The organism is Thalassospira sp. GB04J01 (assembly GCF_000751115.1).
Taxonomy (GTDB): Bacteria; Pseudomonadota; Alphaproteobacteria; order Rhodospirillales; family Thalassospiraceae; genus Thalassospira; species Thalassospira lucentensis.
The window spans coordinates 1-57,671 of the sequence record NZ_CCDX020000021.1 but is presented as its reverse complement, the minus strand read 5'-3'; the positions used below and the strand labels follow the sequence as shown (position 1 = coordinate 57,671).

The following is a 57,671-nucleotide window of genomic DNA, read 5'->3' as shown; positions in this document are numbered from 1 at the left end:
TCGCCGATTTCGGACGTCGAAAGTACACCATCATTAACAAGAACCTGCTGCCCCGGCCCCAGCAGCACACCGTTTTCATCCTGCGGGCTTGATACGCGCACGGCACCGTCATCAACAACCACAATAGTCTCTTGTGAAAGACGATCCACATTGAACCGGGTACCAACAACCTGCACAGTTACATCACCGGTATGAACCCTGAACGGATCGCCATTGCGGTGAACGACTTCAAAAAACGCCTGCCCACGCAATAGTTCTATCTCCCGGCGCCCTCCATCGAAGTCGGTCGATAGCGCACTGTTTGCGGCAAGCCGCACAATCGAGCCATCGGGCAACTCGACAGACGTTACATTCGACTGGCCGGTGACGATATCGGCCTGAATGTTGTCGATGAAATCGGGATACAGGTAAAAGACCGCACCCGCGACAAATGCCATTCCCGCAAGGGCAGCAAAGGAGCGCCGCAGCGGAAACAATGACAGGAAACCGGAAAGAATCGGCTTTCGCCGTGTTTGCGCAAGACGCCTTGACGGTTCCTCTATCCGGGCCCAAAGCACGCGCATCTGATCAAACGCCAATCGGTTGTTCCGGTCCGCATTAAGCCATTCCTCGAACTCGTGTTCCTGCGCAGCAGACAGCGAACCACCGGCGCGCCTTGCGTGCCAGAGTGCAGCTTCATCTTTCTGCTGTTCAGTCGGTTCAAAAGCGCCTTGCATAGGTTCCCGGTTCGCCCGTTATGATGTGGCGTTCATATCAGCAAATGATACGACCCGCCAAATTCCCTTTCTATATACAATAACGGATGACGATAGAATATCCTCATAAAGCGTACGGGATTTATCAGACGTCTTCACGGTAGGCTGCCAGCCGTTCCTGACAATGGCGCATGGTACGAGCCAACTGTTTTTCCACCGCACTGACCGAAATACCGTATTTTTTTGCCAGTTTCGCGTTGGATATACCGTCGACGCGATGAAGAATGAACATCTCGCGCACCTTTGGCGAGAGTTCCATTAGGGCACGATCAAGCGCAGAAAGAGCTTCACGGGCTTCGGCATGATCATAGGGAGACGTGGTTTCACACTGCCATATCTGGGTCGGGAGAACCCCGCTCATTGCCTGTGCTCGCCCAAAGGTGCTACGATGATGATCAATGACAGCATTGCGTACTGACGCATAAAGCATCTTGGTATTGGCTTCCGGTTCCCCGCAATCACCGGACTGCATCAGACGCGTATAGACATCCTGTACAAGCTCAGTCGCAACTTCACGATCACGTATTCGCCTGACAACCATCGCGACAAGCTGACGCCGATGGTCTTCGAACAGCTTTGCAAGTGTGTTCCGCCAGAAACTCATGCGTATGTTCAATCATTGCTAATGACACTCTGCCATGCACTCCGGGTTCCGAGCCCAAGCGGACAGCCCCCACAACGGGGATGAGTGGAACGTATCAGTAATGATAATCATTTTCAACTTAAACCGCGGCTATTAGCAGAGCAACGAAACTAGGTGTTTGATCCCAGGATTTGATAGTGCGATATTTTCCATGGAATGGAAGGAAGCACTATAGGCCAGATAGAAATGTGGAAACTTTCCGCTTCGGTCATCCTCTGATAACGGTTCGGGTTTGGCAGAGAATGATCTAGCGACTGTCAAACTGGTCGGGCAGTTCCGTCTCTGCGGTCCGCAATTTCACGCCAGCACGTTCGATTTGCTGTCTGTGAATTTTGGCGACACCAGTATCGCAACAGACAAAATCAAAATTTTCAAGTTGTTCGAACAACACAGGTTTGACGCTATCGAATTTTGTTGAATCAACGACCAATGCCTTCGTCAACGCTTTGGAAATGGCCAGTTGCTTGATATCGACCTCGTGAAAATTTGAACAACTGATTCCGCGTTGTGTATGCACACCACCTGCCGATATGAAAGCGGTATTGATCGCCATCCCGCGCAAGGTTTCAAGCGCCGCAGGCCCCGAGAATGATGCCGATGATACCTCATACAGTCCGCCAAGCATGATAACCCGCGTGCCCGGCTTCTTGCAGACGATTTCGGCAACATTCATAGAATAACAAATCACAGTAATATCGTTATTGGTCGGAAGTAAGCTGGCCAGATACGGGATTGTGGTACCACAATCGAGGAACACCGTTTCCCCGGGGCGGACAAGGTCAACTGCTGCTTGGCCGGCGGACTGTTTCAAATCGGAATGCGCCGCACGTTCGCGATCAAGAATGTATCCCATGCCTCCCGGTGTTTTGCGGGCCGGGGTGATATATCCACCCAGAAAGATGAAGCGTCCGTCACACGTCGCTATATCCCTGCGTACGGTCATCTCCGAAACATCCAGAGCGTCCGCCGCATCCTTCAATCTTAAAAAACCATGGGTTTCCAAAAGGCCCATAATGCGGTCGAGGCGGGTTTCCTTTTTCCTGGACATACCATCTCCCTGTCTTGTCACGGCTGCATGCCGATCATTTCTTCCACCTTTGCGCTAAAAATACATGCATTCCCGGTTCCGGAGGGCATCATTATGCCTTGCTCATCTTATCCTTTGGTGTGAGTGAGGGCCGTACGACCACTTTGAATTCTCCTGTCAACGTTTTGATCTTGACCTGCCTAACATAAAATGAAACTATTATTTCATAAAATGTTATAAAAATAACAAATCAGGGTAATAACTCATCCCTGTTCAGGAGGAAACCACATGCCCAAGTCGGGAATATCTCTGACGCCATCGGATATGGCACAGTACATAGATCACACCATTCTGCGTCCCGATGCCACACCTGCCGATGTATCTGTCATCTGCGATGAAGCCGTCAAACACAAGTTCAAGGCGGTTTGCGTCAACCCGATTTTCATCCCCCAGATCGTCGACCATCTTGCAGGAACCGGTGTTGCAGTCTGCTCCGTGATCAATTTTCCATTTGGGGCCACATCGACCGCAATGAAAGAGGCCGAAGCAAAATGGGTGGTCGCACAAGGTGCCGACGAAGTCGATATGGTCATTCCTGTCGGTCTGTTGAAATCCGGGCAGTTTGACGCCGTGCGCAATGATATCGCCGCCGTTAAAGCCGCCTGTGGCGATGTACTTCTGAAGGTCATACTTGAGACCGCATTGCTAAGCACCGATGAAAAAGTCACTGCCTGCAGCTTATCAAAAGAAGCTGGCGCAGATTTTGTCAAAACATCAACCGGCTTTGCCGGAAGCGGCGCAACTGTTGCCGACGTCATGCTGATGCGCAAAACTGTCGGCGATACGATGGGAGTCAAGGCTTCTGGCGGTGTCCGTACAACCGAGGATGCCTTGCGGATGATTGAGGCTGGTGCATCGCGCATTGGCGCAAGTGCCAGCATCTCGATCATTGGCCAATAAGAAAGACGTCTGACCGGGAGGATTAGGGATACCTACTGGACCCCGAACCATCCGGCAGGCAACAGCAAAACCCGGCAACGGCAAGACCGGGACTTCAATATCAATTATGGGAAAACAACTCCAAGGAGACAAAAATGAACAAGCTTTTCACATCGCTTGTTGTGGCCGGCTCGCTCGTATCGGGTACTGCACTGGCTCAGGCCCCTGTGGCAACCCCCGATATGATCTCGACCATGACATCGGACGCCACCGGCAAGGAATACTCGATTGCTACGGTGATCAAGGTTGACGGCATTGCGTGGTTCGATCGCATGCGTGAAGGCGTTGAACAGTTTGGCGAAGATTCCGGCCATGATACATGGATGGTCGGACCGAGTCAGGCTGACGCCGCCGCACAGGTACAGTTGATCGAGAACCTGATCGCGCAAGGCGTTGATGCGATCAATATCGTTCCGTTTTCGGTCGAAGCCGTGGAACCGGTCCTGAAAAAAGCCCGCGATCGCGGCATCGTCGTGATTGCCCACGAAGCATCAAACATCAAAAATGCCGATTTCATTCTCGAGGCATTCGACAATCACGCCTACGGCGCAAAACTGATGGAAACGCTTGGGGGCTATATGGGCGGTGAAGGCCAGTACACGGCAACCGTCGGCAGCCTGACGTCGAAATCCCAGAACGAGTGGATTGACGGTGCAATCTCCTACCAGAAAGAACATTTCCCTGACATGGAATTGGTTGGTCAGCGTCTTGAAACATATGACGATGCCAACACCGACTATAACAAGCTCAAAGAAACCCTGACCACTTACCCGGACCTCAAGGGGATCGTCGGCGGACCGATGCCAACCTCGGCCGGCGCGGGGCGTCTGATTGCCGAACGCGACTTGAAAGACAAGCTGTTCTTTGCAGGCACCGGCCTAGTGTCGGTTGCAGGCGAATATATCGCCAATGGCGACATTCAGTATATTCAGTTTTGGGATCCAGCCGTTGCCGGTTATGCCATGAACATGCTGGCCGTAATGGCCTTGGATGGCAAAGCCGACCAGATCAAGGCCGGCCTTGATCTGGGGCTGCCGGGTTATACCGATCTGAGCACCCCCGAAGGCGACAATGCCAATCTGGTCTATGGCCAAGGCTGGGTCGGTGTGACCACGGAAAACATGGACAAGTACGACTTCTAAGTCGGCCTGCACATTCGGGGCGCTGGCAAAACCGGCGCCCCGACTTGATCAGGGGCGTATCAACAGATGCGAACCTTGACGATCGGAATATTTCAATCCCAACGGACGGGCTTGCCATGTCTGAATCATTTATCGAACTTCGTAACATCCGGAAGGAATTTTCCGGCATGGTTGCCCTTGACGATGTTTCCCTTAACATCCGTAAAGGTGAAATTCATTGCCTTGCCGGTGAAAACGGATCAGGGAAATCGACGCTGATCAAGGTGATGTCCGGTGTTTATCAGCCTAACGGCGGTGAAATATGGATTGATGGTAAACCGGTGGGGAAACTGTCCCCCATTGAGTCCATCGATCACGGCATTCAGGTGATCTATCAGGATTTCTCGCTGTTTGGTAATTTGACGGTTGCCGAGAACCTTGCGATGAATGTCCAACTGCGCGAGAAAAAGAAAATCCTGAACTGGAAGCGTGTTCGCCAAATCGCCACCGAAGCGGTTCACCGTCTCGGCGTTAATCTTGACCTCGATACCGAAGTTGAAAAGCTGCCCACAGCAGGCAAACAGCTTGTGGCGATTGCCCGCGCATTGATGTCGGATGCCCGCCTGATCATTATGGATGAACCGACCACGGCCCTGACCGGCAAGGAAGTGGAAACCCTGTTTCGCATCGTACGTGACATCCAGGCACGTGGTATTGCGATTTTGTTTGTTAGCCACAAAATGCGCGAGATGCTTGAAATCAGTGAACACATCACGGTTATCCGCAATGGCAGCAAGGTGGCAGACGGTCCAACCAGCGATTTTGACGAAGCCCTGATCAGCCGCCATATGACAGGCACTGACATCACCACAGAACCCTATGTCTGGACAGCCCCCGCCGACACCACAACAACCCCGCCACGCATCGAAGCCCGCGGCCTGACCGTAGATGGACATTTTGAAGATATTGATTTGAACATTCATGCCGGTGAAATTGTAGGTCTTTCGGGTCTTCTGGGATCCGGGCGAACCGAACTGGTGCTGGCACTGTTTGGAATGCTGCCCGGATATCAGGGTAAAATACTGGTTGACGGGGTGGAAACGAAGCTGTCCTCGCCGCAGGACGCCATTGCCGCCGGTGTCGCCTATGTCCCCGAAGACCGACTGAGCGAAGGTCTGTTTCTGACCCAGGGCATTGATCGCAACATGCTGTCGACATCCTATGAACGCCTGGCCCCGTCGATGATCATTGACCGCAAACGTGCCGATACGCTCGTTGACAAAATGATTGCCGAGATGCAGATCGCCACGACATCGGGCAAGAAAATGGTCAATGAATTATCGGGTGGCAACCAGCAACGTGTCGTTCTGGCGCGTTGGCTTTTGACCGATGCCCGGGTTTTAATCCTGAATGGCCCGACTGTCGGCGTCGATGTCGGTTCCAAAGCCGAAATTCACCGCAAAATTCGCGAACTTTCCGTGCAAAAGGGGCTGGCGGTTCTGATGATTTCCGATGACGTGCCGGAACTGATCCAGAATTGCAACCGCATCATCATGATGCATCGCGGCCGGTTTACGGATGAAATGGCCTGCGCCGAGACATCCGATGGCCAGATAAGCTCGCTGCTGAGGACCCTCAAATGACAGGAAACAAGATGGCCTGGCTTCGCAAATCAGAAGTGGTCATCGCGGGCATTCTTTTGCTCGCCATGATCCTCATCGGATTGGTCAATCCGGCATTCTGGCAATTAGACAATCTGTTTGGCCTGCTGCGCAGCAACGTGATCATCGGGATCATGGCACTCGGTGTGCTTCTTATCATGATTTCCGGCGGCATTGACGTTTCGTTCCCCGCATTTGCGGTTGCTGCAATGTATCTGACCATCAAAGGCATGCTGTATTTCGATTATAATGGTGTGGTTTTACCCTTTGTCGCCGCGGCAACAATGGGCGCACTTCTGGGCTGTCTCAATGCGTTCTTTGTTTATAAGTTCCGCATGATCCCTTTGATCGTGACGCTGGGTACAGCCAGCATGGTGCGTGGTTTTTTGCTGGGCGTTGTCGGAACCAGTATCATCAACATCAACAAGATGCCCGATGTTCTCATCGATTTTGCCAAAACCGATATCATTACCTTGCCCCAGACAGATGGGGGCACGTCAGGTCTCACGGCAATGGTGCTTGTGTATTTCGTTCTCGCAGCTCTTTTGCATTTTGTCTTGCGCCACACCATGATCGGACGCGGGGTATATGCCCTTGGAGGCGATGCCGAAGCAGCAAGCCGTGCCGGATTTGATCTGCGCAAGGTTATTTTCTTTATCTATTGCGTTGCAGGTGCACTGGCCGGGTTTGCAGGCCTTCTGCACAGCAGCATGATCTGGCTGGCCAATCCGCGTGATTTTGTCGGACTGGAACTGGATGTTATTGCCGCAGTCGTTCTGGGCGGGGCATCGATTTTTGGCGGACGCGGCTCAGTCATTGGCACCATGCTGGGTGTCTTTATGCTGGTGATGGTCAAAAACAGCCTGATCATCATGAAAATTGACACCACCTGGCAACGCGTGGCTGTTGGCGTCATCATTGTAATTGCCACAGCAATTACCGCATGGCGCGACAACCGGGCGAAGGCATAAGGGATAAACCATGAAATTCTCATTGGACTTACGCCGTCTGATCAACCAGGACAACAATATTGTCCAGCTGATCGTCATGACCATCCTGATTTTCGCCATCATGACAGTGCTCAGCCCCGACAAGTTCCTGCGCTATTACAATTTTGAATCAATTGCCTATATCTTCCCCGAACTGGGCCTGTTGTCGATCGCGATGATGATCGCGATGCTTACCGGCGGGATTGACCTGTCGGTGATCGGTATTGCAAACCTTTCGGGCATTTTGGCTGGCATTCTGTTCAAGAAATTCTCCGATGAAACAGGTGTTGCCGATACCGGCTTGTCAGTGGTGATGCTGGGCGCGATTATCGCCCTGGGTACAGGCCTTGTCGCCGGGGCGCTGAACGGTTTGTTGATTACAAAAGCACGGATTACCCCCATTCTGGCAACCCTTGGCACCGGTCAGGTTTTCACCGGGCTGGCGATTGTCTTTACCGGCGGGCCGGCGATTGTCGGTTTTCCAGATGCCTGGGCCTTTGTTGGCAATGGCAGGATTTTCGGACTTCCCACGCCATTGGTGCTGTTTGTCGTGATTGCCGCCCTGATTGCCTTCATTCTGACGCGCACCACATTTGGCATGAATCTGATGCTGATTGGGACCAATCCCAAGGCGGCCCTGTTTGCCGGTTTGAAGCGTGAAAGAATGGTGATCTACAGCTATATGATGACCGGGGTTCTGGCGTCGGTTGCCGGAATCATCCTTTCGGGCAGAACCAATGCGGCGAAATCGGACTATGGGACTTCTTATTTGCTTCAGGCCGTACTGATTGCGGTTCTGGGGGGCACTAATCCGGCAGGGGGAAGAGGCACTGTATTGGGCATTTCGATCGCCGTAATTGCCCTTATGCTGCTGTCCAGCGGCTTTCAAATTCTCAGATTCTCAAATCATCTGATTGATTTGATCTGGGGTGCGTTCTTATTACTGGTGATTGCCCTTAATGCTTACCAGGGCCGCTCTTCCCGCTAGGCAAGACACAGGAAAAGACCGATGACCACAACATTACAGCTGCGTGACAACTTCTTTGGCGAAGCCGAACGTCTTTTCGCTGACAGTCACGGTATGACGGCACATCTGTTTCGCTATGACAGCGGTATCGCGGCCTTGCGGCTGGGCAACCGGCGCGGCCATCTGGTTGTATTGCCGTTTTTCGGGCAAATGATCTGGGATGCGGTATTTGACGGCGTCGATCTGACCATGACCAACATGTTCAGTACCCCGCGCCCCGCCAATAGCATTGTCGCCACCTATGGCTGTTTCGCCTTTCATTCGGGATTGTTGCGCAATGGCTGCCCCGGACCGAAAGACAGCCATGCACTGCATGGTGAAATGCCCTGTGCCAAAATGGACAGTGCGGGTCTTGAAATTGGCGAGGATGCCGAAGGCCCCTATATGGCGGTGATTGGGGCATATGAGTATGTCATGGGCTTTGGCGATCATTATGTAGCCCGACCGCGCGTGGTTTTACGCCCCGACACAGCCCTGTTTGACATTGGCATGTCGATTGAAAACCTGTCGGGTGCGGATATGGATCTGATGTATATGTGCCACGTCAATTTCGCCTTTTGCGAAGGGGCACGGATCGTGCAGCCTGCGCCATTTACACCAGATGCCACTGTGGTCCGCACAGACGTCCCCGCCCATGTGCCACGCAACCCCGATTACGATGCGCTGCTTGAAAGTCTGGCAACCGATCCATCGGTGATGGAGGTGATAAATGAACCCCATCGCTATGATCCAGAGCAGGTATTTTATATCCGCGGCCTGAAAACCGGCACGGACGGCAAAACCGCCAGCCTGATGAAACGCCGCGAAGGGGATGGTTTTTACATCACCTATGATCCGGTTGATTTTCCTAAAACCGTCCGCTGGGTTCTGGTCAACAGCGATCAGAAGGTCTGCGCCTTTGCCTTGCCTGCAACCGCCGAGCCCGAAGGATATACCGCAGAAAAGGCCAAGGGAAATGTACAGCACCTGAAGGGAGGTGACGTACGGCATTTCTCGGTACGGCTGGGATATCTGCCGCCGGCTGAGGCCGATCTGGCTGAACGCGCAATAAAAGCATTTTAAGACGGAGGACTTTATGGCCGGTAAAATCGCCATTGTTGGCAGTAATATGGTCGACCTGATCACCTATACGGACCGAATGCCGGTACCCGGCGAAACCATCGAGGCCCCGCGTTTTGAAATGGGCTGTGGCGGCAAGGGGGCAAATCAGGCGATTGCAGCCGCCCGTCTGGGGGCGGATGTCATGATGGTGACCAAGGTCGGCGATGATATTTTTGCAGACAATACGATCCGCAACTTTGAGACATCAGGCATTGATACCCGCTTTGTTGACCGCGTACCTGGCACCTCAAGCGGCATTGCGCCAATTTTTGTTGAACCGTCGGGTGAAAACAGCATCCTGATCATCAAAGGTGCAAACGCCACACTGTCCCCGGCCGACGTAGACCGCGCAGCCGATGCCCTGCGGGAATGCGACCTGATCATCATGCAGCAGGAAATCCCTCTGGAAACGATCTATTACACCATTGCCTTTGGTGCACGTCACGGGATTGAAACCCTCTTTAATCCGGCACCAGCCGACCCCGATCTTGATACCCGTAAAATCGAAGCGGTCACCTTTCTGGTTCCAAACCAAACCGAATTGGCGACCATCTCGGGCCGGAAAGTAGACAATGACAAAGACGCCGAAGCTGCAGCGCGCAGCCTGATCGCAAGAGGTATTCGTACCGTGATCGTAACTCTGGGATCACGCGGTGCCTTGCTCATAACCTCCAACGAACCGCCCCGTCGGATTGAACCCGTCCAAGTCACACCAGTTGATACGACGGGCGCAGGAGATGCCTTTATAGGTAGCTTTGCCCGTTATTACGTTGAAAGCCGTGATCTTGATGCCGCCCTGCATATGGCAGTGCGTTATGCTGCGGATAGCATCACACGGTCAGGGACCCAAAAATCCTATGCAACAAAAAGAGAGTTTGAGGCTTTCTGCAAAAATCACGGGTAATGCCGGGACTAAACACTTTGCTATATCTCGCACAGGATCAATTTATAACAGAAGTGGTTCTGGGGCGCACAAACAACTACGATCTTTTACGATACGCCCCTCTTAAGTCACCTTGTCCATGATCAAGTGCCGTTTATCACGTTATGGCCCGCAACTAATCTGCATTGGTTGAAAGTCTAACAATAACCAGTCCGTGCCCGAGAAAATGCTCCCCTGTCAGCGCCATTTTACGGCAGTTTAAGCTCGAGCCTACACCGCCCAAACCGTCACTGCGCCAACAAACAAAATGAATTTAAGCACTTTAATGCCAGAGGCTAGAAACATTCATGCCATGCAAGCTTCAAGATGCAGCCTTGTACAACTCGAGAATATCCTGCTTTGACAGGTCAACCGGGTTCCAATCAAGAAGGCGGCGAATAGCATGCGCCTCTTCTGCCATGTTCACGAAATCAGCCTCTGGAACACCGTAACTGCCGATATCCATGCGCATGCCCAGTGAAGCGCAAAATGCAACAGACGCCTCCCGCAAGCCTTCAACGCTATTGTAATCTGTTACCCCAAGAGCGCAGGCGACCTTCCGGGTTTTTTCAGGGACAGCAGGCTCGTTGATCGCAAGAACATGCGGAAACATCAAAGCATTGGCTAGCCCGTGCGGAAGCTTGTGCCGCGTTCCAAGCGGATAGGAAACCGCATGGCCAGCAGTGGTGTTTACCGGACCGAGGCAAACACCACCGTAAAAGGCCGCCAACGCCATGCCTGATCTGGCTTCGATATCGGTCCCGTCCTTTACCGCCCGCGCCAGATATTTCCCAACCAGTTCGATACCTTGCAAAGCATAACCATCGATCAACGGATGCGCACGTTTGGAGGTGAATGCCTCTACACAATGCGCCAAAGCATCTACACCAGTTGCCGCCGTGACGTCAGCGGGTACCGAAATCGTCAAAACCGGGTCAATAATGGCAATATCGGCCAGCATCTCGATGCTCTCGGTTGCAACCTTGTTCAAGCTCGGCGGATCCGTGACAAGCGCCCGCGTGCCAACTTCCGAACCGGTTCCTGCTGTCGTCGGTATCTGAACCAGCCCGACACGTCGCTTAGGAGCGCGACCAGGTCCCGAGATATCCGAGAGCAGTACACCGCAATCAACCATCACAGAAACAAGCTTGGCAAGGTCCATTGCAGACCCCCCGCCAAATCCGATTACGAGATCGCATCCGGATGCAGCTTTGATCGCTGCATTGAGATTATGCTCGTCCGGCTCGGGCACTACATCGCCAAAAACTGTAATATTCGAGAGCCCAAGAATATCCAGCCTCGCGACATTAACACTGTCGGAGACAACAAACGGCTTTCTGAATCCATGCCCGCGAACCCATTCAGACAGCCCGGAAACCGCCCCCTCGCCAAAACGCAAAATGGACGGACGTTGAATTTCGATCTGGCGGGAAAGGTTAAGCATCTTCAGGCCCTCTGAATGGTGTCGACTTGTCAAAATTGAAATTTACCGATCTTCCAAATCGATACCTCAGCCCGGTTTCCGGCTAAATTGCGAAAGGATTCGTCGGAAGAACTGACTCAACATAAAGCGTGAATTCCAAATTTGTCAATTTGTAATAACCAACAATTTCAATACCTAAATAACCATATCAACATCACGATCGACCAATCTTCTCAGTAGAATTTTATAATTAAATAGCTGATATTGTTATATGTTTAGATTCTCCATAGTCACAGACATGCAAAACAAACACAGCGGGAAAATCCCACCAACTCAAAAAGATTCTCCCCAAATGACAAAATAAGTTGACATATTTTCAAGCAGCCATACCCTAACACTCAACAAGAAGCAGAAAATGCCACGCCAGTTCATCACGCCTGCAAGGGAGGAAAGCGTGAGCACAGTTAGCAAATCACGCAGCAGCCTATATATCGGCGGCGGTCTTTTACTATTTTGTGGTTTTGCCGCTTGGCGCACTGCACTTGTAAAGGCGCAATCCACAAACACTGTTGCCGGGCCATCATTCCTGCCTTGGATCATGATCGGACTGATCTCGGTGCTTTCTGTTGCCCTGATTGTACGCTCTCTCAAGCACCGAAACGACAAGACGGGGATATTGATGCCGGACCGGAAGCTTCTGCTCCGGATGGGCATGTTTACAATTTTGCTTGTTGCTTACGCTGCCGCTTTCATGCCGCTGGGCTATTTGCCCTCGACACTGATCACATTCTGCATCGGCCTTTATCTCGTCGGAGAACGGCGTCCTCTTGCGCTGATTGCCTTTCCCGTTCTGACGACCGGCATCATCTATCTGGGCTTTACCAATTTTCTCAAAGTTTGGTTGCCCTGATCAAAAAATCAAAATTCTATCAAGGAGGAAACCATGAACAAGAAACTCATCATTGCCGCAGCCTTGCTTGCAGCATCCATCTCGACCGAGGCATTCGCCTTTCCCGATCGTCCCATACAGGTCATCGTTCCCTATTCAGCGGGCGGGGGGACCGATCTTTCGTTGCGCCTTCTGGCCGAAAGCTTCGAACGCAATTTTGATGGCAGCACCATGGTTGTCCGCAACCAGCCGGGCGGCGGCGGCTCAATCGGCACCTCAGGGGCTGTGCTTGCCCGTCCCGATGGCTATACACTGGGTGCAGGGGCGCAAGGTCCGCTGGCACTTCTGCCGCACCTGGGTGGTACACCCTATAATATCGACGATGTAGAATTTATTGGCCTGTTTGGCCGTAACCTCCAGGTCATGGTTGCCTGCAAGGACGCACCGTTCAGCAATTTTGATGAATTCCTTGAATATTCCAAAACAAAAGCACCGCAGATCGGAAATTCCGGTGCGGGGGGTGCTAACCACATCTCTGCGGAAGCGTTTGGCAAAGCTGCCAATATCAAAATTGAATCCGTGCCGTTTGGCGGTTCCTCGGAAGCACGCACCGCGTGTGTTGGCGGGCACATCGATGCAATGGTCGCATCACCGGCAGAGGCCCTTGGTCAGGTTGAAGCCGGAAACGTATCAATGCTGTTTGTTATGGAGCCTGAACGGATCGATCTATTCCCGGACACCCCGACCGCCGTTGAAAAAGGCATTGATTTCACCTGGTCCTCCTGGAAAGGCATCATCGGCCCGAAAGGCATTCCGGAACAAGACCTGAAATTCCTTCGTTCTGCGATCAAAACCGCCGTTGAGGATGAAGAGTTCCGCAAAAAGATGGAAGAAATGGGCGAATTCGTCATCTACGAAGATGCCGAGCAATATGAAGCACGCGCCCGTTCCGACAGTAAAACCGCAGAAGCCGTCATACGTGACCTTGGCATGTACGGTATGAATAACTGACCGGACTAACTCAGGGCTTCAGGCCAGAAAACATGGAACCTGAAGCCCTCCTTCCTTTTTCGGATCGAGCGAGTAGCCTTAATGGATGTCCTTTCATCTCTATCCCAACTGTTTGAGTTAAACACCCTGTGGACGATTGCCCTCGGAACACTCGGAGGGCTTATTATTGGTGCGCTGCCTGGGTTGACCGCCACGATGGGCGTTGCGCTGCTGATTCCTATGACATTTGGCATGACACCGGTTGTTGGGCTGAACATGTTGATCGGCATTTATATTGGCGGGATTTACGGTGGCTGCGTCTCATCCATTCTACTGCGGACGCCCGGCACCCCGGCATCTGCCGCAACCGTGCTTGACGGCTACCCCATGGCTCAAAGGGGCGAAGCCGGTAAAGCCCTTGGCATGGCAACGATTGCCTCAACAATCGGTGGGCTTTTTGCTGCAATCGTTCTGGCAACCCTCGCCCCCCAACTTGCGTCGATTGCCCTGAAATTCGGCGCCCCCGAGTATTTTGCGCTGGCGCTGTTCGGCCTCACAATCATTGCGTCTCTTTCGGGCGATTTACTGAAAGGTGCGATTTCGGGGTTGCTGGGTATCTTAATTTCCTGCGTCGGGGCAGATCCGATTACCGGCGTACTGCGATATACATTTGGCGTATCGGGCTTTGCATCCGGATTTTCTTTTACACCTGCACTTATTGGGCTTTTCGCCCTTTCGGAAGTCTTTACGCAAATGGAACGCATCGGAAAATCCGAGGCACCGGTGCGCACAGTTTCCGGTCGCTGGCCGTCGAGGACGGATATGCGTGAAAGCAAGAGCGCCCTGATCAGAGGCTCCATCATCGGGACGATCATAGGCATTATTCCAGGGACAGGTTCGGGAACCGCGTCGTGGATTTCCTATAACGAGGCCCGACGTTCGTCGCATACACCCGAAAAGTTCGGAACCGGGTACGCCCCTGGTATTGCGGCAACGGAAAGTGCAAATAACGCGGTTTGTGCTGCAGCCCTCATCCCGCTGCTTGCACTCGGAATTCCGGGTGACGTTGTCACAGCAGTACTGATGGGTGGACTGATGATCCAGGGGCTTGCCCCCGGACCGATGCTGTTCCAGACCAATCCCGATGTGATCATCGGCATCTTTGGCGGCACCTTTATCGCAACCATCTTCATGTTCATTTTCGGCATGGCCTTAATCCCGCTGTTTTCGCGGATATTGCTGATCCCCCGACAGATGCTGGCAATGACCATCGTCATTTTCTGCTTTATCGGGTCGTTTGCCATCAACCTGAACCCGGTCGACCTCTATACGATGATTGGCTTTGGTGTCCTTGGCTGGGGCATGCAGAAATTCGGGTTCAGCCAAGCTGCCCTGTGCATTGCGCTCATCCTCGGCCCGATGATGGAAGCCAACCTGCGCCGCGGCCTGTTGCAATCGGGTGACAATCTTATCGAATTTGCATCCGGGCCCATCACCTTGCTGTTTTTCTTCCTGACCATCCTTTCCCTTGGCTGGCCAATGATTGCCCGACTGAAACAGCGTAATCGCAAGACAATACAAGCCCCAGAATAACAGGAACCACCAATGACCAAATCGGCATATGTCGCTCTCGTCACCTGCTTTAATGACGATGAAACGATCAATTACCAAGCCACCCGCAATCAGGTGAAACGTCAGGTCGCGGCTGGCAACAACATCATGTGTGCCGGAACAAATGGCGATTTTTCCGCCCTCACATTTGAGGAAAAAGTCCGGTTGACCGAAGAGGTCGTCGATGAAGTCGGCGGCAAGGCAAAGGTCATCGTCAATGCCGGTATGCCTGCAACATTTGAAACCATCAAGCTGGCGCGTGAATTTGACCGTATCGGCGTTGACGGTATTGCCGTCATTACACCGTTCTTCATCGCCTGCACGCAAGACGGTCTGATACGCCATTTCACTGCCGCTGCAGACAGCGTTTCAACACCGGTTTATCTTTATGATATCCCCCCGCGCACCCAAAACCACATTGAACCCGAAACGGCAAAGATTCTGGCCGGACATGGCAACATCGCTGGGATCAAGGATTCCGGCGGGACCAATGAAAGCCTGAACGCCTATCTTGGCATCAGCAAGGAAATGGGCGGGTTCGAGGTTTATTCCGGACCGGACCATCTTGTTTTGTGGTCATTACAGAATGGTGCGACCGGTGCAATTTCGGGGCTCGGCAATGTTCTGCCCGAAATTCTCGCGGGCATTATCGACGGTGTGAATTCTGGTGACATTGCCAAAGCCGAAGAAAATCAGGAAATATTCGGCAATTTCCGCAAGGATCTTTATGGCCTGGGATACCCACCGGCACTGGTGAAACGTGCTCTGTATCTGATGGATAAATCGGTTGGGGCCTCCCGTCAGCCAGCCCTGCTTCCGGATACGGAACAGGATAGGAAAATTGTCGAAATCCTCAAAAAATACGGGCTCATCTGATCATGACAGTTCTTCTCACGACGTCGCCGGGATTTGGCAAATACGGTGCAGTATCGTCCCGCCTTGAAGAACTCGGCTGGGAACTGATCCGCTGTGTCGACACGACAAAGCCCGATGGTGGCGTAGCCGAACATATCGGACGAGCCGATTATCTTGTCGTCGGGCTGGTGCCGGTCACATCGGAGATCGTTGCACAAGGTGCCAATCTCAAAGCCGTTCTGAAACATGGCGTCGGCGTCGATAATATTGACATCCCCGCCTGCTCGAAGGCCGGATTACCGGTCCTGAACACACCCGGCGCAAATGCCGATGCGGTTGCGGAGCTCGCCATCGGAATGATGTTCTGCCTCGCACGCAATATTGTCGCAGGCCACAATTGCGTTGTTTCAGGCGGCTGGAACAGAACAATCGGCACACAGGTCGGTGGCAAAACGCTGGGCATTATCGGACTTGGCAATATCGGCAAGTCGCTTGCACTTAAGGCGCGCGCATTGGGCATGACGGTTATCGCACAGGATGCCTATCCGGATATTACCTTTGCAAAGGATAACGGTATTGACTTTGTTGATGTGGATACGCTTCTTGCGAAATCGGACTATGTCTCGCTGCATATCTTTGGCGGTACAGAAAACACCGCCTTCATCAATGCTGACAAACTGGCACTTATGAAGCCGGATGCCTGTCTGCTTAACCTCGCACGCGGCGAAGTTATCGATATCGATGCAGTGTCAGATGCCCTGCACAATAATCGTTTGGGCGGTGCTGGTATTGACGCCTATGTCACTGAACCTCCGCAAACCAGTCATCCGATTTTTTCCCATCCACGTGTTGTGTTCACCCCGCATACGGGCGCAGATACATTGGAAGCAATGGCCAATGTCGGCCTGATGAATATCACCGATATCGAAGCTTTGATGCGCGGGGAGAAACCCAAACGGATTCTCAACCCCGAGGTTTTCGGGGGCTGACATGAGCATCATATTTGACGTATCCGGACTGACCCAATTCTCAACCAGACTGTTTTCTGCTGCCGGACTTGAAGCCGATAAAGCCGACACCGTCGGTCGCTATCTGGTTGAGGCCGACCTGATGGGGCATAACACCCACGGGCTGGCACTGGCACCATGGTATCTGCAAGGTATCCGCGATGGCGTAATGAAGACCGGCGGCAGTTATGAAATCATCTCGGACCGTGGAGCAGCTCAGTGCTGGGATGGCAAAAGACTGCCCGGTGCCTGGCTGACCAGCGAGGCCATGAAAACTGCCGTTGATCGTGCCCGCGAATTTGGCACGGCCACCGTGGCTATAGGGAACAGCCATCATATCGGCGCACTTGCGGCCTATCTTTCAATCGCGACCGATCAGTCGATGCTTGCCTCTATTGCGTCTTCGTCCCCGTCAGGCGCGCAGGTTGCCCCCTTCGGAGGACTGGACGGCGTCTTTACCCCCAACCCGGTAGCCTGGGGCATTCCGACGGACGATCAACCGATACTTGTCGATATCTCGGCTTCGATCACTACCGTCAATATGGCATCGCGTCTGAAACGCGAAAATCGCGTTTATGATCATTCATGGCTGATGGATCGCAATGGTCAGCCCGGCAATGATCCCGGGCTTCTTGACAATGAGGCCACCCTTTTGCCGACGGGTGGTGTTGACCACGGGCAAAAAGGTTATGGCATGGCACTTTCTGCCGAATCCCTCACACAAGGGCTTGCAGGTTATGGGCGCGCCAACAATCCCAAAGGCACGAATGCCGCCGTCACCATCAGCGTCTATGATCCCGCAGCCTTCGGCGGGGTGGATAAATTTATCGAACAAACAAGCTGGTTGCGCGATGCATGCCTTGCCAACCGCCCCAAAGACCCATCACATCCCGTTCGTTTACCCGGACAGGCTGCATTGCAGCGCAAGGCATCCGCAATCAGGGATGGCGTCGAGCTTTATCCCGGAATCAGTGAAGGTTTGAAAGCCGAGGCGAAGTACTACGGCATCCCCTTTATTTCCGCAAAAGCATAACACTATCAGAACCGGGTCCTGCCGACCCGAAACAGGAGACAAAAATGACACTCCCCAACGCACCAATCGCAATTACCATGGGCGATCCGTCCGGTGTCGGGGCGGAAGTTACCGTTCGTGCGCTTGCAACGCTGTCACCGGAAAAAAAACAAAGCTATACCGTGATCGGCGATATCAATGTTCTGAACCGGGCCATCCGCGCCTGCCGTCTGGATATTGCAACACATCACGCTGATAAAACAGCAGACAATGCATCGATTGCTGTAAAGCACATTGCAATAGATGGCCTGCCTGACAAATTCGGCGTCCTGTCTGACCGTTGCGGCGAAGCCAGTTTCCGTTACATTGACGCCGCCGTAAAAATGGCGCAGTCAGGCGAAGCTGCCGGTATCGTTACAGCACCTATCAACAAGGAAGCACTTAATGCCGCTGGCCACCATTATGACGGACACACCGGCATGCTGGCCCATTTGACCGGCTGTAAATCGTCATGGATGCTGCTGGCCTCCGAACGGCTTAACGTTATTCATGTTTCAACCCATGTCTCGCTTAAGGATGCCATTGACCGGGCAACCACCGAACGCGTGCTGGAAACCATTCGCACGGGTTACCGGCATTTCAAACGTATGGGATACGAAAACCCACGTCTTGCCGTTGCCGGAATCAACCCGCATTGCGGCGAAAACGGGCTGTTTGGCAGTGATGACCCAGAACGGGTCGAACCTGCGGTCAGGCTTGCACAGCAAGAAGGCATCAATGTCCAGGGACCAATTTCAGCAGATACCGTCTATTACCGTGCGTTCCGCGGGGATTTCGATCTGGTGATTGCACAGTACCATGATCAGGGACACATACCGGTCAAACTGGTGGCGTTCGATACTGCGGTGAATGTTTCGCTCGGACTGCCCATTGACCGGACATCCGTCGATCACGGGACAGCGTTTGACATTGCCGGTACAGGTCGCGCCAATCATGAAAACATGATCTCTGCGCTCAGCTATGCTGATACGTTGGCGAATTCAAAACGCCTTTCCTGAGCAGCCTGGTCCAGGAACACCAAAAGAGAAAGCCCGGATAATCCGTTCCGGGCTTTCTTGTGTCCATATCACATTTTCAGACTGAGTAAACTACCGCCAAACAAGCGATCACGCGAATGCTCGATATGTCGATACATAAGCGTTCTGGCCTCTTCGGCCTTGCCATCCCCAATGGCCCGGTAGATAGCGGAATGTTCTTCAAGAACTTCTTCCAGCCGCTTCAATCCATCTGACATCAAAGATTGCCCGTGCAGCTTCATCCCGACATTGATGTGCTCGCGCAAGGCCCGCATAGACGCTTCTAAATAGTGGTTGTTTGCGGCGCGTGTTATCGCGAGATGGAATGCAAAATCCGCGTCTTCGCGATGTTGGTTTGACCCCGTCGCAACCTTGAGCAAATCAAGAGCATGCTCGATCTCGCGCAGTATCTCCTCATTGTGGCGCGTAGCCGCCAGCGAAGCCGCCTCCGGTTCAATCGTCAGGCGGAACTCGTAGCAACGCTGAATATCTGCCAACGTCTCCACCTTGGCAAAACCGAGCGGCGCATGTTTTGCTGCCCGAACATAACTGCCGGCTCCCTGTCTGGAATAAATCAGTCCCTCTTCACGCAATTTTTCAAGCGCGGTTCGCAAGACAGGCCGGGAAACTTCAAGATCTGTCGCCAGAATGTTCTCGGGCGGCAGTTTACTGTTTGGTGCATACTCCCCATTCGTAATCCGGCTGTAAAGTGAATGATAAACCCGGTCAGCGAGAGCCACGCGGGGCTTTTTGGTTTGATCTTTCACCGGAGAACTTCCTGATTTATCCTGTGTCATGAGAACCTTAAACAAAATCCGTTTTATCTAATCGAAGACAATACACGTTCAAAAGCATCTTCTGCCCCAAATCCGCCAGACTTTGTTACGACAGTAATCTTTTGACCGTTAAAAACAGTTTCGGCGAACGGCATTCCCGGCAGAAGTTCCCCTTTTACTGTCAATAATCCCATACCCGCTTCATTCAAAATTGCAGCAGCGGTTTCTCCACCGCAAGCTAGCAAAGTTGCGGGCGCGTTTGCCTGTATCCTCTGTACAATACCTGACGAAAATGCTCTGCCGGCTTCTAATTCTGAAACTGTTTCATTTCCCGACACCATCTCGACAATCGTCACTTTTACATCGCGCCATCGTCCATTAGCCTGAACATGTAAATTTTTCCCGTTGGGTGCTTCGATAATTGCGCAAACCGATCGAATTTTATCGAGCTGTGCTTTGGTGATCGGGTCCCTTGAACCTATGGCAAACAATGCAGGCGAAGGTAACTCGATTTGTCGATCTGGTGGCATTTCAGAGCGCAGCCGGATCGCTAATGCTTCTGCCAATCCTGCCGCACCGACAAAAAGATAATCTTCCATATTTGACGGTAATGCCAAGGCAATATCAGAGAAATTTTGGGCATTAACAATACTTTCGAGCGGCAAATCACACGAGACAACTTTCGCAATATCAATTGGTTCGCTTACACCTTTGCCAACGATCCGCCCCCCTTCCACCCTACGGCCCTGCGACGGGATCGCGGGACAGACGAACATATATGGCTTAAGCTTTTTTTGAGAAAATGCGTCAAGTTCGGCCTTGATGTTGCCCTTCAGGCGAGAGTCAACTTTCTTCATAAGCACCGGCGGATTGAAGCACATGCAACTCAAAGCTTCCATTACCCTTTGCCATGCATGTTTTGCAGAAACCTCACGCGAGGATGTGCTGACAGCAACCACATCGCTCCCACTTCGAAGTGCCTCGGCAAATGCATCGATTGTCCCGGCGACGACGGTCACCATACCCCGGTTGGCAAAGCATACAGCGCTATCAAGCGCCCCCGTCAGATCATCAGCCAGAATAACAACGGAAACCATCCAGAAACCTTATAATTTTTACTAATCATCTCCAATATGTAAACTTGTATATTATTTGTAAAAATCTTCAAGGGCGTGATCAAACCGAGAGGACTTTAGTGGTAGCAACCATCAACAAGCGTTGCTAAATCAAATTGCACACCCTTTCTCAGCCTTTTTATCCCAGACTTTCCCCAATACATTGCAGCACTTTTGACTTCCAGCAATAAAAGTCTTCTCAGCAGCTTTCCAAAGACCACCAAGCTTCACGCAACAAAGCCTAGACAAGAAACCTTCACATGGAGCGGACCGAGCTCTTTGATTTCATAGTGCGAGGTCATTTCTGAAAAGGGCGGCATGAATGCCAGACAGCATTGAAAGGGCGATACTTTCGGGAAGTTGCCCACCGATATCAAGTCCAGCCGGGCTTGAAACCTTGAACGGTAAATCGCTCTCGCTAATACCTGCATGTTCCAGAACATCGCCAAAACGATGACGCGGGCCAAGGGCCGACAAATGACTTAACGAGGTATTTCGTAACGTTGTGATCGCTTGGGCATCAATGGATATATTATGTGCCATCAAGATCGCGGCATCAATCCGGTTATTTCGGACATGCATAGCAAGGTTTTGATCAATGGTTTTAAGGATCGTGCAGGCATGCGGGAAATGTTCTCGCCGTGCATTGGCTGGGCGAGGATCAACAAGCGTGGTTTGCCACCCCATTTCGTAGGCGATATTGACCACCGGACGGGCGTCAACACCGCCCCCAACAATCAGGATATGCGGTTCGGGCCAAATCGGGGTAACCAACCAGTCACCATCTATACGATTTTCAATATGAGGCGAACAGCGATCGGAAACATAACCCGGTTTGAAATAGCCGGTGATGTCACCAATTTTCTGAAAAAACAATCCGTTTTGACGCTGGGCAAGGGACATAGCAAGGTCGGATAATCCAAGGTCATTATCCTCGGTGACAGGCTGAAGCATGATATGAACTGTTCCGCCACAACCAATTCCAAGCTTGAAAGACAGATCATCTTCGTCATTGCCATCATAGACAAGCATGACGGCCTTGCCCGTAAGCATTGCCTTGCGGGCATTGCGGGTAATGTCAGCCTCAAGACATCCGCCACTGAGTAATCCGAATTGCTGGCCATGGCCATTGATCAGCATCATCGCCCCGGCCTTGCGATAGGCCGAGCCTTCGGTGCGATAAACCGTGCCAAGTACCCACTCGGTATTGTCTCTGGCCTGTTGCCAGGCTGCCAGCATTGCAGAGAGTTGATTCCTCATCTTTTGCCGCCGTTCGCCAAATGCAAAGCTGTCCGGATGAGATCCGTTTTCGCGGGATCAATTCGGGTGAGTCCCGGCTTGAATGCCCGGACTTCAAAATAAAGTTCAATCTGTAACAAAATCGAACCTGCCTACAGCGCCGTCATTAAGCATGGACAAGACAAGGCGTGTGTCGAACAATCTGTCCTCGCTGTTCTTGGGATGAGTTGGAAAATATAGTTGGGTCCTCAATACTTTCCCGCCCGGGCGCTGGACATGAAAATGATAGTGCGCTGTGCGAAAAGAATAATGCTGAGTGATGACTGTTCTAAATCCCCATCGACCACTTTGATCCGTGAATTGATGCCCGCGCCATCTGTCTCCAATGAGATCATATTTTCCAGTTTCATCCGCATGCCAGATTTCAACTTTGGCATCAGGAACTGGACGGCATCGCCGATCAAAAACGTATCCGAGCAACATGATTTGGTGCGAATCAGCATCTTCCCCAAGAAGATCAATCCGTTCTGGTGAATTCGATTGAAAGTAAAGACTTTCGGCTTGGCTCGGCAGCAAATGAAAATCATCGTCACATGCCGGAGTTGGCTTGAGACCTGTTTCGATACTCAATTCCTGAGACACCGATCCCGCACACGTCAGAATGGGGGGCTCCGCATATAAATGCGACATCAACTTTCGGCGAATTGGTTCCATTTTCACCCATCTTTTTCCTAGAATATCCATTTACAAAAGCCATCCGATGGTCGGCAAATAAACTTCAGAAAATGTATGTCGAGACGTGGTTCGGTCACCTACTCTCGAAGGCAAGGGCTTACATGACGACAGGAAAGGAAAAATGGGCCGTTATTTCCGGCAGGATGAACCATGTGCCCCGAACGCTGTCATGCCAACGTTCGGGGGCGCCGTCCATGCAAGCCAACGAAGCAGCTATCTAGCGGTATTGGAAACTGAAAGCATCATTTTCTTCTCTACGCGAGTGAGGTAGCTTCCTGCCTGCGCCCGATGAGAGCATCCAAACTCCAGACCCCGGGACCGGCAGCAGAAAAATAGAGAAAAACGAAGCAGTAGAGCATCGCTGCTTCACCGTGATTGAGGACAGGAAAGAAACCATTCCCAGCGTGTACAATGAAGTATGCACAGGCCATAAGGCCCGAAAGGACGAATGCGATTGGGCGCGTAAAAAGCCCCACTAAAAGCAAGAGGCCACCCAAAACCTCAAGGATCCCGGCAGTATACAACATGTTATTGAGGGGGTATTCAAATGGAGCTGGCCACCCGAATAACTTCATGGTGCCGTGGGTGAAGAATGAACCCGCAGCAAAAACCCGTAAAAGACTCAACAGGTGCGGCGCAAAGTCGTTCAAGCGATTCAGTTTTAGAATTGACATGTCTATCTCCAGATTAACCAAAGGCCTAAGAACCGGGAACTAACCGGCACATAACATTAAGTGGACACATAGTTTCAAAGCAGGTCTTCGAGACGGATCGGCAGCTTCCGGATACGTTTGCCTGTCGCGTGGTAGATTGCGTTAGCAATGGCAGGTGCTGTTCCAAGCATCACAAGCTCCCCCATTCCTTTGACACCTACGGAATTCACCATCGTGTCAGGCTTGTCGATCAGGCCGACATCTACGTCACCTATATCGGCATTCACCGCGATGAGGTAATCGGCCAGATCGTCATTGAGATACCCAGCAAAACGCGGATCAATCTCGCTCTGCTCACGTAGAGCGGTACTAATTCCCCAAACGACACCACCATACATCTGACCTTCTGCGGTCCTGGGACTCACAACTCTCCCGATGTCGGCAATGCTCGTTACACGTGGGATACGAATACGCCGCGTCTGTGGCTCGATATGGACCTCCACGAACTGTGCGATGTAGCTCATTGAGGTAAAACCGGGATATTCGGATCCAGCCCCGGCTGCCCAGCTTCCGTTCCGGAAGCCGTCAAGGGCAGACGAATCCTGTCCGGGTGCAAGCTGCGAGGCAGTGACTTCGATGTATGGACGTTTCAACCGCGCCAGCTGTTCATGCATATTGCCTGCCGGTGGATTGGGCCCAGCCAGTTCTTCGAACCGGGCTCGCAAAACATCCACGGCTTTTACGGTTGCCGGTATGATACTTGCAGTGCCGCGTTCTCCAACTGTGGCCATCTGCGGCCCTACGGACGTATCCCCCATAAGGACTTCGATCCTGTCCGGATTAACATCAAGCCCTTGCAGAATCGCATTCGCGATAGCGGTGCGAATGCCTTGCCCCATTTCATGACCCGAACTAATGATCCTGGTCGTTCCATCTGCCCGAACCCTAAGCGTCGTCTCAGCCGCAGACCCCGACGCCCCGAAGATGCCACAAGCAACACCGAGACCAACCATAGTACCGTCTTCCAGCGTCATTGAGCCAGGAGCAGGAGTTCGCCGGCCCCAGTCAAAACGTTGCGCGCCTTCTATCAGACAGTCATTGAGGAAGTGTGGCGCAAGTGGTTGCCCTGCAACGATATCGGTCTTGGCCTCATGATCAAGGCGCAGCTGTACAGGATCCACGTTCAGCTTATACGCCATTTCATCAATCACACTTTCAAGGGCGAAACCAGCGGGAAACGGGTGTGTTCCTCGTGTATGACGAGGCAAATTGCGGTCTATATGTACATCACCAGCCGTAGCACGGAAATTTTCAATGGCATAAAGCCGGGCAATGTCCTGATAATAGCCATTCGAACGAAACCTCCCGCCGGGCCAATTCTCCTGAACGACATCATAGTTGATTGCGGTCAGGCGGCCTTCTTTGTTGGCTGCGATTTGAATATTGTGGATGCTGCGCGGGCGGAAAGTAGAAATATGAAAAAGTTGCCCACGCGGTGTAACCAGCTTGACCGGACGCTCTGTCAACCTGGCAGCTTCTGCAACCAAGGCAGTCTGCAATTTGGGAGGAGATTTCTGACCGAAGCCACCGCCGACATATTCGGATTTGATCGTGATTGCATCACTTGGAATTCCGAAAGCCTCCGCGAGAGCATTTTTGACACTGTTGGAATTCTGACAGCCCTCATGAATCGTCAATCGCCCGCCAGACCAGTACGCGACGGTGCCGAATAATTCCATTGCGTTATGATGCTGAACCGGTGTTTCAAAGGTTCCTTCGACAATCTCAACAGCGTTCTGGAATTCAGTATCAACATTGCCTGTCTCAAAACCTTCAGAGGGGACAACAGATGCTCCTGCACTATCCATCAGCGGAATGAAAGACACACGTTCATAATCCGCAGTAACAGCCTCAGCGCCCTCAATGGCAGCTTCAAGCGTCTCCGCAACAACCATTGCAATGGGTTGGCCGAAATAGTTTATCTCGGACGACAGTGTTGGAAAATCCCCCAAGGACAACACATGAACGACGCCACGGGTTTCAATTGCCTGCGTTATATCGATACTGTTGACTGTTCCTTTGGCAACCGTCGCCGGGACGAGCATTGCGTGAAGCATGCTAGGCAAATTCATATCGGCACCAAACTGCGTCTGCCCCAAAACCTTACCTCTGGCATCGGTTCGGGCAATCTCGGAAAAGACTTCAACAGCCATTATGCTCTCCTCTGTGCTGCAATCATTAGGGCATCAGCAACAACTCTGGCGCCAAGTTCTGTCTTGAAAGCATTTTGCCGGCCAGTTCGTGCCCCGGCGAAGGCGGCATGCCCTGCTTCAAGAGCCAGTTCCGGGGTCAGGACCATCCCAGAAACAACCCGTTCTGCCGCGCTGGCACGCCAGGGGGTGGTCGCAACACCGCCAAGTGCGATACGGGCACTATGGATGCTTTCCCCTGACATTTCGACTGCGACAGCGGCTGAAACCAGAGCAAAGGCATAGCTCTCCCGGTCGCGAATCTTGTGGTAAGTCGATGCGCGCCCTACTGAGCTTTTAGGCACAGTGATCGCAGTCACCAACTCGCCCGGTTCGAGGTTAAACTCTTTGTGTGGAGTGTCTTTAGGCAGGCGATAGAAATCCGCAACCGGAACATTCCGCGTTCCCTTCGGCCCCAGAATCTCTATAACGGCATCCAGCGCCATGAGCGCCACTGGCCAATCCCCGGGAGCCACTGCCGTACAGGCATCGCTGGTGCCTAGAACAGCCTGAGTACGGTCAAGCCCATCAATAGCGGCACAGCCGGAGCCGGGGTTACGCTTGTTACAGGGATAGACACCTACCATGGAGGACGATCCCGCACCGTTACGAAAATACATACAGCGAGTACGTTGCAGCAGATTGCCGCCCACCGTGGCCATATTACGTAATTGCTGCGAAGCGGCCTTAAGAAGGCTTTCGGCCAACACCGGATACTGCTCACGCACGACCGGATCATGCGCGACATCTGCCATCAGGGCACGACTGCCAAAACGCAGGACATCGCCGCTTGTCTCAATCGTATCAAGTCCCTCGATGCGGCTGATATCAATCAGATGTGCTGGATGCTCTATACCCAACTTCATCAGGTCGTATATGTTGGTACCCCCTGCGATGTAGCGAGCAGAACTGCCTGTCTTGGAAAATTGTGCGACGGCAGCCTCTGCTGTCTCCACGAAACTGTAGTTAACGCCCCGCATGATCAACCCTCCATCGTCTCTGCAGCCTGCACAACGGCAGCAAGAATGCCCACATAGGCACCGCAACGGCAGATATTTCCGCTCATATACTCACGGATCGCATCTGGATCAGTTGCCTGCCCCTGATTGACACATGCCACAGCCGACATGATCTGGCCCGGCGTGCAGTACCCACACTGAAGAGCATCATTATCAATGAAAGCTTGCTGCATGGGGTGTAGCTCATCGCCCTTCATGAGCCCTTCGATCGTTGTAATCTCAGCACCGTCAGCCTTTGCAGCCATCGTTAGGCAGGAAGATACCGGCCGACCGTCGATATGTACGGTGCAGGCACCACATTGACCATGATCACAGCCCTTTTTGGTACCTGTTAACGCCAAACGTTCGCGCAAAAGATCAAGCAGAGACGCTCGCGCATCCACATCCATGGAAACCTGCTCTCCATTTATGAGGCAAGAGATGTGGGTTGTGACTTCGTTTTCGGGATTAGGGACGAACGCTTGTTCTTGCGCCTCGATCCGAAGCGGAACAAGTGTTGCAGCTGCAGTTCCAGCACCGGTGGCTGCCAAAAAAGCACGCCGCGTGATGCCGTGGGCCTTCTCTTCATCAGACAATTTGTCTGCCATGTTGTTTCTCCAGTACGAGTGCAACTTTTATTGTCAGGCTCTGACAATAAATTAATGTCATTGTCAGTCCCTGTCAATAAAGCTAAGTTCACGGAACAGTGAAGATGATCACAAAACAAAATAGGTATTCTGGTGGTTCAGAAAGCAGAAAATGCACGCGAACGATTTGAAAGTGCGGCGTTCAGCTTGTTCGGTGAAAAGGGATACACAGCAACGACCGTGCCAGAAATTGCAGCAAAAGCAGGGCTAACGGAACGGACGTTCTACCGCTATTTCACAGATAAGCGTGAAGTCATGTTTTGGCGGGCTGGAGAACATCAAGCCTCTATAACAAATGAAATTGCAAAAGCACCTGCAAGCCTGCACCCGCTTACAATGGTGGCAAATTCCTTTGAAACACTTGCACCCTTCATCGATGGACGTAGATCCATTGTAAATTTACGCCAACGTCTGATATCAGAGCACAGCGACCTACATGAGCGTGAGCTAATGAAGCTACATATGCTCGCTTCTGCAATTGACCGCGCATTACAACAGCGCAATGTGGCCACCTCTCTTTCACGTATCGTAGCAGAGATTGGAACAGCCATCTGGAAGGTCGCATTAGAAAACTGGCGCACCGACAAGCAAGAAGAAAACTTTGCAACTCACGTGCAAGCAGCGCTTAGTGAATTTCGGGCTGGATTACGCCAGTTTTCTAGTTAATGCATTTTAATCCCCCCCTTCTCTAAGGAACTTGCAGAAGGAAAAAGTAGGTCAATGACTGAAACCCAGTTTAACTCTGAAAAGGCAGGGTTGTTTTCGAAACCAAGTGTAAATCCTCCTTCAAAGTTTTGTCCAAAATGGAAAGCTGCCCGAGTGACGGGGTCGGGGGATGACGGGGTTTTCACTCGGGCAGTATTCCCGCCGCAGGAGGACAACCGCCCAACAAGGCCTCGACGGGAACAGAAAAATACATCAATAGGTGTGCTGCCCAGACAACAGGCCTTGGGGGTACTATTGCCCAGGCAGCACCTCTCACCGAAGATTGGGAACTTTAATCGACTGATTTCCTCGGTGAGAAACGGCATTCACAATATCCTTCATTTCTGCTGAGAAGCATCAACCTCAGGCATATTGTCATTTAGCGTCAACGGGCGACGTCTCGTGATCTTGTAAACTGAAGCAGGGGGAAGATTACGCACTGTCCGGCCAATGTATGTCGCCTTCAAACCAAGACGGTCCAATATCGGACGAGGAACAGGACATCGCGGGCCATAGGTAAACTGATAAAAAGCACCCGCAGGCCTCAAATATCCGAATGCCCCAGAGATAATCGAAATAACCTTTCTCGGAGGCATAGAGAGAACAGGCAACCCACTAACAACAGCACCGACATCAGCCCCTTCAAACAAAAGGCCATGTCTGAGTTTTGTCGCATCAATCGATAGTATTCTGGCTTGTGGGAAGCGCTGCTTGAGCATATCAGCAAAATCGGTTTCAAATTCCACCAACGTCAGATCCCGCTCCGAGATCCCGCGATCCAGAAGAGCTTGCGTAAAAACACCAGTCCCTGCCCCCAGTTCAAGAACGGGACCATTGCTTGGGGCAATCTCTTCTGCAATCAACTTGGCCAATAGCTTTCCCGAGGGCGCTATCGCACCAATCCGTGACGGACGAGCCACCCATAACCGTGCAAACCGGAGATAATCTGAATATTTCATTCGATACTTCTGCCTCCAAGATTACCCTTATCATCTCGCATCCAACCGTAGGGCGGAACACATGAACCTTTGATAACGTCAGGAAATACATGCATGGGCTTATACAACACTGACAAAACAGATGCTTCTCACACTATGTTTCTTGCTCCCGAGGAAAAGCCATTACTGTCCGGCTCGTGCACTAAAATCAGAGTGAGAACTGGCTGAACTCAATCAAGCAATTGGTAAACTTCTTTTGTCGCAGCAGTGTGCCAAGCGTCTGGAAAATTGTAATCCTGTGTCGCAAAACATGGCATTGCAACGGGACGTTACAAACAAGTTCGGCAACCACGTGACGTTTGATCTAAAAATGGGATCATGATGAACATGCCAAACATATTGATTGTCGACGACCATCGAGAAATTCGCGATGCGTTGAAGCGCTATCTGGAAAAAAATGGCTATCGTGCGCATGCGGTTGACAATACCAAAGCAATGGACCGGGCTTTAGAAGATGGGTCTTACGATTTGGTAATTCTGGATGTCATGATGCCGGGTGAAGATGGGCTTGCTGCGTGTCGGCGTCTCCGCCCCACCAATAACGTTGCAATCTTGATGTTATCTGCCCTGGGAGAGGAAACTGATCGCGTTGTCGGACTGGAAATTGGCGCAGACGATTACATTGCGAAACCATTCAGCCCAAGAGAGGTTCTCGCCCGAATTAAAGCAATATTGCGTCGAACAGAACTCCCCAGCGAGATACACGGTGGCCAGTACGGAGGGAAACAACTTCAGTTTGACAGGTGGATACTTGATGTAGACCGACGAATTCTCTCTGGCGAGAATGGTTTGGAAACAGTTCTAACCACTGCCGATTACCAGTTGCTGATTGCTTTTCTGGAACGCCCCAGAGCCATATTGTCACGTGATCGATTGTTAGACGTCACCACGGGACGAGAAGCATCTCCATTTGATAGGGCAATCGACAATCAAGTGTGTCGCCTACGACGCAAAATAGAAGTCGACGCTTCAAGCCCAGAGTTGATTGTGACAGTTCGGGGAGGAGGATATTGTTTCATGTCCGAAGTGACGGAGATTTCGGGCAATGAAAATCAATAAATTCCGTACTCTTAGGAGTCAGTTCTCGGTACTTTTGTTGTCCGCACTAGCTATTGTGCAATGTGTCAGCATCTGGCTGTTTATGGAGGAAAGACGGGAGACTAACCTCTATTCTCTTTCCAAAGACAGTGCCAGCCGTGTCCTGACAGTTGCGGACAAACTGGATATGTCTCCCCCAGAAATCGACAGCTTAATTCTGCAGTTGTCGTCATCAATCGACTTCAAACTTCATCTAGGCACGAGCCCAATGACAGGCTCACCAGCTTCAGAAGCCCTATCATCATTCCATGATAATATTGAAGCAATTCAAAACCACTTGGGCATTGATCCCGCACGCAAGATCAGTGTTGCGCTCTTCGACCCTTTTCTAGCGTCACGTCTTGATACTAACACACAACTTTTTTCAAAACATGACTCAGAAGAATTGGTCGTCTCGGCACAACTGCAAAACGGGCAATGGCTGAATGCCCGTGTAGATACTGGTGGCCCCCCATTTCGCTGGGCATGGCCCGCTATCATTTCCTTGTCGCTGACAACAGTCACAGTCTTTGCAATCATTTATTATCTGGTGGGTTGGATATCGACCCCCTTGCAAACTTTGGCAGAAAAAACGGAAGGTTTCTCGCAAGGGTTAACAGTCGTACCAACACCAATGACCGGACCAATAGAAGTACAACGCCTGTCAGCAACATTTGATGAAATGGCAGAAAATGTATCAAAACTTATTGCAGAGCGTTCAACGATGTTGGCCGCATTAGGACATGATTTACGATCCCCAATCACAGCAATGCGCCTTCGACTGGAAATGATTGAAGATGCAGAAACACGTGAGCGGATTGAAAACTGCCTGAATGAAATGCAGGCTCTTGTTGAATCGGCCCTGTCCTTGGCCAAAGGCACACAAAGCAATGGTCCGAGTGAAAAAATAGCTCTTCATGATTTGCTAGAAAAACTTTGCTCTGAGATCAACGAGAATTCCGGACCGGTATTTGTCCATATAAAGGACGCGTGTTCCGTAACGACCGAGCCGGAAAGTTTGAAACGCGCGATCAGAAATATTATTGAAAATGCGGTACTGTACGGGAATGAAGCAACAGTCCAGCTAGAAGTGATAGACCAAAACGCTCAAGTTTCCATTGCCGACAAGGGACCGGGAATTCCTGAAAATGCCCGCAAAGAGGTGTTTCAGGCTTTCGTCCGGCTGGAAACTTCACGAAGCAGGCAGACCGGCGGATCCGGCCTTGGGTTGGCTATCGCAAAAATGACGATCGACCGCTTCCAGGGCAGTATCCATATTCAGAGCAACTCACCACATGGAAGCAAATTTGTGGTTCTCCTGCCCATCATCAACGAACTATCTTGAGATCGACGGGTCTTCCAAACGCGTTTTCAAGCCCTTTGAGCGAGCATCGGCTATCATGCTTGACAGCCAAGCACTGGCTAATCCACTCGCAAGAAAAGAACGCTGATTTCGGAGAAACGAAGTTTCAGATGAAAAAAACTCCCCGCATAATACGGGGAGTTTTTCCGATGGCTGACTTTTATCTCGAAGGTTCTGCAATCTATGCTGTCTGTGTGACCTGCCTTTTTCTTTTAAGGTCGAATTCCAACACGAAAACCATCAAGGCAGGCAAAAACGTCAAGGTTGCGAGAACAGTTCCCAGAATGCCGAAAAGAACGATAACCCCAACGCCACGGTAAAGCTCGCTGCCTGCGCCCGGAATCACCACAAGTGGCAACAACCCAAAAACAGTCGTGATACTGGACATAAAAATCGGGCGCAATCGCGAAGAAACCGCCTCGCAAACAGCCTCTTTCGGACTAAATCTACCCTCACGAGCCGTTTCCAGAGCCCGATGAACGAGCAAAATGGGATTGTTGACAACAGTTCCCATAAGAATCAGAAAACCAAGCATGGAGATCATGTCAAACGGCTGACTGATTTGAGGCAAACCGAACACAGGTAAAGTCCCACCCACTAGATTGAGTAGAAACAAACCAGCTATTCCCCCTGCAAACCCCAATGGGATTGTCGTCATAATCAACACCGGATATCCCCAATGCCTCAGAATAGCGACAAGAAGGAGGTAGATTATCACAATAGCATAGCTGTAATTTGCGGTTATTGACTCCTGGGTTGCCTCCAATTGATCCGCAGCTCCGGAGATATCTATATCGACGTTAAGGGGAATTTCCCCTCTTTCGCGCAGATATCTCACAATCTTTTCGTTAACCTCCCCGACAGCTGTTTCTAAGGCAACATCGCGGGGAGGAATAATGCTCAGTGTTACGGTCCGGTTACTGTCTACACGTCGGATTGAATTTGTATCCACGACCTCTTCAATATGAGCGACAGACGAAAGTGGCACTGTTGTCCCCTGTGGGGTGTAAAACGCAATATCACCCAAACCATCAGGACGCACTTCCTGACCACCAGCACTGTAGAGGTATATATCGATCTGATCATCATTCAGGGAAAAATCGTCGATATATGCACCATCTGTCAGGGCGGCAACGCTGAAGCCCAGCCCTTCAGCTGTTAAGCCCATTTCTGCAGCTCGTTCCCAGTCGGGCTGTACAAGAATGAGCGGCTGAGATAACGACAATGTTGCCGGGGTCGTTTGAATGCTCGGATTATCAAAAACTCGCTCTGCGCGCTCATATGCCGACGAAACAACTCTGTATATAGCCTCAAGATCAGGCCCGGATACATCAAGGTTTACACTGCGCGTGCCGCCGTCATTACTGGTAATAATAGAACCACGGGAAACAAAAGACCGCATTCCAGGATAGCTTTCGAATATACGCGAGACTGTATCCGCCAAATCGTCGATTTGGCCCGGAGCCTTCGTCGTCGCCATGACCATGATGCTTTGCGGTTGGGCATTGACGGCAAGAACACCAAGAGCAGGAACAGAGCTGCGGCCTTCAGCATACTCGTCGGGGCTATCCTGCAGATGCGGGTAGAGATGTGCCTCAATTTGCTCTGCAATCTCTCTCATCGTAGACAGATTGTATCCGGGAGGAGCTGTCATGAACGCAAAAATTTTTGCCTCTTCTCCCTCGGGCAAATATTCGGCTGCAGGGGTTAACGCGACGAGAATGCCAATGCCGAGCCCCAGTGTAACAACGATACAAACCAGACAATTCAGAGGACGTTTCACAATCCAGGTCACAATCGCCAGTATGATGCTTGCGACAGCCCAGTGCCCGTTATCCTGCCTGCCATTGGAGCCTGAAGCGGAGTACGCATTCCCGTCCTTCATGAGACGAGCTCCAAAAGTCGGAACAATCGTGACGGATACAAACATAGAAGCCAGGATTGAAGCCGCAATGGCGATAGCAACGTCGGAGTAAAGCTGACCTGCTTCTTCCTGAATGAAGGTAATCGGCACGAAAACGAGGACAGTGGTCAATGTTGAAGCCATCACCGCTGGCCAAACCTCCTGCACGCCTTCGACAGCAGCACGGAAACGTCCCAACCCTCGTCGCCGTGCCATATCTATGCTTTCGAGAACAACAATACTGTTGTCCAAAGTCATACCAATTGCAAATGCAACCCCCGCGAGAGAAATGACATTAATGGTCCGCCCAGCAAGAAGAAGCCCCAGAAATGCAGCAATTGTACAAACGGGAATACCGATTACGCCAATGAAGGTCATTGGAATGGACCGGAGGAAAACAAACATGACAATTGTCGAGAGGACTGCACCAAGCCCCAGATTGACCCAGACATTTTGCAGTGAATCCTCGACATATCCGGAATCATCTCCGATCAAGGTCAATTGCATGCCTGCCGGTTCCAGGAAACTCTCATTCAAATCCGCTATCAGATTTTGAACCGCATCGCTAATTTCGATGACATTGGTTCCCGCTTCACGACGCAGGGATAACAGAAGAGCCGGCTGGCCCTCATTCAAAAGCGTTTCTGTTTGCTCAAAATGCCCAAGCCGTACATCGGCAACATCCAGCAAACGCACAATAGAATCATCCCGACGCGCCAGAATCGTGTTTTCCATATCACTGATGTCTTCAAACCGACCAACGGTACGCAAAAGATAGCTTCGTTTTCCGCTTTCCAAGTCTCCTCCGGAAACATCACGGTTGCGCGAAGTTATGGCGTCTCGCACATCAATTAACGTCAATCCTCGCGATGCCAAGCGGTCAGAATCAATTAGGATTTGTAATTGCCTCTCCGGTGCTCCCAACGCAACTTGAGATACTCCGGGAACACGCTCCAAACGACGACGCACAGTATCATCGATAAAATCCCCCATCATATTCATGTTAATTCCCCTCGGATTCCCTGGTAGGGGCGCCATGCGGAAATACATGAATGCTTCGTTTGATGCCGCCGTTGCCAGAACCCGAGGCTCGTCCACATTGACCGGATAACTGGGAACCTGGCTTAGAGCGTTGTTCACCCGGATCAGGGTTTCGGTGATGTCGATATCATAGGGAAATTCGAGCTCAACCATAGACTGCCCGCTGGAGACAGTAGCAACCATACGTTCAAGTCCCGGTACCGAGCCCAGATATTCTTCCTGCTCAATGGTGATCTCTCTCTCCACATCTTGCGGAGTTGCCCCGGGCCAGGCCGTTTCCACAGTAATTGTGCGTATTTCCAAATCAGGAATCATTTGCACAGGAATGCGCAAAGCTGCTGCGATACCAAGCACACAGATAATCAGCAGGAAAACCGTCATCAACGTGCCGCGTTTTACAATTTCTTCGAACATGGGATTAGTCCGTCACTTTGTTTTGCACAACGGCTGGAGAAACTAGAGAGATCTCAGCAGCTCGGTGCTCCAGACGCACAGCCTGGCCGGGGCTCAGTGACTCATTACCTTCGACAACAACGCTTTCTCCTACCGAAAGCCCGCCCCGAATTTGGATTTTGCCATCGAATGCCAATCCGGTTTCGATCCGTCGTTCGGATACGACAGGTACATCGCCTTTCTCATCAAGGACCCAAACCGTTATACGTCCATCCGGATGCCGCAAAATGGCATCACGGGAAACCAAAAGCCCCCGTTCCCCTGTATTAAACCGGATTATGACACGTGCGGACATTCCCGGATTTATTGATACGTTTTGTTCCGGGCGCAGCACAATATGAATAATAAAGGTACGCGAAGCAACTTCTCCAACGGGAATGATGCTTTCGAGGTTTGCCTCGAAATGCTCATCGGGGAAGCCCCCTAACTCCACTTGGAAACCAGTATCATCCGACAACCGGGGAAGATACTGTTGCGGAACAGGAACCTCGATCCTCAGATGATCCATATCGACAAGTTCAACGACAGGATCCCCCGGATCGACCCAGGCACCTTCCTCACTGATACGACGCGCAACTACACCAGAAAAAGGGGCTTTGACATCATGCAGTTCGACCCGCAGCTCTTGCTCCTTTCGGGCGACATGGGCGCCGTCAACAATCGCGCGCATAGACGCTACTTCTGTTTCACGTCGACGCCACTCGTCCTGCGAAATGGTTTGCCGCTCAACGAGCTCTCGCCCCATCTTCAGGCGACGTTCGGCATCCGTTAATGCAGCCTCTGCCTCGCGAGCCGCAGCTTCGGATTGCTGCAACGACAACTTAGCAAGTCTGTCATCCAACTTGAGTAGAGTATCACCTTCTTTGACCTGGGCACCTCCATCAACATGTATTGCCTGAACTTTACCTGCAATTTCGCTGGACAGAAGGGAAGCACGGACGGAACTGACTGTGCCGTTCAGAGGAACAAGTTCCATAATCTCGGCTTCACGCACTTCTTCCACGGCAACAGGTGCCGCATTTTCCTGAGCCTGAACCGAGAAGTTACCGATGGTAAAAAAGAGAAGAGTTAAGAAACGAACGTAATGTTTGCCCATGGGAAATCCCTCTAGGCAGGAGTTTTTCGGCCGAGAAACTGTTTACAGACAACGTAAACAAGACATGAATTCGATCAATGCGAGATTGATGTCTGCACTTCAAGGACGACAAACTCCTGCGTTATGCTGAAGCTGTCCAAGATTTATTGCAGACACGGTATTCATCCTCTGTCGCAGAACTGTGCCAAGTGAATTCGGATTTGTAATCCAATGTCGTAAACAGGTTTATGAAAACACACGGTTACAAAGATGTTCAGCAGTCAGCTTTCCAAGGCTCTGACGAAACTTTTCAAACCTGATTTAAGAAATGAAACATTTCATTGAGAGAAGATTCTGCTCTTTGTTCTACGTGCCGAGTTCCACATGATCTTCAAGCAGTAGAAAAGATGTTCGCTAGGGTTCTGGTTGGCACAAAAGCCAACATCATTATGGTTCGGAGTTTTGAAACCGATTTTACAATCCTATTGTCAACGTTGACGGAGTAAATCAGTCTCGTCGTGCACTCTGGCAGATAATTTTAGAGCGATCGAACTGGTCATGCCTCTTATTCAGACGGAACGCACCCAACCGATCCAGACAGATCTGCTACCACTCAACGAATTCATAGACGAGGTTTATGGTGTTTTTCGCGCAACAAACTACACCGTGAAGAATCGTTGTCTCGTCTGAGAAGTTCCGTATGAACGCGGAAGTGAAGAACCGATTTGACGAAGTGCACACTATTCTAAACGAACACGGTAGGATAGCCCGCTATTTTTCGTCATTCCTGTGCCTTGTACCGCAACTCTACGGATGTAAATGTCTATTGAAGCTAACGCAGATAATCGAACAATGACATGTCGGCTAGTTGCGAGGTAATCGAATAAGACGCCTCCAACTGAATCGAAAGAGTTTCGATAGTTATCACCGCCGCGGCCAAATCAACTTCGCCGAGATCAATGACCATTGCTTCGGCAGTCAGTTGAAAGTCAGTATGCATGTCAACAATATTTGACAGTTTGTCCTGGGTGTAGGAAACTTGGTTTTGTAATTCGGCGATACCTGAAGCAGCACTTTGGAGTAATTCTGCGGCTTCCTGCAACGAATTCTCATCAACCGGATTCGTGCTGGCATTGGCTGCAAGATTGAAAGCGCGCAAAGTCTGCTCGAACACATCATTGTCAGCAGTGATGCCATATTCAATCATCGTACCATCGGCGACCTTGGCCGAGGCAATGTCGCTATTACCGGAATAGTAACTGGTATCAGTCGTGGTCGGACTGGTCATGGGCGGATAGTCGGCACTGTCCACGGAAACCGGCGCACTGTCGGTCGCCGAACCAGCATAGATATAACGGCCTTCATATTGCATATTCAGAAGGGATGCTAGCGTTTCAAGCGCGGCAGAAGCCGAATCATTAATGCCATAAGCATTGTCGGCACCGGTGCTCAGTGCTGCTGAAATGTCGGCGGTCATGTCGCCAATAAGATCGACCATGTCGTTAAGCGTGGAATAATAAACTTCCACCCGACTTTGGATGTTTTCTGCAATATCGGCATAAGCTGAAGATTCCGAAATTTCAGCACTGAGCGTCGCGATCAAGTAAGAGCTGTCTGACACTCCGGAATAAGAATTCGATTTCTGCCCAGAGCTTTGCTGTTGGGTCGCTTCCGCAAGCTGGGTCTGGACAGAGCGTATTTGGCTTAGCATGTTTTGTTGCATTGCTGCGGTGGAGACTCTCATATACCCGATCCTTTACCTAACAGCCTCAAGCAACGTATCCATCAGCGATTGAGTGATTTCCAAGACAGCGGCTGCTGCCTCATACGCACTTTGAAGATTGGACAGCGTCAACGCCTCCTCGTCGGTGTTCACGCCATATTGGTTGGAAAACCTCTCAATAAGATCGTCATACTCCCCGGATGCAATACCAGCATCGGTTTCGGCATTTGACGATTGCTGTGCTACATCAGACAGGATTTCCGACGCATAATCTGACAGCGTAGTCTTGGTCGATCCAAGATTTCCCGCCTGATCAAAACTGACATTCTTGTCAAATATATCGGCAAGGGCCTCCGCTATGTCGGAACTCCCCGACGAAATCACCTTGTCGCCAACTGCCAGTGTATTGTCATCCGATCCGGATCCGGTCGGCATCAAGCTGGAATCATCTAGCCAGGCAGAATTCACCGAGATGTCCGATGCACCGGCACCGGTAAACATGTCATTTAACCCGAAATAATCGGAAAAACCCTGATCATCCTCCCCGACGACCGCATCCATATTCACGATAGACACCCCGTAATCTTCATCGGAAGACGCAATGGACAGCGTACCGTCCGCATTGACTGAAGCGCTCAGATTGGCAGATGAATTGATTTCATCGACCAGTTCCTGAACGCTGGTAATGCCGCTGAGATCAATTTCAACTATCTCAGCCCCATTTCCGTTTTCGTCCGTCGCCACAATACGTACCGTGCCCGTCCCCGAAAATGCGTCGGTCAGACTGGTGGTTTCACTGCCTGTCAGTTCTGCAGGAGCCGGGTAGGATGTTCCCCGATTGATCACCGAATTTACCGTGTCCATCAGGGTAACAGCAAGATTGTCAAGCTCAGCCTGAATTTCGGGCAGGGTTTCATCACGCAACTCAACCAGCCCTTCCAACTTTCCACCCGAAATGTCGTCCGTGATCGACTTACCATTGACCCTGATGTCACTGAAAGTCGTATCAGCATCGACCGCGCCCGCAGCATTGTATTCAAGTTCCTGAACCTGACTACCTACAACCAGCGTCCCGCCAATATAGATCTGCGTACTGTTCGAGGAGTCCGTATAATAGGTGATATCAACCAATTCGGAGAGTTCCCGGAGCGATTGTGCGCGAGCATCTTCCAGTTCGCTTGAAGACAAGGTCGAAGTCGTATTTCCCGACAACTGATCGTTATAGGACTGAATTTCATTGAGTAGCACGTTGATCTGGTCGACAGCCCCCTCAATCGCGTGGTCGGCACTGGCACGTTGTTCCTGTACCGTATCACTCAAGCTGTTCAATTCATCAGCCATTGCCTCGGCATTACTGAGAGCCGACGTTTTTGACGACTGACTGTCAGCGCTTGCTGCAAGGGAGGCAATGGCAGTTTCCAGGTTGGAAATCAGGGTTGAAATTGCCCCGTCATCGCCCACTTTTCCAAACGCACTGGCAATCAATTCAAGTGGATCGGGAAAAACCGCAGCATAGCCGCTTTTAGATGCGGCATCATTAATCGATCTGACAAGGTAACTGTCGACTTCGGACCCGACCGAGGTAACGGTTACACCCGTGGTCCTGCCGATGGTTACACTGCTGGTCAGATTGGGCGACTTAGCGGTGTAGCCTTCGACCGACGCATTGGCGATATTTTCCGAAGACACGTTAATCCCGGTTTGACTTGCCAGCAGGGCACTTAAGGCAGCGGACTGTGCTGAGCGGATGGACATTGCTTTAACCTGACGATTACGGAAGAATCACATCTTGATCGAGACGATTTTCTGATTGGGGTTACCGCACAGACCTCCACGCTGATTGTAAGAGGTTGCATCATCTCCCGCTGTTGCAGCACAACCAGCCCGGATGCGCTTCAGGCAAGCTTCGCGCTTTGCCTTGAGCCGCACGTTATTGCGAGCAAGTTTGCTGCCCAACATCCGGACCAGATCAAGGTCGATGATGATGCCCGCATGTGGGTCTTCCGGATTGGTCTGACGTTGGGCCTGAAGCTCACCCTGCAGTTCTTCCTGAAGCAGGGTCTTTTCGCAGGTGATATCAGGCAACAGGTCATACTGCGCCTGTTCCAAAATGCGCCATTCAACATCAAGCAAATCGTTCAGCCGGGTGACAATGCTTACAACCGCATCGCAGTCCTTGGGCATTCCGATGGTATGTGCAGTCATATCAGTCTCCCGTTAGCGCACTGAGGAAATCAGGGTCTCATACATATCACCGGCCGTAGAAACGACCTGGGCAGCAGCCGAATAGGCCTGCTGGGCGACTATCATTTTGGAAAATTCGGTGGTGGTATCAACGGTAGAGGCTTCCAGCGAGTAATCTGAAATCGTGCCTACACCGCCATTGCCTGGCGCCTTCAGCACATAGTTACCCGAGGTATTGCTTTCCTTGTAAACCGTATCGCTATAGGCGGTCAGGCCATCAGGGTTGGGGAAATCGGCCAGAACAATCTGATAGACCGGTTCACTTCCACCATTTTCGTAGGTGACGGAAAGCACACCATCCTTGGCTATAGTGACTTCGGCGATTTCGCTGTAGTTCGAGCCGTTCTGACCAACGGAATAAAGCGTCATGCCGCCGTCTTCCTCTTTCGAGGTATACTGTCGCAGCCCGTCATCATCACCGCTTGTCCCCAAGTCGGTCACGATCGTGCTGTCGGATGCCCCGGTGGTCCAGTCAGTGACTTCAAGCGTAGCATTATCGGTCACGTCAGTACCGGTATTGTCGGTGATCGAAGACAGGTTACCGTCACTATCAAAAGTGATCGTCAACGGCCCGCCTGACGACGTTCCGGTTACCGTCGTACCATCGGATGTCAAAACCGGATCGGAATAGTCCAGCTCCCATTCGTTGGAAGCGGTCTTGGTAAAATTGTAGGTCACCGTATGGCTGGTACCAAGGCTGTCGAACACCTCGACATCGACAGAAAACTCATCGCCAACTTCGGCATCAGCTGGCAGATTGGCTACGATGGAGGTTTCGGTCGTGGCTTCCGCTGACCCCGTTAAATCTGAGAGATTAACCCGAGAAAGGGCGCCGTTACTGGTCGGAATGGTCCCATTTTCGGGAGTCCCATCTTCATTAAGCCCATACCCCATGAGGTAATAGCCCGAACTGTTAACGAGATACCCATCCTTATCGGGCGAAAAATCGCCAGATCGCGTGTAATAGATGTCGCCGTTGGAATCTGAAACCACAAACAGCCCTCCCCCCGATACGGCAAGGTTGCTTGCCATATCGCCTGACTGAATCAGTCCTTGCGAGCTAATGTTGTGACCCGTGTAGGTAATAACACCATTCGAATATCCCTGGGTAGTCGACCCTGGTGTCGTAACCAGAGAAGAAAAAGACGTCTTGCCATCTTTGTACCCGACGGTTTCGCTGTTTGAGATGTTTCCCGAAATAACACCAAGGGATGTCGATTGCGCATTCAGCCCCAGAATGGCGGAATTAAGTGCACTACTCAGGCTCATTTTCTTGATCCTTCTTCTCTGGAAACCGTTCGAGTACCCTGAACGTCAGAGATCGGGATATCGACCCCGTTGACATACAGGATCGCCTCGTCACCGGTGAGGTCGAGCGCAGACACGACACCGGTCATCAGGATTTCGGAATCCACTATATTACCGTCAGAATCGGCGGCCTCAACTGACAGGGTGTAGGTTCCCGAATTCAGCGTAGTACCGTCATCTGCGGTGCCGTCCCAGATGAAATTGTTGGAACCTTCTGCCCCGCTTTCGGTCGCTTCATAAACGACATTTCCATCCTCGTCGGTCACAGTAATAGTCACATTGGAGGCATCATCCTCCAACACGTAGTACCATTCAGCCTCACCGTCCTCGAGCGGAGCCTTGTCACCCGTCGCGACGATATCGGTACCGAGATAAGACTGGGCAGCGCTGTCATTGACAACGCCTTGAAGCACCGCAAGCGCTTCAGAAAGACCTGAAAGCAGACCGTTATTTTCCTCGGCCAGTCCAAGCTGCTCAAACGTGGCAAGCTGGGTCGTGATTTCCGAAACGTCCTCGGGATCACTGGGGTTCTGATTTTGCAAAGTGGTGAGCAACAACGACATATAGGTCTCATAAGTCGAGCTTTCGCCCTCCGTGGAGGAGGTCGTGTCAACACTTGAATTCGACGATGACGTCGAACTGGTCAGGTTATTATATGTTAGGCTGCTGAGATAACTCATCACCATCTCCGAATAAAAACGACTTAAAGGCGTCTATATTCTTTTTCACGCAGGAGACGATGAAAACTGGCGCAGGAAAATGTAGTCTCAGAAAAACAAAACAGGGCTGCGAGTGCATCTCTTTGTTTCTGAGTGATTTTAAGTGATGGACTCTATTTCGCAGGAGGTGATGACGTCAGTATTCCACCGGAATGGAGAGTCAATTGATTGCGATCTTCAAGTGAGAGCCTCACCGCGACATTTGCCATGCGATCAAGAACACTTTCAAGTTTGCGCCCAATGTCATCTTGAATCTTGGCAAATGCCGAGTGAATTTCGGTGTAGGTTGAATCCTTGCGCAAAAGCACATCACGCAAGTGATCATAACGCACCTGCCCTTTGCCCTTTGCCTTTTGCCTTTTGCTTCAACATTGGAAATGGCATCCTGAAACTCCGTATCGAAAATTACTTGTCCTTCTTTACTCAACCGACGGCGGATTTCGGTAAGTATACGGGAAAGAGAAGCATCATCCCCCTTGCCAAAGAGGGTAGTTGAAGGAGGAAGCGTCTCTCTCTGTGAGAACGCCATCCCTCCGGTCAGGAACACCAGCTAAAATCCCGATTAAAAACAAATTGATTGCCAACGATACCCACAGCATTTTCAGAACAGTCGAAACACGGTGCAGGACAAAGTTCATTATTTTGCCTTCCGTACACCGGTAGATTGGCCAACAGACACAGAAAGTTCGTAAACCAATTGATCTTCAAGCGCAGTAATCAGAAGAAGTTTTCCAACTTCGGCATTAGCCTGATCATCTTACTCGACCGTCAGACTTATCCCGATAACGAATCCCAACAAGATACAAAAGACTACACAGGCACCAGATAGCGCTCGGGCAGAAATAGAACCAAGTAAACGGCTCATCAAAGTTCGGCTGTGTTGTTCAGGATGATTTTTTGCCACAGAAACGGATTTTGAATCCGGCTCAACAGGATAGTTTGTCAGCTCCGTTTCTTTTTCATCGGCAACCGATGACACATCCAAGGATACTGTGTCATCTTCTCATGTTTCTTGCTCATCAATCTCGGCAAAAATGTCATCAACCGCCTGATGCTTGCCCATTGGCAAAGAATCGTTTTCCAGCAAATCTTCTACAGACTTCAAGGAACGCAGGAGTTCGGCCGCCTCGGCATCATCTTCAAGTAATTTATTAGCGTCTTTTCGACACGATGTCGGCCAGGAATTCAAATCCCAGCCATACTGATCCAGTAGCTTTTCAAAACGCTTGATTTTCACAGCACACCGCTATTGTTTAGGACGAACTTACCTGTTCGAACGGGACACAAGGCCCTGCTACGCAGCTACGATCATCTGACCACGCTGCATAAGCTAATCATCTAGATTACTACAGTATCAAAATGCTTTCAACTCTTCACGTAGGCGTTTGCGCGCCCTTTTCAATAAAGATTCCATTGCATTGACCGAAACCCCCATGATCATCGCGGCTTCTTGATTAGACAATTCCCTATCGTAAAACAGGTTGATGGCAACTTGTTGTTGCTCGGACAGTTTTTTAATGGCGGCCCTCAAACGTTGAAACTCCTGGTGTTGAGCCAGTTTTTCAACCGCTGACATGGACTCATCCGGGATCGTATCAAGGTCTTCACCCTCTACCATCCGGGGCTTACGCTTGAAATCAATCACCCGGTTGACAGCCACCCGATAAAGCCAGGTTTTAAAAGTTGCACCACCATTGGGCTTCCATTTTTTGCGATGCAACCAGACCCGAACAAACACGTCCTGCGCGATGTCCTCTCCGTCACCATTAACAATGCCCATGCGACGCGTAATACCGATAATCCCGCGATAGTAACGCTCGACAAGAACGCGATATGCGCTCTTGTCGCCTTTCATCATCATCGCGACCAGTTCATTGTCATCCATCTCTGTCAGAACAACCTTGGCAGTGGCCGTTTCAGACAGGCTTGTGCTTATCGGCATTGTGCTACGAAGACCTGACAAATGTCCTCACAACACTTTTCCAATCATCGTCCGAGCAGTCTGCTCCCCAGGCGATGAAGTTACTTCTGGTTTTGTGAACTTTTCCCACTGCCTAGCAAGCGTTTGGAGATTGCCATCGACAATCTCGTAGCGCTCTTCCATGGAGCTATCCTTGCGACGATGCTGAAGCAATTTAACCATCCGGGCATAAAAGGCAAAGAGATCCCGCGACAATTCAGGTGCCGTATTCGGTGCAACAACAGCCTGAAGTGCCTTTAAACGATTAATAGCAATCGCCTTTTCCTTATTTTCAAGGTCAAAGCGTTTTTTCTGGCGATGTTGCAAGGCAGCACGCAGATGCTGACGCGTGCGGGTAATGGCAACCACCATCATTGATATGGGGGACGTGGTCCTTAGGGCATTATTGTATTGTGCTGCGGCACCAGAACAACGATAAGCCTGCTGCCCAGCAGGCTCTGCATGATTAGTCATTATTTCCCCACAAGGCTTGAAGTTGTTCTCGCATCAACTGAAGTTGATATAACTTTGTTTCAATAGCTGAATACCGGTCAACTAGTTTGGCAACGTGATTTTCAGCGTCAGCAGTAATATTATCAACTTCGTCCTCCAGATTGTCGACCTGTACGCTCAGACGATCCTGACGGCTTGAAATCAAACCATCTGCGCTGTTCGTATACCGATCTAGGGTTGAGTTCAGCTCATAGGCTAACCCGCTGGAAATACTAACTTCCACACTCTCGGAATTGCCCCCCCCGAAAAACAGAGTTAGTCCTTCATATTCGGTCCCCTCGGCCCCGACGAGTTTGTTTCCATCAATCTTAAAAATGCTGTCGTTGCCATCTACACTGGCTGAGGAGACATTCCCATTGGCATCCACTTCAATATCGACAGTAAAGGTACCAGTATAGTTTCCATCAGCTTCGGAAACCAACAAACTGTCGGAATCTGCTTCGCCGGAAAAGGAGAAGAGATCGGCAACAGCGTCAAAATCCGATATGATCGCGTCTTCGAGTACTTCCTCATCAATTACGAGATAATTGCTATCATCAAATGCGATCCCCATTGAAGCAAGTGTTGCGTAAGTATCGCTACTGCCATTGAAGGACAGGGTATTATAGACAGTCGACATGATTGAGCTTAGCAGTGAATCTCCGAAAAGAACTGCGTCCTCGCTGGCTCCTTCGCCAGCTTCGTATGCCTGATTGGTGAGAACAAAACTGCGCAGTTTGTTATAAGCATCAACAAAAGACTTGATCGCCTCATATGCGGAATTCCCGTCCTCTTCGATTTCAAGAGTGACTTCACTCCCCTCTTCCTCGGCATAGAGATACAGGGTTACACCATCAATCACGTCATCAATAGTGTTGCTGCTGCGCGTAAATTCGACACCGTCTATTGAGAAGACCGCTTGATCGGCAGAAACCAATTCGTTGCTATATTGCCCATTTGCATTAAGAAGTCCCAAAGCTTGGGCTATACTGATGTCAGCCCCTCCCATATCGAACTGAATTTCCTGTCCGGTATCTATTGCGGAAAGCACCAATATGTACTCATCGTCGGAAATTTTAAGCACGTTTGCTGTAACGCCGGAGAGATCGGACTCCTCATTGATCGCATTTGCGATATCTTTGAGTGTCATATCTTCTGTAACTTCAATATCGACGCCATCGTAGTTTGCCCCGGCTGCGACATTAATCGAACCATTCAAACCGAGACTTTCCGTCGCACTGTTGTAAGTCTTTCCTCCAAGTTTATGGTTGGTGGCGAGTTGTTTTACTTCAAGAGTATATTTCCCCGATGCAGCCTCATTATCAACTTGAACCCCGACAACATCGGAGGCATCTGTATTTGCATCTGACGAGGACAAATAAGCTGACTTTTCAACCCAGACATCGTCACGAAGGCGATCAAGTTCAGGCTTTGCCGTCAGAGCTTCTGCAGCATTCTCGAGAGCCTCAAGCAAATCCTGCAAATCCTTAAATGCAGCAACTTCAAGCTCAAGTTCATCTATCTCGACCTGGACTGTATCTGCGACCGCCATATCGGCATTATAGGCCTCCTCAATCAGCGCCTCAGTGTCCAGATCAGTCAAACCTGTAGACACATAACTTGACGAGGTCATTGGATTGATAGTCGTCACATCACTCCCCTTTCCCGAAAGAGAAGAAAACCAGGGTCACCCGGGGAAACATTCCCTTGGATGGCCCTGATCACGGGTTAGTTCAACAGACGAGAGAGCTTCTCAAGATTCTCATTCGAGACCGATAACGCTTGGAGCGCAGAGTCCATTTTCACCCCAAGCTCGGTCTGTTCTGCACTCAAGGCCGCGATATCTGCATCCATATAAACTCCCATCGCAGCTTCAAGGTTGGTTTGGGCCGTTTCAATATTGCCTGCTGCGTAGTCGAAACGAGACATTAAAGCACCGACCTCCGCCCGACCTGCAGATACGACGGTGACGGCAGCCTCAATCGCAGCCAACTCAGTTGTCGCATTTGCTGCGTCAGTGAGATCGCCAGCCAGCCCCAGAGTTGCAGCATCAAAAGCCTGCGTAGACAGGTCAACAGCAATCGGAGCCACGGAAGAATCTGCTGAAACGGTAAAGTTCTGATTATACGTACCGTCAAGCAACGAAGTATCGAAATAGGTTGTCGAATTGACGATAGAATCAATCTGAGCCACCAATTCCTGATATTCACTATCAAGGTATGCGCGTTCAGTATCTGTTACAGACCCTGATGCTGCTTCGGACGCAAGCTCGTACATGCGCTCCAAAATGTCACCAATCTCTGAAAGACCGCCATCAGCCGTTTCAAGGATTGCCGTGGCAACTTCTGAGTTATTACCGGCTTGCTCCCAAGCCGCATAGTCAACTGACATTGCTGTATAAACAGCAAGACCTGCCGCGTCATCTGAGGCTGAGTTGATAGACTTACCGCTCGACATAGCAGTAAGTACAGAGCTCATCTCGTCACTGGTCTTGTTAAGGTTTGATACCGCAAGGGTTGCAGCCATATTCGTGTTAATACTCGCCATCTTTCGATCTCCTATATGGAACCGGCTAGGTTTGACATACCTGCCCAACGCCCCAGATCGGGCCGTTACATATTTTCACGGGAGGGTTCTGAAAAACTGGCGCGCGCATTTAGTTTTTTTGCTAACCGCATGAAACACTATAATTTTTGATGAAGAACAATACTGCGTCTTATAGCCGCACACAGCTAGTTGAAGATAATTCACCATTCTACAAACAATCAAAAGACTATCTGCGTTACTTAGCTACCTAACGGTGCTTCTGATGGAACGATAGGTACACCAACGAGACATCCTCATACACCTCTGCAACTCTTCTGAGTCTACGGCAAATGGGACCAAACCTTCTCGCGACATTCGAGACCCAGCTCACATACTACGCAAGTCATCCAAGCGACTTAGCATAGGCTGAGCTGCGTGCCCTTGTAGGGCAACTCACTTTGGATTTTGAGGATATCTCTAAAAGCACTGCGCTTAACAAAACACCCCACTGGCTTTCGCCGAGCGGGGTGTCTTTTTTGGTCTAGGGCTTTGTTATATCTCGCACAGGAGCGATTTATAACAGAAGTGGTTGCGGGGGCGCGCAATTAACTACGCTCTCTTACCCCCAATGAACCCCAGACTACTTTAATCTGCGATCAAAGTATCAATTTCACGCAAAACCTCATTCTCCTCGCGCAACCAATATATAATCCACAACTTCCATATATCGAGCTAGATATCCACGCCTAACTATCTGGCTGACAACAATTTCACTCTTTCTGCTAGCTCAAAAAATATACCAAAACCTTCACCGACATATGAAAGCCAGAATAGCACTTCTGCTCTTCCGGCTTTCATCATTCAGGAGCCAACGGTAGATCTCAGCTCCATCACTGTACCATCGGCAATTCCTTGCAGTCGCCTTCAGGCGTCCATTCCATCGGATAAAGCGTGCAGTTTGCAGCGGATATTTCTTTTGCCCCCGTCATGATCGGGGCCCAGCTATGTCACCAATATCCCAGAACACACCGGCCATCATTTGCAGGGCCTGACGGCTGAGGCTTTGCAGGATGTGTTCATTAGGCGCATGTTGTGAACATGACGCATAGGAATGCGGCACCCAGACGGTTGGCATTTCAAGGATATAGGCAAATGTATCGTTGGGTAACGATCCACCGAGATTGGGCAACACCGCCGGTTTGATGCCGGTGGTTTCGGTGATTGAATCACGCACACGGATCACCCATGGATGGGACGGGTCAAGCCGGGTTGCCCGGAAGAAACCTTTTGTCGATGGAATGATTTCAATATCCGTGAAGCAGTGTTTATCAAGGTGACGGCGCAACGCCGGTAAAATTTCATCCGCGTCCGTTCCGACCACATACCGCAACTGGCAATGCGCGATGGCTTCGGGCGCGATGGCATTCACCGGTTTTTCCGGATTGCCGGCCTTTGCGGCCAGGACAGCAAAGCTGTTCCAGCCATAGACCTTTTCCGCCAAAGACAGGCTTTCCTCACCCCAATCAGGGGCAATGCTCGGTCCGGATTCGGATTGGGTGATTGGACAATCCTTAAGGGCCTCGCGGACTTCATCACTTAGGCTATCGGGACGCCATTCGGGAATCTGAATTTGGCCACGTTCATCAACTATCGACGCAATCGCATGTGACAATACGATCGTCGGATCTTTGAGCAACCCGCCCCAGTTCCCCGAATGATGTCCGCCGTCGCGATATTTCAGCGAAAGCGCAAAATTGATAGCCCCCCGCGACCCCATGAACATGGTCGGGCGTTCAGCACTAAGGCGCGGGCCATCGGATGCAATCAGGACATCGGCAGCAAAAAGGTCGCGATAATTGGTAAACAGTTCGGCAAGGCCGGGCGACCCCGCCTCTTCGCCCATTTCAATGATCACCTTGCAGTTAAAGCCCAACGCGCCGCGTGTCTGAATGACCGACCGCAGGGCCGCCAGATTAATGCAATGCTGCACTTTGTTATCCGCCGTACCACGCCCGTAAACCCGATCACCTTCAATCACCAGCTTGAAAGGCTCAAGTCCTTCGCGCCATTCGCCTTCCTGTGCGAGGATCACATCGCCATGCCCGTATGTCAGGATGGTCTGCAAGTCATCACCTTCGCGGCGTTCGGCAAACAGAAACGGTCCGAAACCGGGCTTGGGATTATCGATGATGCGGGTTTCAAACCCCATATCGCGCACCATCGGAACAATCACATCGGCAAGATAGCCATAAAGCGCTTCTAGATTGTCGGGCTTCTGGCTTTCGGTTTTCTGTTCGACCATTCGACGCAGTTCGTCGATGAACTGCCCATCCTCGAAATACCGGGTGACATTTTCGATAGCATCAGCACGCGTTGACATTGATTAATCCTTATTATTTCCGTTACGCCATCAAATCCTTAAGGGAATGGCGGCGCTTGTGCGTTTCACGACCCATTCCGATTTTCGGCCACGGCATCGCCCCAGGGGGACATGATTTCAGTCATGCCCTGATTGATCTGTCCCTGACGAAGTACGCCAGCCGGGCAGGCAAAGGCATAGGGGAAAGCGGTTCGGCGTGTGGTCACGTAATGATGGCGTTCCCCAAGGACAGCAACGATATCGGGCGAAAGGCTTTGATCAATAATCACCGTATCGCCGCCGCTGAAATCGACCCGCGCCTGATGAAAAGCGTCTTCGAGGGTCATATCGAAATCCATCAGGCAGGATGTTAGTTGCAGGATGGCTGGCAAAATCTTGCGCCCGCCGGATGCCCCGATGGCAAAACGCCGGTCCTTGTGCTGCCCGATGACCGGGCAAACATTCATTAGACAGCGTTTGTTGGGGGCTAACGAGTTTGGCCTTCCCGGTTCAGGGTCGAACCACAGGATCCCGTTGTTCATCAAAAGCCCGCTTCCGGGCAGGACGACCTTAGAGCCGAAGATCGATAGCAGCGTTTGGGTCACGGTAACCATATTACCGTGTCGGTCTGTCACACTGAAATGCGTGGTGCAGGCAGGGGCGCGGCTGTCATCGACATCGCCCATTTCGCGCAAACGGCGTTTATAGGTCGCCTTAAGCGCGTCAACATAGGCGGCGTAGGCATCCACCCCCGGTTTGGTGCCTTGGAGTTCTTGATGTGATAGAATTTCCAGACATTCGGCAAGGTTTTCACCCGCCGTCATCGCAGGCGGGGTAAAGATCGTCCCTCCGCGATAGGATGTTGCCAGCGGGTCAGCCAAAACAGCCTGATAGGATTTCATGTCGTCAAGGGACAAGCAGCCGCCGGCTGCCGCAACATCGGCAACGATTTCAGCCGCAAGATCGCCTTCGTAAAATTCGCGTGCGCCTTTATCGGCAATGCGCTGCAGGGTGTTTGCCATTCGGTCAAGATTGATCCGCTTGTCCGAAAGCGCTGTCCATCCGGCAATGGTTGGCCATTGTCCGTCTTCAAGAAAGGTCTCCGCCGCCGTTGGGTTCTTGGCAAGTTCGCGGGTGCTGGCGGCGATGATAAGGGCGGCATACCAATCAACCGACAAGCCACCTTGCGCAAGTTTTGCCGCAGGTGAAACAAGATCGCGCCACGGCATCGTACCAAACCGATCAAAGGCAAGACCCATACCGGCAACAGTACCGGGTACGGCAATCGCAGTGGCACCAATCTGGTTGCGATCCCCGACGACGCGTTGCCATGGGAACAGATCGCCTGCGACGCCTTCGCCTGATATCGGATAATCCGCAACATCAAGCCCGGCGGGTGAGCGCATGCCAAAGGTAATGGTATAGGTCCGGTCCTCGTCGGCGCGGTAAATTACCATTGCACCGCCACCTGCCGGGCCGCTCATCCAGGGTTCGACCACGCCCATGGCAAAAGAAGTCGCAATCGCAGCGTCAATGGCGTCGCCCCCTGCGGCAAGAATGTCTGCCCCGACCTGTGCGCCGTGCTTATGCTGGGCCGCGACTACACCACCATTTTCGGCGGTGACGACGTTTTTACGTACCGACTGCATGTTGGAAAAATTGTCGCGGATCATTGAACCGCCCCTTCGACCAGATGACATTCAACCCGTTTGCCCTGATGAAGGGTCGCGACCGGTGCCTTGGTCGAACATATATCAATCGCCCGCGGGCAGCGTGGATGGAAATGACATCCACTAGGCGGGTTGATCGGGTTGGGAAACACTGCTCCCAATTGGGTATCAGGAACGCCAAGGGACGGGTCGGGCGTTAAAACAGATTCCAGCAACGCATTGGTGTAGGGATGATCTGGGCCCGCAAAAAGCCGCGATGCATCGGCTTCTTCGACGATACGGCCCAGATACATGACCGCCACCCGTGTCGCCAGATGTTCGACCACCGCAAGGTTGTGGCTGATGAACAGATAAGTCAGCCCGAATTCATTGCGCAAATCGGACAGCAGATTAAGGATCTGCGATTGTACCGAGACATCCAGGGCCGACGTCGGTTCATCGCAGATGACGATTTCCGGGCGCATTATCAGTGCGCGCGCAATGGCGACACGTTGACGTTGCCCACCTGAAAGCTGGCTTGAATAACTGCGCAAAACCCGCTTGGGCAAACCCACGACATCAAGGATATCGGTAGTTTGCTTATCCCAGTCGCGCGGATCGCCCACTTTGTGCACGCGCAAAGGTAACGAGATAATGTCGCCGATGGTTTTGCGCGGGTTCAGCGATGAATAGGGGTCCTGAAAAATGGGCTGAATGCGGCGCGCTAGATAGGCTCGGTCATGGGTGGTGATGTCTTCGCCATCGACTAGGACCCGGCCCTTTGTTGGTGTTTCCAGTCCCAGCAAAATACGTGCAAGGGTACTTTTGCCACAGCCGGATTCGCCGACCAGTCCAAGGACCTCTCCCTTTTGTAATTTTAGAGTCAACTCGTCAACTGCGCGAAGGTCCTTGCGTTTGCCAAAGATGCCTTGCTTGATCGAAAAGATTTTAGAGACGTTATCAAGTTCAAGAACCGGAACGGACATTATGCTTCCCCCGATTTTGGCTGGTTCATCGACGGGGATGCGGGCCCATCATAATCGTGAACACAGCGATAAAGGTGCCCTGCCGACGAAACCCGCGCGGGAATGTCGGATGAACATTGCGCGGTTGCCTCGTCACAGCGACTGCGGAAAGCACAGCCGACCACATCACCGATAAGAGACGGCACGATGCCGGGGATCGACCCCAGATGTTCCCCCGCAGCGGTTTTACCCGGCACCGGAATACAATTAAGCAATCCGCGGGTATAGGGGTGCTTTGGCGCAGTAAAGACTTCGGCGGTGCTGCCCGATTCAACCATTTCACCGGCATACATGATGGCGACCTTGTCTGCGACGCGGGCCACCACACCGAGATCGTGGGTAATCAGGATCATCGCCATGTTCAACTCACGCTGAAGATCCTTAAGCAGGCGCAATATCTGGGCCTGAATGGTGACATCAAGGGCGGTTGTCGGTTCATCTGCAATGATCAGATCCGGTTCCCCCATTAGGGCCATGGCAATCATCACGCGCTGGCGCAGACCGCCGGAAAGCTGATGGGGATATTGTTTCATGCGGTTGGCTGCCGCCGTGATCCCGACCTTTTCCAGAAGTTCGATGGCACGATCACGCGCAACTGGCTTGGAAACCTTGCGATGAAGCAAAAGGGCTTCCATCAGTTGATCCCCAATCGTATATGCCGGATTAAGCGAGGTCATCGGCTCCTGAAAGATCATCGAAATCCGGTTACCGCGCAGTTTGCGCATATCGCGCTTTGACGCCGTTTGAAGATCGACCCCCTCAAAATCAAGAACCTGCGCCGAACGTTGGGCCTGCTTGGGCAGAAGGCCCATGATCGCAAGCGAGGTCAGGGATTTGCCACTGCCTGATTCACCCACCACACAAAGGGTTTCACCCCGCTTCACATCGAAATCAATGCCTCGCACGGCATGCAGCGTTCCGGCCGCCAGCGGGATATCAACCGTCAGGCCGCGAACAGAAAGAATATTTTCCATGCTGATGCCCCTAGTTGCGGTTTTCAGGTGCGGAAACATCGCGAAGACCATCGCCCAGCAGATTGATCGCCAGAACAAGGATGAACAGCGCGACACCGGGGATGGCAATCATCCATGGCTGGAACAGAAGCATCTGCTTGCCTTCCGATACCATCAACCCCCAAGACGGTGTTGGCGGCTGCACCCCGAGGCCCAGGAACGACAGGGCCGCTTCCAACAAAATTGCATGCGCCATTTCAAGCGTGACAATCACAATCAGACTGTTTGTGATGTTCGGCATGATTTCGCTAAACAGGATGCGCTTGGTCGAACAGCCGATAGCCTTAGCCGCGGTGACATATTCCATGGATCGCAATTGCAGGGTGGCGGACCGCATCACGACCGCGAACCGGTCCCAAAGCAAAAGACCAAGAACCGTAATCACGACTTCAAGCGAACCGCCAAACAGCGCAACCACAGCCAGCGCAACCAGAACCACGGGCATCGCAAGACGCACATTGATCAGAAAGGTGACACAGGAATCGACACGTCCGCCGAAATAACCGGCAGCAATCCCCAAACTGGTGCCGATAATGCCGGAAATCAGGGCCGCAATCGCCCCGATGGCCAATGAAATACGTGCGCCATAAAGCAGACGTGACAAATAGTCCCGCCCCAGATGATCGGTACCAAGGATGTTGTCCCAGCTGCCTTTGGCATCCCATACCGGGGGCACTATCCGGTGCATCAGGTCCTGATGATAGGGATCATAAGGTGCCAGAAGGGGCGCAAAAAGCGCCATCAGGAAGATGCCCAGAAGCACGATAGCACCAAACATCAGCCCCTTGTGACCAAGAACCTTGGTCACCAAAATCTGTCGTGGTGTCGGGCCGCTCAGGACTTCGGGTTCAACCTTGGGTGCGACAGCATGGATGGTTTCGGTCGTGTTGGTCATGTCAGCCCACCCTCATGCGCGGATCAAGCCACGCATTCAACAAATCCGACAGGAAGGTGAAGACGATATAGAACATCGAAAACACCAGGATCAAGGCCTGCACGGTTGGTAGATCGTTACGACCAATGGATTCCCATGCCAGATAGCCCGCGCCATGCAGGGCAAAGATCGATTCAACGACAATCGATCCGCCCAGCATGAAGCCCATCTGCACGGCGGCCAGACTGACAACCGGGATGATTGCGTTGCGAAGGGCATGCTTGAACATGACACGGAATTCACCCGCCCCCTTGGCGCGTGCGGTGCGGACATAATCCGCACCGAGCACATCAAGCATCCCGGCACGGGTCAGGCGCATAATGGCCGGCATGGCGTAATAGCCCAGCACAATGGTTGGCATCACAAAGTTCTGCCAGTTGTCCGAACCGGAAGGCGGCAGAAGGCGAAGCTTGATACTGAACAGGACAATAAGGACCAGGCCAAACCAGAAACTTGGCATGGCCTGCCCCATGACCGAAAGGAACAAGGCAATTCGGTCAATGATACTGTTGGGGCGAACGGCGGCGGCAACGCCCAACGGAACCGCCGTTAAAAGCGCAAACGAGATTCCGCATAAGCCAAGCAACATCGTGACGGACAGGCGATCAGCAACCAATTGTGATACCGGCAATTTGAAGTAATAACTTGTGCCGAAATCCCCCCTGATCGCATTGAACATCCATTCGCCATACTGAACGACCCATGGTCGATCAAAGCCGTAATATATCCTTACAGCTTCGATATCATCGGCATTTGCCGTTTCACCCGCAATAGCTGCCGCAGGATCCCCAGAAAGATAGAGAAGCGCGAAGCTAAGCATGGAGACCGCAAGCGTAACCAGCAAGGCCAAGCTAAGCCTTTTTAACGTATATACCAACACCGTTCTGAACCCCTGATCCGGAGGATTATTTCCAGCTCATCTGGAAGAAGCGCGGAATAGCATCCGTGGTCGGTGCATATTCCAGATCCTTGGTGAACACGTAGTTCGAGTTATAGGAGAACAACGGCAACCAATAGGCTTCTTCCGCTATACGCTTCAGCGCTTTGGAATAGTATTCCTTGCGTTCGTCAGAATCGACGGAACTGTCGGCAACATCCAGCCATTCCTTGACCTGCTCATCTTGCGCACTATCAAGACTGCCGAGCTTGAAATACTGGCTGACGATCGCCGACGCATCGTTGATAGAATAGGAACCCCATGTCTGGAACGACATTGGTACCTCGCCCTTCATGCTCAGTTCACGCAATGCCGAATATTGCAAAAGCTTGAAATTGCTTTTGATACCGACCGCTTCGAGATACCCCAGCATGGCTTCGGCATATTCGCGGTCACGATAGGCATAGAAGTCGATCTCCAGCCCGTCCGGATAACCAGCTTCGGCTAGCAGTTGCTTGGCTTTTTCCGGATTGTAATCATAGACGGTAACGTCCTGTTCACAGCCAAACTGCGACGGGAAGCAGGCCGAATTGACCACACGGGATTTCCCCTTAAGCATCGATGCAACGATGGCTTCGCGGTCAATGGCATGAGAAATGGCCTGACGCACAAGTCTGTTGGTGAACGGGTTGTTTTCACCGCTGCGACCAGCCGCATCAAATTGCAGATAACCGATGCGCATCGTGCTTTCATTGGCAACCGTGAACTCGCCCATAGCCGCCAGACTTTCGGCCTGATCTGGCGGCACCTGCCAGACCCAGTCCAGACCGCCGCTGAACAGTTCGGCCGCCTGGGTGTTGAAATCAGGAATGGTACGAATATCGAGACGACCGATATTGGCCTGCCCCTTCGGGCTGTCCTTGTGATAATTTTCGTACTTCTCCAGCACGAAATGCTTGCCCGGTTCGACCGAAACAACCTTGTACGGACCCGTTCCCACCGGATTAAGTCCCATGCCGGTCGGACCGACTTTCGCGTAGTATTCGTTGGGGTAAATCGACACCGGCCCGGCGAGATATTCGATAGCCGCGGGGAATGGCGCCTTCAGGTGAATGCGGACCTTGAATTGGTCAATCTTTTCAGCACTTTCCATCCAGTTGACGTTGCGCTGGGTTTTCACCCCGTTCTTTTCGTCCGCAACCCAGTTAACGGTCGCGACCACATCGTCCGCATCGAAAGGTTCGCCGTTGTGGAAGGTAACGCCCTGGCGAAGATTGAATTCAAGGGTTTTGTCATCAACCCATTTCCAGTCCGTCGCCAGATTTCCCTTATACTCGCCGGTGTAAGGATCGCGATAAACCAGCCCATCCCAGATGGAGCGTTGCAGGATGACGCCTTCACGCGCAGAGTTGAAATAACTGTCGACATTTTCAAGTTCTTTGGAGAACGCGACATTGAGGGTATCGTCAGCTTTGTTGGCAGCAGCTGTTCCAGCAGCAGCCATGGCGAGGGCAAAGATTCCAGCCCCCTTAAGGATCTGTTTCATTATAGCCTCCTGATATGAATGCCCCGCTTCACAATATTTGCGGCAAGACACATTAGATGCATTTAAAACACCTTGTATTATATTATAATACAGCGTACTGTATATAACTACGATAAGGCAACTGAAAGCTGGATGTCAACCAGCACGTTTGTCATTAAAAAACCTGAGGAAATGCGACCATGACGGATGCCAAAGCCCGGCAGCAGGACACCCTTTTTGTCACATCCCTTGAAAAGGGCATGCGGATACTTGAGGCTTTTTCCGAAGATAAAACCGAACTCGGCCTGGGCGATCTTGTGAAGGTTACCGGTCTTGAAAAGAGTGCGGCACAGCGATATGCCAATACGTTATACGAGCTTGGTTATCTGGAAAAGAACTCGGAAACACGTAGGTTTTCGCCATCTGTCAAATATCTGGAAATGGCGTACAGTTATCTATGGGCTGATTATCTGGCGCAGTTGGCAATGCCGCGTTTGATCGACCTAAGCCGCCAAACATCACAAACCATCAACATGGCCGAGCCAATCGGAACCGATATTATTTATGTCGTGCGCATGCCCAATCACCGCACCAATTTCGGGGCTTCGGCGATTGGCCGACGGGTACCCGCACTTGTCGCTTCATCGGGGCGCGTCATCCTGAGCCGCCAGTCCGATCAGGCCATCCGTGACGCGGTAAGCAATTGGCCAACCCGGCAATACACCCAGCGCACAACGATGGATCGTGGGGCCATACTCGACAATATTCTTATGGCACGCGAAAAGGGATATTGCACCACACAGGGGCAGGTTTTACCCGATGAAGTCAATGTTGCCGCCCCGATATGCAGTATTGACGGAATACCGGTTGGCGCCATCCACTGTTCTCTGCCGTCGATCCGCTGGACCATCGAACGTGCGGAAGCGGAAATTGCCCCGCTTGTTGTTGAAGCAGCCCAATCTATTGTACCATCAAGATAAACGGCGCCAACCTTGCACAATCAGATGATTGATGCAGCGGAGACCAGCCCATGGCACATCATCTAAAATTCAAAATTCTGAGATTGTATATAACCAAACAAAACACCCCGCTCTGCGAAAGCTGAGCGGGGTGTTTTGTGTTTTGTTTTTAGTCTTTGTCATATCTCGCACAAAAGGGAGTTATAACAGAAGTGGTTGCGGG

The 57,671-nt window shown here is 51.4% G+C and carries 51 protein-coding genes (1 of these 51 running past the window's edge); 18 read left to right on the top strand and 33 right to left on the bottom strand.

Annotated features, from left to right (window positions below; genetic code table 11):
* The 3 genes from AMM48_RS20955 to AMM48_RS20945 form a co-directional block, all read right to left on the bottom strand.
* A protein-coding gene (locus tag AMM48_RS20955; RefSeq protein ID WP_102785657.1) for a FecR domain-containing protein crosses the window boundary here: on the bottom strand, positions 1–716 show its 5' portion. Its footprint begins 244 nt before the window's first position; the window shows 716 of its 960 coding nt (coding positions 1–716); the start codon lies at positions 714–716; its stop codon lies beyond the left edge, outside the window.
* 124 nt (positions 717–840) lie between these two features.
* Positions 841–1,359, bottom strand: coding sequence for a sigma-70 family RNA polymerase sigma factor (locus tag AMM48_RS20950; RefSeq protein ID WP_102785656.1), 519 nt, complete (start codon positions 1,357–1,359; stop codon positions 841–843).
* 286 nt (positions 1,360–1,645) lie between these two features.
* Positions 1,646–2,446 (bottom strand): DeoR/GlpR family DNA-binding transcription regulator, encoded by an 801-nt coding sequence (locus AMM48_RS20945; RefSeq protein ID WP_102785655.1) that lies wholly within the window; start codon positions 2,444–2,446, stop codon positions 1,646–1,648.
* A 267-nt stretch (positions 2,447–2,713) separates the two neighbouring features.
* Here AMM48_RS20945 and deoC point away from each other — a divergent pair, with 267 nt between their 5' ends.
* From deoC to rbsK, 7 genes are all read left to right on the top strand, one after another.
* Complete coding sequence (deoC, locus tag AMM48_RS20940; RefSeq protein ID WP_102785654.1) at positions 2,714–3,385, top strand: deoxyribose-phosphate aldolase; 672 nt, start codon at positions 2,714–2,716, stop codon at positions 3,383–3,385.
* A gap of 134 nt (positions 3,386–3,519) precedes the next feature.
* Entirely contained in the window at positions 3,520–4,566 is a 1,047-nt protein-coding gene (locus AMM48_RS20935; RefSeq protein WP_102785653.1) for an autoinducer 2 ABC transporter substrate-binding protein, read from the top strand.
* 116 nt (positions 4,567–4,682) lie between these two features.
* Positions 4,683–6,188, top strand: a complete 1,506-nt coding sequence (locus AMM48_RS20930; RefSeq protein ID WP_102785652.1) for a sugar ABC transporter ATP-binding protein — start codon at positions 4,683–4,685, stop codon at positions 6,186–6,188.
* The gene (locus AMM48_RS20925) at positions 6,185–7,177 is read left to right on the top strand and encodes an ABC transporter permease (protein WP_244271335.1); all 993 of its coding nucleotides are present in this window, start codon (positions 6,185–6,187) and stop codon (positions 7,175–7,177) included. The genes AMM48_RS20930 and AMM48_RS20925 overlap by 4 nt, the downstream gene beginning before the upstream one ends.
* A 10-nt stretch (positions 7,178–7,187) precedes the next feature.
* Entirely contained in the window at positions 7,188–8,183 is a 996-nt protein-coding gene (locus AMM48_RS20920) for an ABC transporter permease (protein ID WP_102785650.1), read from the top strand.
* 21 nt (positions 8,184–8,204) lie between these two features.
* Positions 8,205–9,284, top strand: coding sequence for an aldose 1-epimerase family protein (locus AMM48_RS20915; RefSeq protein ID WP_102785649.1), 1,080 nt, complete (start codon positions 8,205–8,207; stop codon positions 9,282–9,284).
* A 13-nt stretch (positions 9,285–9,297) separates the two neighbouring features.
* A complete protein-coding gene (gene rbsK, locus AMM48_RS20910; protein WP_102785648.1) occupies positions 9,298–10,227 on the top strand; it encodes a ribokinase in 930 nt (309 codons plus the stop codon).
* Between the two features lie 340 nt (positions 10,228–10,567).
* On the opposite strand, the gene AMM48_RS20905 is transcribed toward rbsK, so the two are convergent.
* Complete coding sequence (locus AMM48_RS20905) at positions 10,568–11,689, bottom strand: iron-containing alcohol dehydrogenase (protein ID WP_102785647.1); 1,122 nt, start codon at positions 11,687–11,689, stop codon at positions 10,568–10,570.
* Positions 11,690–12,083: 394 nt separating this feature from the next.
* Here AMM48_RS20905 and AMM48_RS20900 point away from each other — a divergent pair, with 394 nt between their 5' ends.
* The 7 genes from AMM48_RS20900 (at position 12,084) to pdxA (ending at position 19,090) form a co-directional block, all read left to right on the top strand.
* Complete coding sequence (locus AMM48_RS20900) at positions 12,084–12,578, top strand: tripartite tricarboxylate transporter TctB family protein (RefSeq protein WP_102785646.1); 495 nt, start codon at positions 12,084–12,086, stop codon at positions 12,576–12,578.
* Between the two features lie 33 nt (positions 12,579–12,611).
* A complete protein-coding gene (locus AMM48_RS20895) occupies positions 12,612–13,568 on the top strand; it encodes a tripartite tricarboxylate transporter substrate binding protein (RefSeq protein WP_102785645.1) in 957 nt (318 codons plus the stop codon).
* A gap of 81 nt (positions 13,569–13,649) precedes the next feature.
* The gene (locus AMM48_RS20890) at positions 13,650–15,140 is read left to right on the top strand and encodes a tripartite tricarboxylate transporter permease (RefSeq protein ID WP_102785644.1); all 1,491 of its coding nucleotides are present in this window, start codon (positions 13,650–13,652) and stop codon (positions 15,138–15,140) included.
* A gap of 12 nt (positions 15,141–15,152) precedes the next feature.
* Positions 15,153–16,034: a dihydrodipicolinate synthase family protein gene (locus AMM48_RS20885; RefSeq protein ID WP_102785643.1), complete on the top strand. Its 882-nt coding sequence runs from the start codon at positions 15,153–15,155 to the stop codon at positions 16,032–16,034.
* A gap of 2 nt (positions 16,035–16,036) precedes the next feature.
* A complete protein-coding gene (locus tag AMM48_RS20880; protein ID WP_102785642.1) occupies positions 16,037–17,002 on the top strand; it encodes a phosphoglycerate dehydrogenase in 966 nt (321 codons plus the stop codon).
* Between the two features lies 1 nt (position 17,003).
* A complete protein-coding gene (locus AMM48_RS20875) occupies positions 17,004–18,053 on the top strand; it encodes an Ldh family oxidoreductase (protein WP_102785641.1) in 1,050 nt (349 codons plus the stop codon).
* A 44-nt stretch (positions 18,054–18,097) separates the two neighbouring features.
* Complete coding sequence (gene pdxA, locus AMM48_RS20870) at positions 18,098–19,090, top strand: 4-hydroxythreonine-4-phosphate dehydrogenase PdxA (RefSeq protein WP_102785640.1); 993 nt, start codon at positions 18,098–18,100, stop codon at positions 19,088–19,090.
* 68 nt (positions 19,091–19,158) lie between these two features.
* Here the strand turns inward: pdxA and AMM48_RS20865 are convergent, their stop codons facing one another.
* The 8 genes from AMM48_RS20865 to AMM48_RS20830 form a co-directional block, all read right to left on the bottom strand.
* Positions 19,159–19,875: a FadR/GntR family transcriptional regulator gene (locus tag AMM48_RS20865; RefSeq protein ID WP_244271334.1), complete on the bottom strand. Its 717-nt coding sequence runs from the start codon at positions 19,873–19,875 to the stop codon at positions 19,159–19,161.
* A 53-nt stretch (positions 19,876–19,928) separates the two neighbouring features.
* Positions 19,929–20,981: a four-carbon acid sugar kinase family protein gene (locus tag AMM48_RS20860; RefSeq protein WP_102785638.1), complete on the bottom strand. Its 1,053-nt coding sequence runs from the start codon at positions 20,979–20,981 to the stop codon at positions 19,929–19,931.
* A 303-nt stretch (positions 20,982–21,284) separates the two neighbouring features.
* Complete coding sequence (locus AMM48_RS20855; RefSeq protein WP_102785637.1) at positions 21,285–22,259, bottom strand: XdhC family protein; 975 nt, start codon at positions 22,257–22,259, stop codon at positions 21,285–21,287.
* A gap of 105 nt (positions 22,260–22,364) precedes the next feature.
* On the bottom strand, positions 22,365–22,982 hold the full coding sequence (locus AMM48_RS20850; protein WP_198413577.1) for an intradiol ring-cleavage dioxygenase: 618 nt from the start codon (positions 22,980–22,982) through the stop codon (positions 22,365–22,367).
* Positions 22,983–23,227: 245 nt separating this feature from the next.
* Positions 23,228–23,647, bottom strand: a complete 420-nt coding sequence (locus AMM48_RS20845) for a DoxX family protein (protein ID WP_102785636.1) — start codon at positions 23,645–23,647, stop codon at positions 23,228–23,230.
* A gap of 74 nt (positions 23,648–23,721) precedes the next feature.
* On the bottom strand, positions 23,722–25,839 hold the full coding sequence (locus tag AMM48_RS20840; protein WP_102785635.1) for a xanthine dehydrogenase family protein molybdopterin-binding subunit: 2,118 nt from the start codon (positions 25,837–25,839) through the stop codon (positions 23,722–23,724).
* Positions 25,839–26,855 (bottom strand): xanthine dehydrogenase family protein subunit M, encoded by a 1,017-nt coding sequence (locus tag AMM48_RS20835; RefSeq protein ID WP_102785634.1) that lies wholly within the window; start codon positions 26,853–26,855, stop codon positions 25,839–25,841. The genes AMM48_RS20840 and AMM48_RS20835 overlap by 1 nt, the downstream gene beginning before the upstream one ends.
* 2 nt (positions 26,856–26,857) lie before the next feature.
* Entirely contained in the window at positions 26,858–27,481 is a 624-nt protein-coding gene (locus AMM48_RS20830; RefSeq protein WP_102785633.1) for a (2Fe-2S)-binding protein, read from the bottom strand.
* A gap of 132 nt (positions 27,482–27,613) precedes the next feature.
* Between AMM48_RS20830 and AMM48_RS20825 the strand changes: the two genes are divergently transcribed.
* Positions 27,614–28,186, top strand: coding sequence for a TetR/AcrR family transcriptional regulator (locus AMM48_RS20825; protein WP_102785632.1), 573 nt, complete (start codon positions 27,614–27,616; stop codon positions 28,184–28,186).
* A gap of 377 nt (positions 28,187–28,563) precedes the next feature.
* Here the strand turns inward: AMM48_RS20825 and AMM48_RS20820 are convergent, their stop codons facing one another.
* The gene (locus AMM48_RS20820) at positions 28,564–29,097 is read right to left on the bottom strand and encodes a methyltransferase domain-containing protein (protein ID WP_244271333.1); all 534 of its coding nucleotides are present in this window, start codon (positions 29,095–29,097) and stop codon (positions 28,564–28,566) included.
* Between the two features lie 444 nt (positions 29,098–29,541).
* Here AMM48_RS20820 and AMM48_RS20815 point away from each other — a divergent pair, with 444 nt between their 5' ends.
* The gene (locus AMM48_RS20815) at positions 29,542–30,282 is read left to right on the top strand and encodes a response regulator (protein WP_102785630.1); all 741 of its coding nucleotides are present in this window, start codon (positions 29,542–29,544) and stop codon (positions 30,280–30,282) included.
* Positions 30,269–31,645 carry a HAMP domain-containing sensor histidine kinase gene (locus AMM48_RS20810; RefSeq protein ID WP_102785629.1) on the top strand — a complete coding sequence of 459 codons (1,377 nt, stop codon included), beginning with the start codon at positions 30,269–30,271 and terminating at the stop codon, positions 31,643–31,645. The genes AMM48_RS20815 and AMM48_RS20810 overlap by 14 nt, the downstream gene beginning before the upstream one ends.
* A gap of 199 nt (positions 31,646–31,844) precedes the next feature.
* Here AMM48_RS20810 and AMM48_RS20805 read toward each other — a convergent pair whose 3' ends face one another.
* The 20 genes from AMM48_RS20805 to AMM48_RS20710 form a co-directional block, all read right to left on the bottom strand.
* The gene (locus tag AMM48_RS20805; protein ID WP_102785628.1) at positions 31,845–35,021 is read right to left on the bottom strand and encodes an efflux RND transporter permease subunit; all 3,177 of its coding nucleotides are present in this window, start codon (positions 35,019–35,021) and stop codon (positions 31,845–31,847) included.
* A 4-nt stretch (positions 35,022–35,025) separates the two neighbouring features.
* Entirely contained in the window at positions 35,026–36,156 is a 1,131-nt protein-coding gene (locus AMM48_RS20800; RefSeq protein WP_102785627.1) for an efflux RND transporter periplasmic adaptor subunit, read from the bottom strand.
* 811 nt (positions 36,157–36,967) lie between these two features.
* Positions 36,968–37,879, bottom strand: a complete 912-nt coding sequence (locus AMM48_RS20795; RefSeq protein ID WP_102785626.1) for a flagellin — start codon at positions 37,877–37,879, stop codon at positions 36,968–36,970.
* Positions 37,880–37,891: 12 nt separating this feature from the next.
* Positions 37,892–39,613 (bottom strand): flagellar hook-associated protein FlgK, encoded by a 1,722-nt coding sequence (gene flgK / locus AMM48_RS20790; protein ID WP_102785625.1) that lies wholly within the window; start codon positions 39,611–39,613, stop codon positions 37,892–37,894.
* 27 nt (positions 39,614–39,640) lie between these two features.
* Entirely contained in the window at positions 39,641–40,063 is a 423-nt protein-coding gene (locus tag AMM48_RS20785) for a hypothetical protein (RefSeq protein WP_102785624.1), read from the bottom strand.
* Positions 40,064–40,075: 12 nt separating this feature from the next.
* Entirely contained in the window at positions 40,076–41,371 is a 1,296-nt protein-coding gene (gene flgE / locus AMM48_RS20780) for a flagellar hook protein FlgE (protein WP_102785623.1), read from the bottom strand.
* Entirely contained in the window at positions 41,368–42,090 is a 723-nt protein-coding gene (locus AMM48_RS20775; protein WP_158246501.1) for a FlgD immunoglobulin-like domain containing protein, read from the bottom strand. The genes flgE and AMM48_RS20775 overlap by 4 nt, the downstream gene beginning before the upstream one ends.
* 152 nt (positions 42,091–42,242) lie before the next feature.
* On the bottom strand, positions 42,243–42,461 hold the full coding sequence (locus AMM48_RS20770) for a hypothetical protein (protein ID WP_102785621.1): 219 nt from the start codon (positions 42,459–42,461) through the stop codon (positions 42,243–42,245).
* Positions 42,462–43,132: 671 nt separating this feature from the next.
* Complete coding sequence (locus AMM48_RS20765; RefSeq protein WP_102785620.1) at positions 43,133–43,366, bottom strand: hypothetical protein; 234 nt, start codon at positions 43,364–43,366, stop codon at positions 43,133–43,135.
* A 117-nt stretch (positions 43,367–43,483) separates the two neighbouring features.
* Entirely contained in the window at positions 43,484–44,014 is a 531-nt protein-coding gene (locus tag AMM48_RS20760) for a sigma-70 family RNA polymerase sigma factor (protein WP_158246500.1), read from the bottom strand.
* An 84-nt stretch (positions 44,015–44,098) separates the two neighbouring features.
* Positions 44,099–44,563, bottom strand: coding sequence for a flagellar protein FliS (locus AMM48_RS20755; RefSeq protein WP_102785618.1), 465 nt, complete (start codon positions 44,561–44,563; stop codon positions 44,099–44,101).
* Positions 44,556–46,232, bottom strand: coding sequence for a flagellar filament capping protein FliD (fliD, locus tag AMM48_RS20750; RefSeq protein ID WP_146030435.1), 1,677 nt, complete (start codon positions 46,230–46,232; stop codon positions 44,556–44,558). The genes AMM48_RS20755 and fliD overlap by 8 nt, the downstream gene beginning before the upstream one ends.
* Before the next feature lie 77 nt (positions 46,233–46,309).
* A complete protein-coding gene (locus AMM48_RS20745) occupies positions 46,310–47,128 on the bottom strand; it encodes a flagellin (RefSeq protein WP_102785616.1) in 819 nt (272 codons plus the stop codon).
* Positions 47,129–48,092: 964 nt separating this feature from the next.
* Complete coding sequence (locus AMM48_RS20740; RefSeq protein ID WP_102785615.1) at positions 48,093–49,487, bottom strand: M20 family metallopeptidase; 1,395 nt, start codon at positions 49,485–49,487, stop codon at positions 48,093–48,095.
* A 65-nt stretch (positions 49,488–49,552) separates the two neighbouring features.
* The gene (locus AMM48_RS20735) at positions 49,553–51,139 is read right to left on the bottom strand and encodes a gamma-glutamyltransferase (RefSeq protein WP_102785614.1); all 1,587 of its coding nucleotides are present in this window, start codon (positions 51,137–51,139) and stop codon (positions 49,553–49,555) included.
* Positions 51,136–52,101 (bottom strand): oligopeptide/dipeptide ABC transporter ATP-binding protein, encoded by a 966-nt coding sequence (locus AMM48_RS20730; protein WP_102785613.1) that lies wholly within the window; start codon positions 52,099–52,101, stop codon positions 51,136–51,138. The genes AMM48_RS20735 and AMM48_RS20730 overlap by 4 nt, the downstream gene beginning before the upstream one ends.
* Positions 52,101–53,114 (bottom strand): ABC transporter ATP-binding protein, encoded by a 1,014-nt coding sequence (locus AMM48_RS20725; protein ID WP_102785612.1) that lies wholly within the window; start codon positions 53,112–53,114, stop codon positions 52,101–52,103. Before AMM48_RS20725 ends, AMM48_RS20730 begins: the two co-directional genes overlap by 1 nt.
* Positions 53,115–53,124: 10 nt before the next feature.
* The gene (locus tag AMM48_RS20720) at positions 53,125–54,048 is read right to left on the bottom strand and encodes an ABC transporter permease (RefSeq protein WP_102785611.1); all 924 of its coding nucleotides are present in this window, start codon (positions 54,046–54,048) and stop codon (positions 53,125–53,127) included.
* Between the two features lies 1 nt (position 54,049).
* Positions 54,050–54,967, bottom strand: coding sequence for an ABC transporter permease (locus tag AMM48_RS20715; protein ID WP_102785610.1), 918 nt, complete (start codon positions 54,965–54,967; stop codon positions 54,050–54,052).
* A 25-nt stretch (positions 54,968–54,992) separates the two neighbouring features.
* Positions 54,993–56,510 carry an ABC transporter substrate-binding protein gene (locus tag AMM48_RS20710; protein ID WP_102785609.1) on the bottom strand — a complete coding sequence of 506 codons (1,518 nt, stop codon included), beginning with the start codon at positions 56,508–56,510 and terminating at the stop codon, positions 54,993–54,995.
* A gap of 179 nt (positions 56,511–56,689) precedes the next feature.
* On the opposite strand from AMM48_RS20710, the gene AMM48_RS20705 reads away from it, so the two are divergent.
* Complete coding sequence (locus AMM48_RS20705) at positions 56,690–57,469, top strand: IclR family transcriptional regulator (protein WP_102785608.1); 780 nt, start codon at positions 56,690–56,692, stop codon at positions 57,467–57,469.
* The last annotated feature ends 202 nt before the right edge of the window (positions 57,470–57,671 follow it).

What these genes read in the sequence shown, in the direction of transcription:
- AMM48_RS20950 (WP_102785656.1), bottom strand. Translation starts at nt 1,359, where the DNA reads ATGAGTTTCTGGCGGAACACACTTGCAAAGCTGTTCGAAGACCATCGG.
- AMM48_RS20945 (WP_102785655.1), bottom strand. Translation starts at nt 2,446, where the DNA reads ATGTCCAGGAAAAAGGAAACCCGCCTCGACCGCATTATGGGCCTTTTG.
- deoC (WP_102785654.1), top strand. Translation starts at nt 2,714, where the DNA reads ATGCCCAAGTCGGGAATATCTCTGACGCCATCGGATATGGCACAGTAC.
- AMM48_RS20935 (WP_102785653.1), top strand. Translation starts at nt 3,520, where the DNA reads ATGAACAAGCTTTTCACATCGCTTGTTGTGGCCGGCTCGCTCGTATCG.
- AMM48_RS20930 (WP_102785652.1), top strand. Translation starts at nt 4,683, where the DNA reads ATGTCTGAATCATTTATCGAACTTCGTAACATCCGGAAGGAATTTTCC.
- AMM48_RS20925 (WP_244271335.1), top strand. Translation starts at nt 6,185, where the DNA reads ATGACAGGAAACAAGATGGCCTGGCTTCGCAAATCAGAAGTGGTCATC.
- AMM48_RS20920 (WP_102785650.1), top strand. Translation starts at nt 7,188, where the DNA reads ATGAAATTCTCATTGGACTTACGCCGTCTGATCAACCAGGACAACAAT.
- AMM48_RS20915 (WP_102785649.1), top strand. Translation starts at nt 8,205, where the DNA reads ATGACCACAACATTACAGCTGCGTGACAACTTCTTTGGCGAAGCCGAA.
- rbsK (WP_102785648.1), top strand. Translation starts at nt 9,298, where the DNA reads ATGGCCGGTAAAATCGCCATTGTTGGCAGTAATATGGTCGACCTGATC.
- AMM48_RS20905 (WP_102785647.1), bottom strand. Translation starts at nt 11,689, where the DNA reads ATGCTTAACCTTTCCCGCCAGATCGAAATTCAACGTCCGTCCATTTTG.
- AMM48_RS20900 (WP_102785646.1), top strand. Translation starts at nt 12,084, where the DNA reads ATGCCACGCCAGTTCATCACGCCTGCAAGGGAGGAAAGCGTGAGCACA.
- AMM48_RS20895 (WP_102785645.1), top strand. Translation starts at nt 12,612, where the DNA reads ATGAACAAGAAACTCATCATTGCCGCAGCCTTGCTTGCAGCATCCATC.
- AMM48_RS20890 (WP_102785644.1), top strand. Translation starts at nt 13,650, where the DNA reads ATGGATGTCCTTTCATCTCTATCCCAACTGTTTGAGTTAAACACCCTG.
- AMM48_RS20885 (WP_102785643.1), top strand. Translation starts at nt 15,153, where the DNA reads ATGACCAAATCGGCATATGTCGCTCTCGTCACCTGCTTTAATGACGAT.
- AMM48_RS20880 (WP_102785642.1), top strand. Translation starts at nt 16,037, where the DNA reads ATGACAGTTCTTCTCACGACGTCGCCGGGATTTGGCAAATACGGTGCA.
- AMM48_RS20875 (WP_102785641.1), top strand. Translation starts at nt 17,004, where the DNA reads ATGAGCATCATATTTGACGTATCCGGACTGACCCAATTCTCAACCAGA.
- pdxA (WP_102785640.1), top strand. Translation starts at nt 18,098, where the DNA reads ATGACACTCCCCAACGCACCAATCGCAATTACCATGGGCGATCCGTCC.
- AMM48_RS20860 (WP_102785638.1), bottom strand. Translation starts at nt 20,981, where the DNA reads ATGGTTTCCGTTGTTATTCTGGCTGATGATCTGACGGGGGCGCTTGAT.
- AMM48_RS20855 (WP_102785637.1), bottom strand. Translation starts at nt 22,259, where the DNA reads ATGAGGAATCAACTCTCTGCAATGCTGGCAGCCTGGCAACAGGCCAGA.
- AMM48_RS20850 (WP_198413577.1), bottom strand. Translation starts at nt 22,982, where the DNA reads ATGGATATTCTAGGAAAAAGATGGGTGAAAATGGAACCAATTCGCCGA.
- AMM48_RS20845 (WP_102785636.1), bottom strand. Translation starts at nt 23,647, where the DNA reads ATGTCAATTCTAAAACTGAATCGCTTGAACGACTTTGCGCCGCACCTG.
- AMM48_RS20840 (WP_102785635.1), bottom strand. Translation starts at nt 25,839, where the DNA reads ATGGCTGTTGAAGTCTTTTCCGAGATTGCCCGAACCGATGCCAGAGGT.
- AMM48_RS20835 (WP_102785634.1), bottom strand. Translation starts at nt 26,855, where the DNA reads ATGCGGGGCGTTAACTACAGTTTCGTGGAGACAGCAGAGGCTGCCGTC.
- AMM48_RS20830 (WP_102785633.1), bottom strand. Translation starts at nt 27,481, where the DNA reads ATGGCAGACAAATTGTCTGATGAAGAGAAGGCCCACGGCATCACGCGG.
- AMM48_RS20815 (WP_102785630.1), top strand. Translation starts at nt 29,542, where the DNA reads ATGATGAACATGCCAAACATATTGATTGTCGACGACCATCGAGAAATT.
- AMM48_RS20810 (WP_102785629.1), top strand. Translation starts at nt 30,269, where the DNA reads ATGAAAATCAATAAATTCCGTACTCTTAGGAGTCAGTTCTCGGTACTT.
- AMM48_RS20805 (WP_102785628.1), bottom strand. Translation starts at nt 35,021, where the DNA reads ATGTTCGAAGAAATTGTAAAACGCGGCACGTTGATGACGGTTTTCCTG.
- AMM48_RS20800 (WP_102785627.1), bottom strand. Translation starts at nt 36,156, where the DNA reads ATGGGCAAACATTACGTTCGTTTCTTAACTCTTCTCTTTTTTACCATC.
- AMM48_RS20795 (WP_102785626.1), bottom strand. Translation starts at nt 37,879, where the DNA reads ATGAGAGTCTCCACCGCAGCAATGCAACAAAACATGCTAAGCCAAATA.
- flgK (WP_102785625.1), bottom strand. Translation starts at nt 39,613, where the DNA reads ATGTCCATCCGCTCAGCACAGTCCGCTGCCTTAAGTGCCCTGCTGGCA.
- AMM48_RS20785 (WP_102785624.1), bottom strand. Translation starts at nt 40,063, where the DNA reads ATGACTGCACATACCATCGGAATGCCCAAGGACTGCGATGCGGTTGTA.
- flgE (WP_102785623.1), bottom strand. Translation starts at nt 41,371, where the DNA reads ATGAGCCTGAGTAGTGCACTTAATTCCGCCATTCTGGGGCTGAATGCG.
- AMM48_RS20775 (WP_158246501.1), bottom strand. Translation starts at nt 42,090, where the DNA reads ATGAGTTATCTCAGCAGCCTAACATATAATAACCTGACCAGTTCGACG.
- AMM48_RS20760 (WP_158246500.1), bottom strand. Translation starts at nt 44,014, where the DNA reads ATGGATGACAATGAACTGGTCGCGATGATGATGAAAGGCGACAAGAGC.
- AMM48_RS20755 (WP_102785618.1), bottom strand. Translation starts at nt 44,563, where the DNA reads ATGACTAATCATGCAGAGCCTGCTGGGCAGCAGGCTTATCGTTGTTCT.
- AMM48_RS20745 (WP_102785616.1), bottom strand. Translation starts at nt 47,128, where the DNA reads ATGGCGAGTATTAACACGAATATGGCTGCAACCCTTGCGGTATCAAAC.
- AMM48_RS20740 (WP_102785615.1), bottom strand. Translation starts at nt 49,487, where the DNA reads ATGTCAACGCGTGCTGATGCTATCGAAAATGTCACCCGGTATTTCGAG.
- AMM48_RS20735 (WP_102785614.1), bottom strand. Translation starts at nt 51,139, where the DNA reads ATGATCCGCGACAATTTTTCCAACATGCAGTCGGTACGTAAAAACGTC.
- AMM48_RS20730 (WP_102785613.1), bottom strand. Translation starts at nt 52,101, where the DNA reads ATGTCCGTTCCGGTTCTTGAACTTGATAACGTCTCTAAAATCTTTTCG.
- AMM48_RS20725 (WP_102785612.1), bottom strand. Translation starts at nt 53,114, where the DNA reads ATGGAAAATATTCTTTCTGTTCGCGGCCTGACGGTTGATATCCCGCTG.
- AMM48_RS20720 (WP_102785611.1), bottom strand. Translation starts at nt 54,048, where the DNA reads ATGACCAACACGACCGAAACCATCCATGCTGTCGCACCCAAGGTTGAA.
- AMM48_RS20710 (WP_102785609.1), bottom strand. Translation starts at nt 56,510, where the DNA reads ATGAAACAGATCCTTAAGGGGGCTGGAATCTTTGCCCTCGCCATGGCT.
- AMM48_RS20705 (WP_102785608.1), top strand. Translation starts at nt 56,690, where the DNA reads ATGACGGATGCCAAAGCCCGGCAGCAGGACACCCTTTTTGTCACATCC.